A 57,671-nucleotide genomic window follows, 5' to 3' on the forward strand; every position below is an offset into this window, starting at 1 on the left:
CATGTGCCCGCTATCATACAGGAAGTATTTCATAATGTACAGCCCCAAAACAAAAGTGTGCTCTCATAAGAAAAAAAGATGAACATATTATCAAAGAAGGAAAAAGCCTTAGCCCGACAGATCATAGATGCCGGTTATCAGAATGCAGCCAAGTCATTCTCATTGGTCACCCGGCAAAACATACAGATAGAGATTGCCGAGATTGAGGTGACCCAGTCGGAGCCCAACTACCAGAGCTTGTTGAAGTCAGGAGAAGAGATCACGATGCTGACCACCCAAATCATAGGAGAGGTGAGTGGGAAGAGCTTTCTGCTGTTGAATGAGGAGGAGCGACAGGCCATTTACCGTGCCTGTCTGGGGCCACAGAAAGATGAAGCACAGAGAAAGGTGATGGAAGAAGCCATTCTCAAGGAGATTGACAACATCATCTCGGCCACAGTTATCACCCAGTTTTCCAATGCCCTCGGTTTCTCTATTTATGGTGGTGTGCCGGAGTTAATCCATCTCAAAGCTGAACAAATAGATACTCTGATTGCTCAGGAGTTAGGCCAGGCAAGTGACTGTCTATTCACGATCAATACGCGCTTCCGTTTTGAGAACAACACTGCCCTTCAACCTCATTTCTTCTGGATACTGTCTTCTCAGTTTCTGGAGAGAATCAAGCAGCATATAGCCTAAGCTTACTTCAGTGATAATAAAAAAAAGATGAGGAAAAACAGAATGTTCTACAATCACATAAAAACCATTGTTATTGTGGAATTGGTAGCTTTATCATTAATTCCCGTTTTTTATTATTTGCATCTACCCTATCTCATACATTTACTCGCGGGAACTCATGCGGTGCAGGCTATGATGGTTTACCTGATAGTAAAAAATATGGCTGCTCAGATACAGCAAATGGATGAGGTCACTGACGTGTTGGTCAGGGGTAGTATTATTGAAAGCAAGATTCCTTTTACAGGGGCAGCCAGAAATGTAATGATGAAACTTCAAAAAGTTTCGGCTAAAATTGGAGAAGCTACTGAAGTAATTGAAAAAATAGGCAGTAAGCAGCAAGTGGCGATGCTGGAAACAGAGTTTGTGCATCTTGATACAAAAGACGCTTTGGGACAAGCGCTACTTAGCATGAGGGATAAGATGCAAGCTTATCAAAATGAAGAAAAAAAGAGAAATTGGAGTGCTGAAGGGCAGGCAAACTTTGCAGGTATCTTAAGAGACAATACTGACGATCTGGATAAATTTGCTCATCAGGTAGTTAGATTTTTGGTCAAATATCTAAAATGTAACCAGGGGAGCTTTTTCATACAGCAGGAGGATACAGAAAATGAAAGCTATCTGGAACTGATAGCCTGTTATGCATATGATAAGAAAAAATATCAGGAGAAAAGAATAAAAATAGGTCAGGGCCTGGTAGGACAATGTGCTTTTGAGAAGCAAATCATATCTGTCACTGATTTACCACAAGATTATGTCAATATTACCTCAGGCTTAGGAGAAGCCACGCCAACGCATTTGGTGATTATGCCTTTGCTTGTCAATGGTGAGTTTCATGGAGTCGTTGAGCTGGCCTCATTCCAAAAACTGAAAGCGTATCAGCTGGAATTTCTGGAAAAAGCCGCAGAAAGCATTGCATCCACTTTAAACACGGTAAAAGTAACGCTACAAACTAAGCAACTGCTGGATAAGTCGCACGAACTTACCGCAGAACTACGTTCCAAAGAGCAGGAAACCCGTGAACATATCGGAGTGCTGATTGATGCCCAGCAAGGGATGCAGACTAAGCAAAGGGAGCTGGACTGGATATTCAAAGCGATAGATAATATACTGATTACCGCAACTTTTGAGCAGAGCGGAAGATTACTTACTGCTAATGAAAAATTAGTTGAATTTAGTGGTTCTGCTTTGAGCGAAATAATGGAGCAGGGTAGCGAATTGCTGATTTCAGAGAAGGAGGGAACTACTTTCTGGAAGGGTATTCAGCAGGGAGTAGTCAAGTCCGGAGATTTCAAGCTTATAAATCATAAAGGAGAAGAAAAGTGGATAAATGCCTCCTTTACCCCTATGCAGCTTGTAGAAGGACAGCCGGCAAAAGTGTTGATGCTGGGTACAGATATCACGGAGAAAAAACTCGTACTGGAAAAACTATCGTTGGTAGCCAACAATACCGATAATTCGGTCATCATCACGGATGATGAGGGCTTTATAGAGTTTGTCAATGATGGTTTTGTGAAACTGACCGGTTACGGCAAAGAGGAAGTGATCGGGCAAAAGCCAGGACACTTGCTACAGGGACCGCGTACTGATCAGGAAACCGTAAAGCGTATAGGGCAGAAGATAAAGCAAAAGATGCCTTTCTATGAAGAAATCCTGAATTACCGTAAAGATGGCAAAACCTACTGGATATCGCTGATGATCAATCCGGTAAAAAATGAGGAAGGAAGAGTTACCAAATACATTTCTATCCAAACTGATATCACCCAAATCAAAGAAGATACCCTTGACTATACGCATAAACTGGAGGCAATAAGCCGCTCCAATGCAGTGATTGAGTTTGATATGGAAGGCAATATACTGGAAGCAAACTCCATTTTTATGAGTGTAAGCGGGTATGAGCAGGAAGAGTTGGAAGGAAAACCTTATGATTATCTACTTCCGGAGAGTGAAAAAGACAAACCACAGGTACAGATGATGTGGGACAATTTGCGAGAGGGAACGTTCTTCTCCGGAGAGTTTATTCAAAAAAGCAAACAGGGCAGAGACTTATGGCTGAGCGGTACTTTTAACCCCATCTTTGACCTGGAAAACAAGCTACAGAAGATTTTGATGTTTGCCCAGTTCACTACACATGAAAAAGAAAAACAAAATGAGCTGAGTAGCATATTGAACGCGCTTAACAGTTCAGTCATGACGCTGGAGATGGATGGCAAAGGGACATTGAAAAAAGGAAATACCTTATTCCTTCAAAGCTTCGGTTTAAAACGCTCTGAAGTTGCCCGGAAGCACATCAGTGACATTATAAACAACCCTGAAATCCTACCTGAAGTACTGAAGCAGCTTAAAAGTGATGGCGCTGTAAAGCATAAACTTGGCTTTGTCACCAAAACAGAGGAAGCAAAAGTGTATCAGGCAACTTTCAATGTCATTCAAAATTTAGAAAATCAAATACACAGGGTGATGATGGTACTCAGTGAGTGCTGATTCATCAGATACAATCATTATCATATAACCTTATTTCAATGCTAGCGGAAGCCACAATTACCGATGAAGAATTAAACTCTCTCACGCATGCGATTTTGAGACGATATGGCATTGACTTTACTTGTTACGAACCTATCTCTCTCAAGAGAAGGGTGATCCGGGCAGTCAATGTTTTAAAACTGGAGACAGTGCACAACCTATGGATCAAGTTGCTGAGAGATCGTAATTTTATTTACCAGTTCATAGATGAGTTATCGGTAGGGCTTACTTCCATGTTTCGTGATCCCAAACTGTGGCAGGCCCTGAAGAAAGATGCCATACGTGCAATTCCGCAAAAAAATAATCTTAAAATATGGCATGCCGGCTGCTCCAGTGGCGAAGAAGTTTTTAGTATGGGGATTGTGCTGAAGGAAATGGGCATACAATCAAAGGTGAGTGCTTTTGCTTCTGATATGAGCGAAGCAGCGCTCTGTCAGGCGCAGAAAGGTGCCTATCATATACTGAAGCTTGCTGAATACGAGCGAAACTATCAAAAGTTCAATGAGAAAGGAGCTTTCAGACAATATTACAGCATAGAGGACAATGAAGGAGTGATGAACTCATCACTTATCAAACATGTAGATTTTGGTGTGCAAAACCTGATCACTGACCCGGTCAGAGATCAGTATGATATTATATTCTGTCGTAATGTGATGATTTACTTTGATCAGGCTGCCAAAATCAAACTTTTGGATCAGTTTCACCAGCACCTGAACCCGGGAGGCTTATTGATTATTGGCTTTTACGATGCATTGGTTCCTTTGATGGATAAAGATCGTTTTCACTATCTGAACCTGGAGGCCAAGATTTTTCAGAAGGCCTGAGGGATACTGAGTGTAAGCGTTTCCAGGAAAAGTTGTGTTCAGCTTTTAAACTACCTCCCGACCTTAAGAAAGAGGCAAAATAGCTGGGGTACTTTTATGTAGAACAACTAATATTTTTATAAAAGAGCAATACTATGGAAAAGTTATCTTATCTCAAGCTACAGAAGCTTATCGGAAACTTATCCTTATTGTTGGAGGCTTACCAAAGGAATAATAATACGGCGATACAGGCAATAGCCACGATTGATTCCATAAAAGCAAACTCTAACATCAAGCTATAGCTATGCACTGCCTAAGCCATACGAACTCCTGTTATTAAGTTAGGCGAGAGGAAGAAGTAGCTTCTATTCCCTGCGTTAGATTTTCACTCATGTACTAAATTTCCATTAATAAAAATTCTTTATCAAGTGGGCGAATCATATTACTTTATAGTTTTTGCAGTATGATTGATCTATAGATTTTAAGCCTCTCATTTCTGTTTGGGCTCATACTGAGATTATGCTGTTGAGGAGAAAACTCTGGTTGTGATAATTTTTTACCAGGTAAGCAATTATAAGCAAACCTCAAGCTTATATAAAGCCAGGTACTCATTAATTTTTCTTCGTCGTACATTCTAAACCTTTAATCGTATTAGTGATAAATTTTGATAATTTTAAAAAGGAACAGATTTTTTGATTATACTTTGATAATTCACTAACATTAGAGGTAAGTAAATGGTATGATGTAAAAGTTTATGGATCTTAATGAAGCATATTGTTGGAAACAATTTCTTGAAGGAGATCAGTCTGCTTTTGAACGTATCTATTTTCAATTTGTCAATGCTTTGTATGATTATGGGCTTAGAATTTCTAAAAACGAATCACTGGTAGAAGACTGTCTTCAGGATTTATTCAGTGATTTGTGGGAGAAAAGAAATGTGCTAAGTCAGGTCAATTCCGTTAAAGCTTATCTTTTTGTAGCAATGAAAAGAAGGGTTCTGAGAAAACTTACTTCTGAGAATATCCGGTCTTTTCAGCATTTGGACGAATTTACTGCGCATGTATCTCCTTTCTTGCCCACCCTTGATGAGGAGGAAGATGAAGAAATGATTGCCGGTTTGAAAAAGGCTTTTTTGCAACTCAGCGATAAGCAGCTTGAAGTAATCTACCTTAGATATTATAATCACCTCAGCTACGAAGAAGTTGCAGAAATCATGGAGGTGCAGGTGAAGGCAGTATATAAACTTATGGGAAGAGCTATCAAAACACTCAAAAGTACACTGGATAAGCCTATGCATACCGCTAATCTACTTGTCATTTTAGCAACAATGTTCTAATAATATTGACAATTATCTCATTAAATCCAGCTTTTATTAAATCATGTGTAATTATTGATTTTTTTCATTTTTACATGGGGTAAAAAAAGGACCTAAGGTATCTTTTCTATAAATGCCTAACTATGGAAAAGCCTTCTTTTTGGTCCTATGTAGATTATCAGGTAGAGGATTTTTTGGTAGATGAGAATTTTCAGCAATGGGTACAGGAGGCAGATGCCGCCTCGGAAGAATATTGGCAGCAGTTTTTGCAAAGGTACCCTCAAAAGAAGGAGCAGGTAGAGCAAGCCCGCATACTAGCCTCTAGTATCAGGTACCATCCTCAAAAGTTAAGTGCTGAAAGGCAAAGAGAAATACTACACAATGCATATGCCGGTACCGACAAAAAAACTATTTCACTACCTAACAGGAAGCCAATCAGTTTTTCTTACCGGGCTGCAGCGGCGGCGGTTGTCCTTTTATTTATTTCCGGTATCGCATATTGGTTCGCTCTGGATAATATACAGGTTTATCAGACGGCGGCCCGGGAAAATAAGACCATCATACTAGCGGATGGCAGTGAGGTCACGCTCAATGCGAATACTAAGATCAGTGTACTGATAGACGAAGAAGCTGACCAGGCCCGTCAGGTGTGGCTGGATGGTGAAGCTTTTTTTGAAGTAAAGCGCCTCAGTACTGATCAGTATGAAAATCGCCCTAAATCAAGAAACTTTATTGTTCATACTTCAAATTTTGATATTGAAGTATTGGGGACTTCCTTCAATGTATCCAGCAGACTACAAAAGAGCGAGATACTTCTGAAGACCGGTAAAGTGAAAGTAGAAAGTAAGCAGATCAACAAAACTCAGGTATTGCAGCCCGGTGATATGTTGTCGCTGGCCCAGCAAGAAAACAGTTTTATGCTCAGGAAAGAACCGGGAGAGGCCGAACTGGCCTGGAGGGAAAACTTCTTTATATTTGAAAATACTCCTCTAAAAGAAGTTGCTGAGGCAATAGAAAACTATTATGGCCTGGAAGTACAGATTATGAACGAAGCTGTTGAAGGCAGACAGTTTACCGCCAAATTGTCCCGCAACAACCTTCCTGTACTTTTGGAAGCAATAGAAGAATCATTTCAGGTAGAAGTAGTCAGAAAGGAGAGTGCAATCCAAATTAACTAAGATACTCAAAAGAAAGCGTCGGCAGCCTGCCCGCCAGCATACCACCGACGACTTTACATGTTTCACTTTAACATATATTTAATATGCTACTCAAAACTACAAAAAAGAAGAGAGTAATGTTAGTGTCATTGCTTTTTATGTTTGTTCTTAATCCCTTGTACGCACAGCATTTTGCTTCAGCAGAACGCAGTGAGGTACAGTCTTTTCAACCCAGTCAGGTAGAGAGTAAGTCCTTGCAACATTACCTGATGGATCTGGAAAAGGAGTTTGAAATACAATTTGCCTATGATAGCGAGTTGGTAAAGGATAAGAAAGTGAGCCTCGATTCTGATAAAGGACAAAAGCTAGAATTTTTGCTCAACCAGGCCTTAGAGCCTAATGCCCTGCAATACAAAAAAATAGGGGAAAAGCTGTACGTTATTCAGCAAAAGGAACAAAATGAAATCAAAAAAATCAATACCAAGTCCGACAGAAGGGAAGGCAAAACCGAAACACTTGCCTTGCTTAATTCTTTGTCAATATCACCCATTGGAAATCTGGCACAGACCATAAGGGGTAAAGTAACAGACGGAGAAAATGGCGAACCCCTACCCGGAGTCAATGTCCTGGCCAAAGGAACTACTATAGGGACCGTTACCGATATCAGCGGTAATTATCAGCTTACTGTGGATGATGAGGTAAGTACCCTGGTTTTTTCTTCTATTGGTTATGTTACGGAAGAAGTAAGCATCAATGGTCAAAATATTATTAACCTGGAATTACTACCCGACATACAGTCACTTTCAGAAGTGGTAGTAGTAGGTTATGGTACGCAGCAGAAAAAGGATGTGACAGGTTCCATTGCCTCCGTCAAACTGGAAGATGTAAAAAACATGGCAGTAGCCAGCCCTGACGCTTTACTACAGGGCAAAGCTGCCGGAGTGCAGGTAGTGCAGAATTCAGGAACTCCCGGAGGCGAAGTTTTTGTGCGCGTAAGAGGTACTGCCTCTTTGCTGGGCGAAACCCGCCCCTTGTTTGTCATTGATGGAGTGCCCATGAATAACAGTACAGCGGTATCTGCTGGTGGGCAGCGTAACTCTACCCTGGCCGACATCAATCCCAACGATATTGAGTCTATGGAAATTTTAAAAGATGCTGCGGCTACTGCCATTTACGGTGCACGCGGCTCAAATGGCGTAATCCTGATCACCACCAAACGGGGTAAAGAAGGCAAGGCCAGGATCAACTTTGATGCTTATACCGGGGTGCAGAGCATCTGGAGAGATTTTGACCTGCTGAATGGAAGTCAGTTTGTAAACTTACTAGAAGAAAGCCTTACCAACCGTAATCCTGATCTGTTGAATAACCCACCTTATAATGAACTGGAAATTACGGGAGTTAACAGCAATTACCAGGATGAGGTATTCAGAACAGCACCCATCTCAAACTATTCTTTGTCGGTATCAGGTGGCAATGAGAAGATGCAGTCTTATGTATCCCTGGGCTACTTCAATCAGCAGGGTACCATTATCGGTCAGGAGTTTGAACGTTTCTCTGCCAGGCTTAACCTGGACTATCAGGCTACCGATCGGTTGAAAATAGGAACCAGTACCACTTTGAGTAATACTTTGCAAAAAAGAGTACAGAATGATTTCAGCGGCTTGTCAGTTTTGGGTAATGCGCTGATTCGTAACCCTAATCTGCCGGTATATAATACAGATGGCACCTATTCGGTAGATCCGTTGCGCACAGAAAACCCGGTACAATTGGCCAATGAGATCACTTTTGAAGGAAATCAGCGCAGGTTGATCACCAACTTTTACGGAGAATACCAGATTCTGGATGGTCTTACTTTCCGTAGCGTGCTAGGGGTGGATTACAATGACGAAAGACAAAACCGCTACATTCCCAGCTTTATCCTGAGCAGGACCGGGATAGCAGAGGCCCGGGCAGACTTACTGGATGAGCAGACCATCGTCAACGACAATACGCTGAACTACAGCAAAACTTTTGGTGCCCACAATGTGTCGGTGCTGGCGGGTATAGGTTTTCAGAGGTCAACATTCAATATTTTAAGAACCGGAGGACAGCAGGCAGGCTCTGATATCATCAAAACGGTAGGAGCCATTGCAGATCCCTTTATACCTTCACAGGATATTACCGGCTGGGGAATTATGTCGTACTTCGGAAGAGCTAATTACAGCTTTCAGGATAAATATTTGATTGAAGGTAGTTTCAGAGTAGATGGTTCTTCAAGGTTTGGTGCCAACCGACGATACGGTGTATTCCCTGGTTTGTCGGTAGGTTGGAGACTTTCTGAAGAAAATTTCCTGAGTGAGGTTTCTGCCATTACTGACCTAAAAATACGGGCTGGCATAGGGGTAACCGGTAACCAGGATGGTATTGGAAACTTTGCTTCCCGTGCTTTGTACTCTGTTGGCAGAAATTATGATGGTAATCCTGGCATAGGACAGGCCAATATTCCCAACGAAGATTTAGGTTGGGAATCAACAACTACGACCAATATAGGGATAGATTTGGCGCTCTTCAACGGAAGGGTCAGTACTACTGCAGAAGCTTATGTTAAGACCACCTCTGACCTGATCTTTTCCCGTAACCTGCCCTGGACCTCAGGTTTCTGGAGTATCGGTAATGCTAATATCGGAGAGATGGAAAACCGAGGACTTGAACTTGCCTTTACCACCCGCAATACTACCGGAGAATTTAAATGGACTACTGATTTTAACATTTCTTTCAATCGGGTAAAAATCACTGATTTACCCGAAAACGGGGAAGCGGGTTCAGATTATATTTTTAAACTGCCTGATGCTTATGGGGTGGAAGGGGCTTACAGCATCTACCGGATAGGTGCGCCCGTAGGCTCATTCTTTGGCTATGTTTATGACGGAGTTTTTGCCAGTGACACAGATGTTCCGGAAGGTCTTTTTGAAAGAGGCGTAAGAGGAGGAGATGCTAACTTCCAGGATTTGAATGAAGATGGTGTATATGACAGGCAGAATGACCGTGCTATCATCGGCAATGCCCTGCCTCAGCATATTGGAGGTTTTACCAATACCTTTGCATACAAAGGAGTGGAGTTGAGTGTGCTGTTCAACTGGTCGTATGGCAACGATATGTACAATATGACAAGGGCTGTGCTCACCGCCATGAGCGAAGACTATAACCAGTCAACTGATGTGCTGCAACGTTGGCAACAGCAGGGAGATGTTACGGATATGCCTAAGGCTATTTATGGTAGTTCTTCGGTCAGTGGTGCAGCTCCTACTGATGCATCTTCCCGTTATATAGAAGATGGTTCTTTCCTGAGGATGAGGAATGCGACCCTGGCCTATAATTTCCCTTCCGAGTTACTGCAAAGAATCAATATAGCCTCAGCCAGGATTTACTTCTCTGGTCAGAACCTGTTGACTTTTACCAACTACTCTGGTCTTGATCCGGAAAATCAGAACCAGGGCACGGGTACACCCTCTCTGGGAGTGGATTACCTTACTCAGCCCCAGCCCAGAATTTATATGTTTGGGATCAATATTGGTATCTAAACTTTCAGATCGGCCCATAATTGAGAAAAAATAAAAGCTGAAAATCATGAAGAAAATATTCATACTAACTTTATCAGTTCTCCTCGGTTTGTCCACTTCCTGTGATAGTGTACTGGAGGTAGAGCCCGTAAGCCAGATACTGGCAGAAAATTTTTATAGTGATGCTGATGGTGCAGAAGCAGCGTTGATGAATGCCTATGACTGGGTGCAAAACCCTGTCACCCAAAACTTTATCATCGTACCAGGCATTGTGTCTGATGAAGCTATCATGACCCGTGGCGGTAACTTTACCCGCCACCACAATTTTGTACCTACACCGGTGCAGGGCAATGTGGGGGATATGTGGAGAAATATGTACTTTGGTGTACAGGCCTGTAATGATGTGTTGGAAAATGTACCTACCATTGATGATCCGGCATTGAACGCTGATCAGGTGATGGGCGAAGCCTACTTCCTCAGAGGTATGGTGTTTTTCTACCTTACTCGACTATATGGAAAAATTCCGCTCATCACGGAGGCCAGCAAATCAGCCAACCAGGATTTTAATGTACCCAGAAATGAGGTAAATGAAGTGTTTGAGCAGATCATCTCCGACCTGACTACCGCCGAAGATTTGCTAGGAGCTGAATCTCAAAACAGGGCCAGAGCTTCCAAAGGAGCTGCCAGGGCCATGCTGGCCAAAGTCTACCTGTACAGAAACGCTCCCGGTGATCTGGAACTGGCGCTGGCCGAAACCGAAGAAGTGATGGCTGATAATCAGTACCAGCTTGTAGCCGGTACTGACTATGCCAGCCTGTTTACTGTAGGTCAGCAGAACACTTCGGAAACTATTTTTGAGCTCTCTTACCGTCCTAACACTTCTGTAGAAAACCAGAATTTGGATAGAGAGACTGTTCCTTTTCCCAACAATGACCCACGGATGGCTCCTACTGAAAAGATCATAGAGGCCTTTAACCAGAATCCTGAAGATTTGAGGCTTCCGGTCAGCCTGGATACCATCAGCGGCAGAACATACATCAGAAAGTACCAGAACGCTCCAGCAGATGATGTAGCTCGTGGCACACAGGCCAGTAATGTCATTATACTGCGTTTGGCCGATGTGATCCTGATGCGGGCGGAGATACTGAACGAACTGGGACGAACCGGAGAGGCTATTCCTTTTCTCAACCAGATCAGGGAGAGAGCGGGTATTGGTCCAACAGATGCGGTAAACCAGGATGAAGTTAGACTAGCGATTGAAAATGAACGTTTCCTGGAACTGGCTTTTGAAGGGCAGCGCTGGTTTGACCTTATCCGTACCAATCGTGTGGTGGAAGTGATAGGTGAACGTCTGTTTGACTCCGACAGAATACTGTGGCCAGTACCCGGTAGAGATATTGATCTCAATCCCAATCTACTGCCCCAAAACCCAAGTTATTAATGATGATTGTTGTAGAGTAGTCAGAAGGCTTTGGGAAACTTCCCTTAAGCCTTCTCTTCAATCGTTGACGGGCAGTCTATAAAATTTGGAATAGAAAAAACGTATATTCACACTAAGGCAATACAACAAATTTTCAGGTTAATACATACTTTATGCGTTCATTCAAAATAGTAAAGACAATTATCCTCGTTCTTTTTCTAATCATGGTTTCACTTCCTTCGCTGCAAGCTCAGCAATACCTGGATTATCAACTGCGTTTGGAGCCGGTATGGTCCAGAGTAGCCGATGCCATGGGTGAAATTGGTTCGGTAGAAAGTGCTGAGTTTTCACCGGATGGCAAACATATCATCAGTGGTACCAAGTACGATAATTCCGTCATCATGTGGCGCACTTCAGATGGTACCGAACTCTGGCGAAAATACGCTAAGCAGGAAGTAGAAAGGGTTGGCTGGTCGGCCGATGGGCAGTATGTAGCTGCTGCCAGTGAGGATTTTCTGGTCACAGTGTACGATGCCCAAACTGGTAAGGTGGAGCATGAGCTTCAGCATTCTCAAGGTATTGACGGACTCACCTGGTCCAATCAGGGTAGCCTGCTGGTCACCGGAGAAGAGAAAAGTGGAGAAGCCGCCAACGAAGTCAAAGGAATGATACGGGTTTTTGATATGCCTGCGGGAAAGGAAATCAAAACCATAGATTTTGGTAATACGGTTAATGAGTTGTTCTTCTCCCAGGATGATCAGTATCTGCTGGCCGTGGGACACGGAGCGGTAAAGGTATACAAAGTCGCCGACTGGTCGCTACAGCAGACCTTGAAACCTGATTATTTCACCATTTTCACTAGCGGAGGCTTCTCACCCGATGCCCAACATGTGATTGCGGTAGGGCAGGGCGGAACTTCCCGGGGTAATACCTACCTCTGGGAATGGGAGAGTGGTAAGCTGGTGAAAATGTTTAACCACACCGGAAAAAAGATAGAATCCATCGCCTGGCACCCCAGCGGAGATTACATCGCCCACGCCGGTCACGATCCTTACATTTACATTTATCGGCTGGGAGATATTTTAGCACATGGCAATGACGAAATACCCATCGCCCATCGTGTCTGGGCCAGCGACCATGCAGAGTTTATTGATTTCAATGCGGATGGCAGCTTTCTGGTCAGCGCTCACCAGAACGGACTCATGAAGCTCTGGGTGTGGATGGGAGAAGATGCCGGCCTCAATTCCCGTCGCCATCAGATGATCAAAGAGGTCCAGGACAAAGCTCAGACAAACAGTAATGAGTAGCTTTTAGGAAGAAATAAATATGTTGTAAGTAATAAAAATATGCCTGTAAAAAAACTAGCTTGCATACATATTTATTCAAGAAAATTTATGAAAAAAAACATCCTGTGGGTAGCTATACTTTTTAGTATCGCAGCTTGCAAAGAAGAGGAGATTGTATCCGAAGTTCCTGAACCTGAAGAAGCAGCGCCCGTCTGGCAGCTTCATGAAAGTTTTTTGTATGACCTCAAGACACAGTACAATAGCTACGTTCATGAAGATAAACTCTACTTTTTGGGAAATGAAATTATTTCGCAGGTTCAAATAAGAGATTCTGTTGAAGAAAGTGAGCATTTTCTGTTGGGGAAGTATGATCAGTATCACCGTATGCCCATTGGACCCAGACTTACACTAACTGCTAATGAGGAAAGGCTGATTTTTAAACCCAACAGAAACCCAGTGCGTGGAGGTTCAGGTTTTTACATGCGTATGCAGGGTGTTGACCCTTCGTTTGTTGATTTTTCTTTTCCTAACTTCTGGAGAAGTGAATGTATGGTGATCAATTCCCGAAATGAATGTTTGATTCCGTATAGCTATCAAATTAATGACACTCTGAATGGAAGTAAAGTACTTTTGGTAACTCCTAATATCTGGAACCCTAGCCCGGATGATGACTTTATTGATACCTTGCAAACAGTTCAGCATGTAGTATCTCAATACGAAACGCGCATAGATGGTTTGTATGTGTTTGACGATAACTTCTATATCACTGAGCGCGATGGAACGCGGATGCTTGATGCCTCTGGAACGCTAAAATTTGTCATTTCAGCTACCTTCCAAAAGATGTTTAAGATAGATGACGAGCTTTATGGTTTATCGTTCGGGAATCTGTATTCTTCAAGTGATGGAATAAACTGGCTCTTGAGAGGACAGTTGGATGATGGGTTTTCTAGTATTATTGAGTTTAGTGTATTTAGAGTTGTTGACGGAAAAACTATTGGAAGCTACTTCAGTCAGATTTATCACTTGGAGATTGAAGGAAATTCTGTAAATGTAACAGAACTGTCCAACGAAGGATTGGAAGGAAACAGAATTACTTCTTTCTCCAAGTTTCACGATAAAATGTACATTACCACCTTGTCAGGTGTTTTTACTAAAAATTACGAAGACTTCTGGATGGTCAAAGAAAATGAAGAAGAAGAAAATGTAAATTGACCTAAGGATACTGGACAGTTTTTGTGCTTAAAACAAAATACATGAACAGGAGATCATTTCTTACTAAATCCACTGCTTCCGCAGCTTTTATGGGAGGCTTGTCATCCGCTTCTGCTTTTTCTGAGAAAAGTAAGGCAAAAGATAAGTTTTCCGATATCAAAATCACAGACGTCAAAGTCTACCAGTTTGAAGAGGGAAAGGATAAGGCGGTTTTTGTGAAAGTAGAAACGGATGAGGGTACGGCGGGCTGGGGTGAATGTAGCCCCAACTTTTCTCCTGTCATCAGAGAACTGGTCAGTGTAAGCCTCAAACCCCTGCTCATTGGTAAGGACCCGCTGGCGACCGAGCCGCTTTGGGAGGATATGCTCTACATCAATCATGACCTGGGAGCGGGTGGAGCCCTCACCTACGGTATAGCCGGGGTAGATTGCGCCCTCTGGGACCTCAAAGGTAAACTGCTGGGCGTGCCGGCCTACCAGTTGCTGGGGGGTAAGTTCATAGACAAAGTGCTGGCCTACGGCAGCTTTAGCACCCGGGGAGGTACGATGAGCATAGACGATGCGGTGCAGCAGGCTGAAAAACTGGCCGAAAGAGGTTTTAAAGTAATCAAGCTTCGCATGCAGATTCGGGAAAATAACCTGAATCCTGAACCTGACCGGACGGTGGCCTATTACAAAGCACTCAAGCAGGCTTTGGGCAATGACATAGAACTTTTTGTAGATCCCAATGAAGGCTACACTGCTTACCGGGCAATTCAGATTGGCAAGGTTCTGCAGAACGAATTCGGGATGAAATATTACGAAGCGCCCTGCCCGGAGGAAGCACACAGCGAAACCCGGCAGGTAGTGGAAGCGCTGGATATGGCCCTGATGACCGGTGAAAAAGCCTACAATCGCTGGATGTTTCGTGACCTGATACTGAATGCAAATCCGGATATGCTCAATCCCGATGTCGCCAAGGCAGGCGGTATCAGTGAGTTTATGAAAATTGCTGCTTTGGCCGGTGTTTTTCATAAGCAGATTGTGGCGCATAATACCAAACCTACCCTGGCTACCGCCGCTACACTGCATGCGCTGGCTTCCATTCCCAACTGTGGGCCCTTTGTAGAGTACATTGACCGGGATATGTTTCCTACCGTCATCTCGGTTTTTGACGAAGATGTGCGCTTTGAAGAAGGCTATCTGCATCTGCCGGAAGCTCCGGGTTTGGGTTTAGCCATGAATGAAAAACGATTGCAAAAAGCTTTCAATACCTGATAGTAATATAAATCTCAGGGAAAATGATGAAAAAGTGAGTATTGATTTCAGACAAATTTTCAACCTAAAACAACTTTTGGGAAGCTTTTTACAGCTTATCCTCATTAGCTGCATTACCCTCACAGCACAGGCAGACCCTATTAATCCTGATCTTTCTGCTTACAAAGCACAAGATGGACTTATCGCTAAAGTTGAGGGAGAAATGCTGCTGATCAGCTGGGAAGGAGAAGATGAAACCGAACTGCAATTAAAATTTGCTATCAATGAAGGCGTGCCAAGCATTGATGAGCTGTTAATTCGTCCGTCGGGTGGAGCGTGGAGACTACTTGCCACCAATGTCACGCCTGAGTTTAGTGTGGTTTCAGGCGTAAGGCGTGTTACGCAGCAGCAGACTGAGCCGCTGGAGGAATTGGGGGTTGAGCTTAGCGCTGAGAAACTGAACGAGATCAAATGGGATGCTTTCTGGGATGCACCACTTTATATTGAAGATGAGCCTCCGCCTACCCATAAGTCATCTATTCCTGCGGCAGAACCTTTTGCCAACCACTTAGGGATGCCGAGGAAGCCAGAGGAAATCAACCGGTCTACGGCTACTTTCCAGGCTAATGGCTGTGAAGTGCGTACCAATGGTGCGCGATTGGAAATCATCTTCCCCGGAGTAACAGTGGGCATTTTTTCCGGTCATTTACAATATGATATTTACAAAGGCTCTAACCTGATTCGGCAGATGGTGCTTGCACAAACGGATCATCCATCGGCAGCTTTTAAGTATGATGCTGGTTTAAAGGGATTGCCTCTTCAGCAGTCAGCCCGTGTAGTGTGGCGTGACCTCGCTCGGCACTGGCAGGAATATCATTTTGGAGGGCCTGCTAATGAGCAGCCAGTAGTCTTGAAAAGTAGTAATCGTGTAGTCGCAGCTGAGATGTCAGGTGGGGCTATCGCAGCTTTTCCTCCGCCCCACAGCTTTTACTGGGCACGGGAATCGGAACAGAATCTGGGCTACAGCTGGTATCGTAAGGACGATGACGAAACTTTCTCTTTCGGAATGCGGCAGGCAGAACTGGAAGAAGACCCTGAGTTTTATCATAATTTTGCGCTCTACAATGCCCGGCCGGGCACCTGGCAGCGTATGCCTGTCTTCTTTTATATCAGTCCCGAATCGGGAGAGCAAGCGATAGAAGCTGCCTTACGCTTTACCCACGGTGACCGCTTTAAGCCGCTTCCTGGTTACAAAGTGATGGGGCATCACTATCATGTGGGGATGGTAAAGCGGCTCAATGAACGAGGCGGTTTTGACCATCGTCTCAATGATGTGGAGACAATGAAGTCCATTGGTGTGAATATTTATGGCGTGATAGATGGTGCGCGTGGTCCGGGCCGACATGATCGGGGAGAACTATTTCTGAAAGACCTGGCCAACTACTACGAAGCAGCGCGGAGGCAGTCCGACAAAGATTTTCTCCTCATGCCCAATGATGAGAACAGCACCGGAGGTCGTCCGCCTTTCCTGGGTGGGCATTACGATCTGCTGATTTCCAAACCTCTGTACTGGCGACCGCAGCGACAGCCCAATCAGCCGGTCATAGATCAGCACCCGGAATATGGCACAGTCTATAACATTGGCTCGCCCTCCGACATGATGCAAATGAGCGAGCATGCCAATGTGTTGCTTTCTATGCCGCATCCCCGTTCCAAAGGTTCTACCGGGTATCCTGATGCTATCAAAGATGAGCCGCACTTTCTGCACAGAAACTACTTTGGTCTGGGTTATCGCTGGGGCATGGGCATAGACGCTTCGGCGATCCGCCTGGGAGAGTTTCGCTTTCTCAAACTTTGGAATGAAACGAACAACTGGATGGCTGCTCGTGGGCTTCCTCCAAAATTTGCATTGGCCATTTCCGAAGCACGTTCTGATTACAGCGATCAGGGTAAGCCTCCCTATTTTGATGCTTACGGGATGTCACCGGTCAACTACCTCAAAATTGACAGTGTGCCCAGGGTGGATGATATGAGTTCTATCATTAATGCGCTGAAGCAGGGAGAATATTTTGTAACTTCAGGAGAAGTACTAATTCCTTACTATAGAGTACAGGGTATGGGAGAGCTGCGAACAATTGTGGCAGAAGTGGAGTGGACCTTTCCTCTGGACTTTGTGGAAGTGGTGTGGGGAGATGGTGAAAAAACCGAACGGCAGATCATCTCCACTCCAGATCTACCGGCTTTTGGCAGCAAGCGTTTTGAGATTCCCTTTGATGCCAGTGATAAAAAGTGGGTACGTTTTGCCGCCTGGGATGTAGCTACCAATGGAGCCATGGTGCAGCCTATTAGTTTGATAGAAGCCGATAAATCTTCAGATCGTAATGAATGAGTATTTTATGATTTCAATACCTATAATAGTGCAAATACCCTAGAAGCGAACTGGAAAAAATAAATTGAAGAATTAGGGTTAACCTTAATAGTTACCAGTTCTGCTCAAAATCTTAGTTTTATCAGTCGCGCATTTGGAACTTCATTACGATAGAGTAAAAAAGAATGCTTCAACCACCTAAAAAAATAGTAGTGATCATGAATAAACAGCAGAATCGACGTCATTTTCTTAAATCAGCCGCTGTAAGCACGCTTGGGTCAGCAGTCATCTTTGGAGCCTCCCCCCCAGCTTATGGTGCTCCTACCAATGATTATGAAGAGCTGGACAAAATTCTTGCTGAGCCGGTGCTCAAAAAAGAGCTCTTCAGCAGTCCGGTGGTCATTGAAAAACTGGAACTGCTGCGGCTGGAGGATAACTTTATCTGTAGAGTAACTTCTACCGATGGTGCTGAAGGCATTGCGGTAAGCAACAATTTCCAAATGATTTATTTGTACCCGATTTTTCAGCTTCGACTACAGCCTTTTTTCATCGGTAAAGACGCACGCGACTGGGAACAATTGCTGGACGAAGTATATGTGTACAAGAGCAATTACAAGCTGCAAAATCTGGCACTCTGGGTTCCTCTGGCTACCATTGAGTTTGCTGTGCTGGATATGCTGGGCAAAATTGCCGGTAAATCTATGGGAGAGTTGATAGGTGATATTCACCATCCGGAGATTGCTGTCTATCAGGCGAATAATTACCGGGGGAAATCAGCCGAGGAATCTATCCGGCTTATCCAGAAAGAGGTAGAAGAAACGCAGGCCAAAGCCCTGAAGTTTAAAGTAGGTGGACGGATGAGCAATAATGCAGATTACCCTCCTGGCAGGACCGAGAAGCTCATCCCGCTGGTGCGCAAAACCTTCGGCGATGAGATGACCATCTACGCCGATTCCAACGGCTCTTATACGCCCGATGAAGCCATCCGTATTGGAAAGCTGATGGAGGAATACAAATATGACTTTTACGAAGAACCCGTACCTTTTGACTGGTATGAAGAGACCAAACAGGTAGCCGATGCGCTGACTGTCCCGATTGCGGGAGGAGAGCAGGAACCCAGCATGCACAGCTTTCGCTGGCTCATTCAAAATGATGCACTGGATATCGTGCAGCCCGATATCTTCTACTTCGGCGGAATGATACGCTCCATGAAGGTTGCTCGCATGGCAGCTGCCAGAAACAAGGTCTGCACCCCGCATATTTCTGGCTCCGGGCTGGGCTATCTGTACATGATGCATTTTGTGTCGGCAGTACCCAATGCCGGGCCTTATCATGAGTTTAAAGGTTTTAACAATGAGTTGCCCCTGGATTCTCCCACCTCTAGTCTGACGAGTAAGGGAGGAGTGGTAAAGGTACCCACTGGGCCGGGACTGGGTGTTACCATTGATCCGGCTTACATAGAAGACCATAAGCCAGTACAAGCTTAACAAATGACTTAATCACTACACATTACCTAAATAATCAGCAATATGAAGTTTATTTTTTTGCTCATCCTAAGTGTTTCTTTGCTCCAGACCGGCTACGCTCAGGAGGAAAAGAACCTGATCTATAATAGCGAGGCACCCGATGTTTTTCCGCTCTGGCACAGAGTAGCAGATTTTTCAACAAAATTAAGAGCAGTAGAAGCGGCAGAGCTGTCCCCTGATGGAAGGCTGGCCGTGTCAGGCTCAAAGTTCGGCTATAAAGTGATGCTCTGGCGCACAGCAGATGGTTCGCTGGTGTGGGAAAATGAACATGAATCTGAGGTAGAATGTGTGGTCTTCTCTCCTGACGGCAAAAGAGTAGCCAGCGGTGGAGAAGATTTTTATGTGCGCATCTGGGATGTGGAAAGTGGTAAGCAACTGGCTGCCTGGGAGCACGATAGTGGCCTGGATGGCATCACCTGGTCGCATGATAGCAAACTGATCGCTACCGGCTCAGAAGCGGGAGACGCCTGGCTCTGGGATGGCGATACCTATGAAATGCTGGCTAAGATCAAGGCAGGCTCTACCATCAACTCTCTGGATTTTACGAAAGATGACAGCCGCTTGGTAGTGGCCGGAAACATACAGACGCCTGATCCTGAGACCGGAAAAACCCACTACGCAGGTTTCGTTTCCCTGATTGATGTGCAGGAAAGAAAGGTGATTCGTCAGTATGAAGGACATGAAGCTTCGGTAAAATCAGTACGTATTTCAGATGATGAACAGTTCATCGCTACCGGCAGCTTTGACAGCACAGCCAGAGTGTTTAATTTCCGAAGCGGAGCATTATTACAGACCTTCAAAAGACCATTACGGGTAGAGGCCATCGCTTTTACGCCTGACGGACAATATCTGGCCATTGGTAGCCAGGAGCCGCAGATTACCTTCATCCGCATGAGCGATTATAAGAAAGTATTTGAATTGCCCTGCCCCAGAGTTGAGTACCTGGATTTTTCTGATGATGGGAGACTTTTGCTCACCTCCCATGAGGACAGTGGCTTGCTTTCCCTGTACATGATGCTCTCCAACTCAGGCCGAACAGGTGTGTATCAGAGAATTGCCAATGACCAGCTGAAAAACAGAGACCTGCAGGAATAATCTATAGTTACGTGTGGAGAATCAGAAGAGTATTTCAAAATATTTTGACAAATAACATCTATGAAAGCCATCATTCCAGTTCTGTTGCTTTTATCTCATCTGTCCCTTGCTCAGGAAAGGCAGTACAGTATTAATAAAGAAGGATATCTTGTATTGGAGGCAGAAAACATGCCTCATAGCGAGCTGTGGAATTTTGTGGCCGTAGAAAAAGGAAAAAACTGTACTGGTACAGGTTATCTGAAATATGTGGGGCCTGTGACAGGAAGTGGACATGATCAGGAAACAGATACTGAGGGTAAGTTACAGGGAAATCCTGAAGACTGGCTGGTAATACCAGTAGAAGTAAAGGTGCCGGGAAGATATCGCATCAACTTACGTAATCATCATCTGGAAAAAGATGGGGACAACGATATTTGGGTGCATATTGTAGGCTGGCCTCCACCCATTAAGCGTGTAGGAGACCATGCAGTAGATTCCTTCCAATGGCTTACCTGGGGACCAGACTGGGTATATTGGGATATAGAGAAGCCGGGGCTGTATGAATTCTATGTAGCGGGTAGATCTCATGGTTTTGGCATAGACAGAATTGCCATATATAATGAAAAAGCACCTATTAGTGTTTTTCTAAGAGAGACAAAACCTGCCAACGAATAAAGGGCAAGCTAACTGAGCTGTGCTCATCTAGGTTTCAAGCACCTGTGCTTTTTTACTCCAAACATAGAATGCTTCATGCTAACCTTATACAGCAAATAAACACCTTATTATTTATGCTCAACAACTTGAGCTGATGCTCCGTAAATTTTACGGAGAAATTGAATCACAAGACCTCTATCTATCCTAATCTGGGCATAGGCTTGCTCAATTGATGGCCTCTACTTCTCAGTAATTCTTGAAAGGAAGCTAGTTTTCTGTCCAGCTGCTTTGCACATCCGGCTGAGCATCAGTCTCTCCACTAAGTTCAATCCCAAGCCCTGACTCTTTATTATCAATATTACTGCGTGTAATCGGCTCCCCTTTATCAGCCTGGTTTAGGCAGTAGTTCTCTGACACTTTTACCAATATGTTCTTTTAAAGAATATCTGTTAATTTCTGCCAATAGCTCATTGAACCATACAAAGTGTAGTTGAGTATTAATCATATCCAATGGGAGCAGTATCATAGATGGCTTACAATCAACCTGAGTCTACACATTGTGAAATTTTTTTAAAAAAGTATAATAGAGGTTGGTTTTGTAGAGAAAGTTAGATAGATACAAAGTGATATCTTTCCTATCTTTGTTACTATCAACATTATCGTGTAACTTTTTCATCTATGGATTTAAGCTTCGGAGTATGAATAATAAGCCACAGTCTTCTGGGCCTAAAAAACTTTTAGAAGAGAGTGAAGCCAGATATCAACTATTGATCAATAGCGTAAAAGATTACGCTATATTCATGTTAGACCCCCAGGGGTATATTTCCACCTGGAATGCTGGCGCTGAAAAGCTGAAAGGTTATAGCAAAGAGGAGATTATCCATCAGCATTTTTCAATATTCTATCCTACAGAAGCAGCTGCAGCTCAATATCCTGATTTTGAACTGGCCAAAGCTTTAGAAAATGGAAAGTTTGAAGACGAGGGATGGAGAATAAGAAAGGATGGAAGCCAATTCTGGGCGAATGTGACCATTGCTCCCATATATAATCATAAAAATCAGCATATAGGTTTTACAAAAATTACCAGGGATTTAAGTGAGCGCATTAAAAACGAAACGCTTATGAGGAAAAATAAAGAGTTGCATCAGGTAAATACTGACCTGGATAACTTTATTTATACCGCCTCACACGACCTCAAGGCTCCCATTACTAATCTGGAAGGGCTACTTTCCTTGGTAGAAAGAATTATATGTCCGAAGCTGAATGAGTCTGAAAAACAAATAATTGAGAAAATGGGCACTTCCTTATCAAGATTGCAGAGTACCATAGAAAGTCTTATTGAAGTGACTAAGGCACAGAAAAATCTGGAGGAAGTAAAGGAGGTAGTTTCTTTCAAAGAGGTGTTGGAAGAAGTAAAAGAAGAAATAAGCCCCTTAATTATGAGTTCTAATGCTATAATAAGTGATAATTTACAGGTGCAGGAACTGATATTTGCTAAAGCCAACCTGAGAAGTATCCTCTATAATCTGCTCAGCAATGCCGTCAAGTACCGCTCATCCGAAAGGCAAACTGAGGTAGAAGTGGCTACTTATAAAGAAAAAGGTCAAATTGTATTAAGTGTCCGGGACAATGGTCTTGGGCTTAGTGAAACTCAACAAGCAAAGCTTTTCACAATGTTTAAGCGTTTTCATAGAGACATAGAAGGGACGGGCATAGGCTTGTATATTGTCAAAAGAGTGATAGAAAACTATGGCGGGAAGATTCAGGTCAAAAGCAAGCTAAATGAAGGAACAGAGTTTAAGCTTTATTTTAACCTTTTTTAGCATAAAGAATCATTCCACCTTTTTCAGAATAAATTCTTTTTGAAAAATCTATGCCCCAATACTATTTATACTCCAGACACCACTGAAAATGGCCTTCCAGGATTTTTTCTTTTTCTTGTCTTACAAAATCCAGATATGCACGGGCGACCGGAGAGAGTTTCTTGCCTTTTAGCCAGACCAGTCGCCATTTGGTTTTGATAGGTAATCCTTTGGCAGGCAAAATATGAATTTGCTTATTTTCCAGCTCATTATGAATACCGATGAGTGGCACGATAGAATAGCCCAAACCCGCAATTACTGCCTGTTTTACCGCCTCGTTAGAGGTGAGTTCCATTCTTCTCCTACGATTACCCTGGTGAGTGCTAAAATATATTTCCATAGCCATTCTGGTGGCTGAGCCTTCTTCCCGGTAGATCAGAGGTTTGTTTTCCTGCTTTTTAGGCTGGTTGCCTACCAGGTATAGCTTGTTCTCAAGCAGCAGTTCTTCCTCAATGTGCAGATTATCTGGCAATACCGAAACTAAGGCAAAGTCGGTTTCATTATTTTTAAGGCTTTCCACTACCTTGGTTTTATTGGTTACATCCAACACCAGATCAATACCGGAGTGCTGCTCTAAGAAACCTGATAAAAAATAAGGGATTACATACTTGCCGGTGGAGGCAGAAGATATGGATAAGCGTCCGGTCATAATACCCTGATACGCCTCTGTTTTATAATTAATTGTATATAACTCCTGGATAACTCTCTCGGCAATAGAAGCAATTTCATGCCCAAACTCAGTGATATGTAATTGTCGGCCAATTACTTCGGTCAGCGGAATCTTAAACTGATCCTGAAAATTTTTAAGCTGTATGGAAACCGCGGGCTGAGTCATGTATAACTCCTCGGCAGCCTTGGTAATACTCCGGGTCTGAACTACTTTCAAAAATATCTGAAGTTGATGAATAGTATAATTCATAAAAATAGTTTATAAGTCTAGCTGCAAAGTTAAATAAAATTATATGATTTTATTTCCTTTATAAATAGCAGATTTCAAACCTCAATGAAATAACACAAAGAAGCATAAATATGAGATGAAAAGCATTTCGGTAGAGCTCCTAGCTTATCCTCAGGAAAAACAGAACAAAGCTTAAAGGACAAGATACTGAATGTGGTAAGGACGAATGTGTTTCCTGTTAAGAAAATAGTCTGGAGAAATTTAAAGAAATGATCAAAGTCTTTTTGACAAAATGTCCGGGCCCAGCACTCCGGTAATTCAAAGATAGTTTGTGCTGATAGTGATGGACTAGCGGAAAAATGAATTATTCCTTTCCTGATTCAATATTTGTTCAACTCATCATAGCCATATGATCACCCTTAGCTGTCAGACTAACAGGTGGCGCTAAACTATACTGTTGATGCACATAAAGAGAGGATAATATGAATGAATATTATGACTGTGGGGAAAAATAGCGATATGTAAACCCTCTGATAAGTTACAGAAAACTGCATCAGCACGCACCTAAGGGGTTAATCAGAATAAAATATAAAATTATTTTATGAAATACATTAAAAACATAAATGAAAATATATGATAATAAATTATAACCTTTGCAGAGTACAACAAACAAACAGATACTATGCAAAAAACAGCAAAACAAGTTGAAGAAATTAACACAGTAGGCAAATTGGGAATTATGCCCGACAAGCTGAGGCAAATTCTATACGTGATTACAGGTTTTACTTTGCTTGGATCCTGGATCTTATTGTCTGCACTAAATGGCAGCATATTATTGAAAGAAGTTGTGGCATCTGTCATCATCATCGTTTGCCTGCTTCTTTTGAAAGCGATTAGACCAGGGTATGAACAAGATAGAAACCGGTTGGAACAAATTATTATTCAATAAATGGTATCACGCTTAGAACTATAGCTATGAATTCGTTTGAACAACTACAGACAACAAAATTTATGATTGGAGTCTACAATCCACTACTAGCAGCAGATATGGTTTCGTCTATCATTGATGCTCACATCAATTTTTACAAGCTGCAATTTCTATCCCAGTGGGAATCGGATCACTCAACCAGTACTGAGGACCGTGACAAAAAAATAGGGGAGCTTAAAGAGAAAAAGAAGCAATTGAGATCATTAATTGAACAATCAAAAGAAGAGGGAGGCAACATAAGCCTGGAAGGGATATTTGAAATAAAATTGATGAGGTAGCAGTCTGTTTTTATCACAAAATTTTACAAACGCTAAAAAAAGATATTCTCATTTTAATTGAAACAAAGTATGTCGGTAAACTTTCTTACCCTGATTATAATATTATCACCTCTGGCCTTCACTGCTACGGCGATAGCTTCTTGGTTTCAACCGGGTGGCAAGCCCTATGTTGTAAAAAAGCTAAGCCTGGCTTCTGCCGTATTTACCATATTTATTGCCGCGTTCAGCGGCTTTTTAGTTTTTAAGCATGGCATGTTACAAAGCCCTACCTTTGGTTATGCTGAAATAGGTCTGGCGATCAGACTGGACCCTTTGAGTGTACTCATGCTGTGTATGATCGCTTTATTAGGTTTTGTAGTACTCAAGTTCAGCATGAACTACCTGGACGGAGACCAGCGGCAGGGTATCTTCCTGGGACGGTTGTCTGCCACCATCGCTTCAGTACAGTTGCTCGTGCTCTCAGCCAATTTAGGGTTATTGTTAATCTCCTGGGTTTTGACGAGCCTTTGCCTGCACCGACTTTTGGTATTTTATCCCGAGCGCCCCAGAGCCGTGATTGCTGCCCGCAAAAAATTTATCATGGCCCGGTTGGGAGATGCCTGCTTGCTGGGAGCAGTTATTCTGCTCTATAATCAGTTTGGAACGGGAGACCTGGAAACGATCTTCCAGGGAATAAAAAATGTTTCTGCCTCCACTAGCAATTCTACCAGCTTGGAAACGACAGCCGTATTATTAGCCTTAGCAGCTATTCTAAAATCAGCCCAGTTTCCTACCCATGGCTGGTTGGTAGAAGTCATGGAAACACCCACCCCGGTTTCTGCTCTCCTGCATGCCGGGTTACTGAATGCCGGACCATTCCTGATAACGCGTATGGCTTTTGTGATGAGCGGGGTAACCTATGCTCCGCTGGTGCTCATTGCCTTCGGAGGCTTTACCGGACTTTTTGCTTCAGTAGCTTTTCTTACTCAACCTTCAGTAAAAACCGCTCTTGGGTATTCAAGTGTGGCCCATATGGGTTTTATGCTGATGGTATGCGGACTGGGGGTTTATCCAGCAGCTATGTTGCACCTGGTCGCCCACTCATTTTACAAAGCCCATGCCTTTCTCTCTTCAGGTAGTGTCATTGAAGTGGTGCGCGCTTCCAAAGTAACCTTGCCCAAGAGGCTAGGTAGCCCGTTTCGTGTAGCGATAAGTATTTTGCTGGCTTTTGCCATCTACCTGAGTTTTTCTCTGCTGTGGGGTATTGACCCGGTAGAAGAACTAGCGCTGCTGGCAACCGGACTTATCATAGTGATGGGCTTGTCTCAGATGCTTGCACCGGCTCTGGACTCTACCAGTTATTTCAGTAGTATGCTACGTACCTGTCTGCTGGCTATTGCGGTAGCTACTGCCTTCTTCTCGCTGGAAAGCGGCACCCATTATCTGTTGCAGTCACAATTGCCCGGCCTGACACAAGCAGGTGTGTTAACCAGTCTTTTTATTGGAATAGTTTTACTTACCTATGGAGCGGCAGTGCTGGCGCAAATGCTCGCGCCTGCTCTACCTGCCAGTGCTTTTTGGCACAAGATGAGTATCCATTTTCGTAATGGCTTGTACGTTAATGCCTGCTTGGACCGTCTGGTAGGAGCCCTAAAAATACCACCCACCAGGCAAAGTATCAGGCACTATGCAAAACAAGAGTCCCTTACTCAGAAAGCGTTATTGAACAGTGAAGAAGAGTACAGCGAAGCAGTTGTATTGGAAAGACTGTAAAAAATTCTGGTTTAAATACTTCTGAAAACTAAAGACAATGACAAAAAATCATAATCATGCAGATGGTCAGCCAGATGCTTTGGTAGAAATCTTACGGAAAGCCTGTAAAAAGATTGCTCCGGTGTGGCCGCTGGAAAATTTTGTGGCAGTTAACCCTTACCTGGGGCTCGCTGACCTGCCATTTGAGCAGGCAGCAGAGAAGCTGGCCAAAGTTGGAAATGTGGAGATGACACTACCCATTTCATTCTACCTGCAAGCTTTTCATGCTGGTAAGATCAAAAAAGCAGATATCGCAACTGCACTTTCTAATAAAGGGTACGGTGAGGAAAAAATTGAAAAATTAATCAGAAGCGTAAAGCGAATAGATCAAGAAAGCGAAAATATACATCCCATGGCGCCATCCCTGACGGATGTGGCTACAGCGTTAACCGGACGCGACTGGAACCGCTTTCTTACCGACCGTATCACTTCCTGGGCCGGTGCTTACTTTGACGAAGGACAAGCCTCCTGGATAAGCGCTAACCAAAACGAAGGTATCTTTACCGCCTGGCACAGTGAGGCGCAGATAGACCGCACACCCGAAGTATTAGGGCTCTCCGGCTTTCGGAAGATGATAAAGAAGTTACCCGAACAGCCTCTTGATGCTGCCTGGTATTCACTAACACAACTAGACATACCTGAAGAATCTTTGGACCTCTACCTGCACCGCTTACTTATGCGGGTGGGGGGATGGTCAGCCTATGTTGCCCGTATTGACTGGGATAATGAGTTGTATGGTGATCAGGATGGCGCCCTGATACAATTTCTCTGCATACTCATCTGCTGGGAGGCTTGCTTATATCAGTGCCTGAAGAGTCCTGAACTCCAGATAAGCTGGCAAAAAGCGCTTGAGGAACTCTCTGTGCTGAATTTTAAAACTGAGCCAAGCCCTCAACTGGCGCAGAAATTACTCCTTCAGGAAGCCTATGATCTGGCAGGTCAGCGCGCCATAATTGAACAGTTTAAAGCTAAAACCAATACTGCCGAGGGTTTTGCCCAAAACCCCAAAGTACAGGCTATTTTCTGTATTGATGTACGCTCAGAAGTTTTTCGCAGACATCTGGAAATGGTAGCGCCCGAGGTAAATACCTTAGGCTTTGCCGGCTTCTTCGCTTTTCCGGTCAAGTATATACCCATCGGGCATGAGCATGGACAGGCACAATGCCCGGTGTTGTTGCCTACCGGGCCTGTGGTGAAGGAAGAGATTCCCAATCAGTCGCAACATGCCTCTGCAGTCAAGAGCCGCCAGCTCAAGCATCAGGTAGACAAGGCCTGGAAATCATTTAAAATGGGAGCGATATCCTGCTTTAGCTTTGTAGGACCAGTCGGGTTGGCATACCTGCCAAAACTATTTACTGATACTTTCGGACTTACCCGGCCGGTGCCACATCCTAACCGGGAAGGAATAAAGTCATCTGTTTATCAGCACAAAAGCGTCAGCCTGGAAGTTGAAAAGCATGGACATGAAGTGACAGGAATACCCTTGGAAGAACAGGTCAAGTTGGCCAAATCTGCTTTGCAAGCCATGTCGCTGACTGACGGTTTCGCCCGCTTGGTGCTGATCGTAGGTCATGGCTCCAGCACAGTAAATAATCCCTATGCCACCGGGCTGGATTGTGGGGCTTGTGGAGGCCATACCGGAGAAGCTAATGCTCGGGTAGCAGCGACAGTGCTGAATAATGAAGTGGTAAGAGAGCATCTCAAAAAAGATGGGATTATGATACCTGAAGATACATTTTTTCTTGCCTGCCAGCACGATACCACTACAGATGAAGTAAGCCTTTTCAATGCGGATGAAACCCCCGCCAGTCATCAGGAAGAGCTTGCTGATTTGAAACGGTGGCTTCAGCAGGCCGGGCAATCGGCACGGAGAGAGCGGGCTTTACGCTTGCAGATAGAGCAAAGTAAGCAAGTAGATGCAGCTGTCATCGCCAGAAGCAAAGACTGGGCCCAGGTACGTCCGGAATGGGGACTGGCCGGCTGCTCAGCTTTTGTAGTAGCTCCCCGTGGTAGAACACAAGGGTTAGACCTTAAAGGGAGGTCCTTCCTGCATTCATATGATTGGAAAAAAGATCATGGATTTAAGGTATTAGAACTGATTATGACCGCTCCCATGGTAGTAACGAGTTGGATCAGCCTACAGTATTATGCCTCTACTGTAGACAATCTACATTACGGTTCGGGAAACAAAACTCTGCACAATATAACCGGAGGCATTGGCGTGTTGGAAGGTTATGCCGGTGATCTGCGGGTGGGGCTGCCCTGGCAATCGGTGCATGACGGAAAACAATACCAGCATGAACCCTTAAAGCTGAATGTGATCATTGAAGCTCCTTTAGAAGCCATGAATAATGTCCTGGAAAAATATCCTTCGGTCCGTAATCTGTGTGATAACAGTTGGTTGCACCTGCTTGCTATGGATGAAGATGGTAAGGTATCACACCGTTATGCAGGTGATCTGCAATGGGAGGTTTTGGAATTGGCCCCGGTAGCTTAGACTTTTTCTGAAGAGAAGAATAGATACATGAACGTTTTCGGGAAGTAGAATAAGAATGTTTGCCAAGCATCAAAAGCAGGAGAGGATCATACCTCTCCTACTGTAAATTATTGACTTGATTTTTTCGCCTTAGGCTTTACAAAATATTTGCGTATCAGCGCTATGATCTTTTCAATAAGTGCTCCTAAAATCAGGCCACCGACAGCACATACAAAAGCCTTCACAATCCAGGGAAGGGTGGGCACATCAGGGACAGCATGCACCAAACTTTCCAGCCCATGATGCAAAAAAGGTATTCCGTGAACAATGATTTCGGCCCCAACCCATAACATCGCTATGGTTCCAATATAGCTGAGAATTTTTAAAAAAAGTGGCATGAACTTTACAATACCCCGTCCGATCGTTCTGATGCTGTTGGGATGCTTATCTTTTGCCATATGTATCCCTAAGTCATCAGCTTTTACAATTAAACCCACAAAGCCGTATACAGCAAGGGTAATAAGCAGAGCGATTGCTGCCAATACAATGATCTGGGTAGTTAGAGTTTTTTCCGCTACAGTAGCATATGTAATAGCCATAATTTCAGCAGATAGTATCAAATCTGTTCGTACTGCACTTTCAACTCTTAGCTTTTCCAACTCCTCTGGGGAGATTGCTTTTAGGTCATCATTAGCTTGATCGTGTGTTGTGCCCTTGTGAGATTTGCTAAATACGGAATGAACCTTCTCATAGCCCTCAAAACACAGATAAGCACCGCCCAGCATCAATATAGGTTGTATAAGCCAGGGCACAAAGAAGCCAAGAATAAGGGCGGCCGGGCCTAAAATAAGCAACTTGTTGATAAGCGATTTCTTAGCAATCTGAAAAATGATGGTAAGTTCTCGTGAGGGATCAAGTCCCACCACATATTTGGGAGTGACAGCGGCATCGTCAATGACAACACCAGATACCTTACCGGTAGATTTTGCTACCTGGGTGGGCACATCATCAAGACTAGCAGCACTAGCTTTTACCAGAGCAGCCACATCATCCAATAGAGCGAAAAGACCTGAAGCCATTATTTATTCATGAAGTTAAAAAGATGACACATATTCTTGATGCACATAGTAGTTCGTTTAAGCACAGCTTCCAAAGTTAATGCAAAAAGGTAATATGATAACAATGATGATTCAACTTCATCATGGAAGGAGTAATAAATAAAGTCTAAGGAAAACATCTTCTCACACAATAGCAGCTACACATAAACTATGCTGACAGGATCCATATAGTCAAAGTTGTTCCACTCTGATACTTCTCTGACCTTCAGGGTTCAGGGTCAAACTTCTTGATCGCATCACGCATGACCTGCTGGGTAACCCTTTCGGCAGTTAAATCTCTCTTTGGTGTGTAGTAATTGGATATCTTAGGATACTCGGAAGAGCGGATAAGAGCATCATAGTGAAAGGTCAATGCCTGCACCGGGGTAGCAATACGTCTTTACCCCTGTGTCTCTGGGCAGCATACCGGTTTTTAGTGGATTACCCATTACATCTATGACAGTATGTCTGGAATTCTGTGTCAGGTAGGCAATATTGCCCTCTGTAAGGATGTCAAAGTCACTGATGCGATACATCAGTACGATAGATGATACCATACTACCTCCCCCTCAGCATTGATAGCCAGTAACACTTCTGAAGTTTTTGCTCATGGAGTTGGTTTGGGGATTAAAAGGAGTGCTGGGTCGGAGATTTATAAGCGTATAATCTCCGGCCATATTATCCGCCTGTGATTTAGTAAACTCAATTTTTGGAAAATCAAGCGCACCTTCGGGTAAAGGTGTTGAAAGCCGATCATATCTTCGTAGTTATAGGTCTTTTGCTGTTCGTCTTAAAAATTAGACTTATAGCATAGTCTGTATAGAGATTCAATAAAATCAGGGAAACCCCCGGTCTTTCTTGCTAAAGGAAAATATATCACACCGTTCATCCCGAGTCCTGTGCCGAAAGGACAAGTCAAAAAATTAATGTATTTAAAAAAAAATGCTATCTTTTAGCAGCTTAGAATTTGCTATTTGTTACAACAACCATTTGAAGTTCTGATGAAGAACTGGATGTAAGTTAATAGGATTATTAATGAGAATATTACTGCCCTTAAACACTAATCTACTCGTCATCATATCTTTTATTATTAGTTTAAGCTGTTGTACACCGGGTATGAATGTATCGGAAGATGAAAAAAGTCCTGGAAAAGACCGGCTTGACAACTACACGGATTGGGGGATTTACAGAGGAGACAAAAAATCTAACCAGTACGCTGATCTTGGTCAGATACATGCTGCTAACGTTCATAGACTGGCGCCAGTCTGGGAGTACCATACCGGTGATGCCGGTGAAGGCACTTCCATGTACAGTAACCCCATCATTGTGGATGGTACCATGTACTTCTCAACGCCTTCTTTGAATGCTGTTGCGCTGAATGCCGCTAGCGGTCAGGAGATCTGGGTATTTGAGTCTTCCCAATACAATAAGGAGCAGAAAGTACTTCAGGGAAGGAACCGGGGAGTAACTTACTGGGAAGGCGAAGAAGGTAAAAGAATTTTTCATTTTGTTAAAGACCGAGTGTATGCTATTGATGCCACTTCAGGTGAACTTATTGAATCTTTTGGTGAAGGAGGTCATATCAACCTGCACAAAAACTTAGGCATAGAAGAAAACAAAGCCTATGTGGAGGTCACCACCCCGGGTATCATTCATAAAAATTTATTGATCATGGGTTCCAAGGTTTCCGAAGATTATGACTCTTCTCCTGGTCATGTACGGGCTTACAATACGGTAAGCGGAGAACTGGAATGGATTTTTCATACCATTCCTCAGAAGGGAGAGTTTGGATACAATACCTGGGAATGGATAGAGGGAGAAACCAATGGCGGAGCTAACCCCTGGGGTGGGTTCTCGGTAGATGAGCAAAGAGGATGGGTGTTTTTCGCCACGGGTTCTCCGGCCAATGATTTTTACGGTGGATTCCGAAAAGGAAGTAACCTGTTTGGAAATTGTGTCATAGCCCTGGATGCTGCTACAGGAGAGCGCAAGTGGCATTACCAGACCGTACATCATGATATTTATGACTATGATAACCCACCTGCCCCTATCCTGGTGACGCTTCAGCTTGATGGAAAGCCCAAAGATGCCGTGGTCCAGATGACAAAGATGGGGCTTACTTTTGTGCTGGATCGTGAAACGGGCGATCCATTGTTTCCCGTAGAAGAGCGACCTATTCCTGTTTCAGATGTGCCAGGCGAGGAATCGTGGGTTACGCAGCCTTTTCCAACAATACCACCGCCTCTGGTACGGCAGACGTTAACCAGGGCTGACCTGAGCCATGTCACGCCAGAATCCCGCGCCTATGCCCTGGAGCAGGCCAATAAATATGATTTAGGAGGTATTTACACGCCTCCATCCTTGAAAGGTACTATCTCACTGCCCGGACACCAGGGAGGAGTAGAATGGGGTGGAGGAGCGTACGATCCTTTTTTAAACAGATTGTATGTGAATAGCAATGAAGTGCCCAGTATCAACCGACTTCTTGCTGTTGACGGAAATTTATCCGGAAGGGATCTGACACCTCTACAGTTGGGACAGACACTATACCAGAAAAATTGCAGCGTTTGCCACGGCGCCGATAGGAAAGGAAACCCACCAGTTTATCCAACACTTCTTGGTTTAGAAACTAGTGATGAAGAAATACACACCCTCATCAGTCAGGGAAAAAACCTGATGCCTGCATTTAGCCAACTGTCCGGTGAAGAAGTAGACGCCCTGGTGCTTTTCCTGAAAAGTGATAGCACTGCTGCTACGTTTGCAGAGGGTACACATGGTGAACAAGCTGACACAGCAGCCAAACGTAGATATGTCATTGATGGGTACAGGTACCTCCGTGACCCTTATGGTGCACCAGCAATCACACCGCCCTGGGGTACCCTACAGGCGATTGATCTTAACAAAGGTAAAATTTTATGGAAAGTACCACTAGGTGAGTACCCTGAACTGGCAGCCAAAGGAATCAGGAATACAGGTACTACAAATTTTGGCGGTCCGATAAGCACTGCGGGTGGTGTGATCTTCATTGCGGCTACTGCCGATGAGAAGATAAGGGCTTTTGAAACCCATACGGGCGAGGTACTTTGGGAGTACCAGCTCCCTGCCGGTGGTTATGCCATCCCCAGTACCTATATGCTGGAGGGGAAGCAGTATCTCGTAATCACCGCTGGTGGAGGAGGTAAAAACGCTACCAAGTCGGGTGATGCTGTCATCGTGTTTGCTCTACTTGAAGAATCCAATGAAGAAAAACCAGTGGAAGGAGAATCGGAATGGATTGAGTTATTTGATGGGAAATCCCTGGAGGGATGGGTGCATCTGAATGGCTATCACGAATATTTTGTGGAAGATGGAGCTATTGTAGGCAGAACTGTAGAAGGAAGCAATAATTCATTCCTTTGCTCCAAACAGGAATTCGGGGATTTTGAGTTGGTCTTAGAAGTTATGGTGGATAGCATCACCAATTCGGGCATTCAGTTCAGGTCCTCTGCCAAGCCTGTCAAACATGGCGATCATTACAACGAAAGCGCAGGCAGGGTGTATGGCCCGCAGGCAGAAATCCGCATCAATCACGGAGATGCCTTGCTGACTTCCGAGGGATACTCACCTACTACTGGTGTGTTGTATGGAGAAGCTCTGGGTACAGGCTGGCTGTCATCGGAGGAGCTATTGAAAAATGGACATACTCACTATAAAAGCAATGCATGGAATGAACTCAGAATTCTGGCGCAGGGACCTCGCATACAAACCTGGGTCAATGGACATCCCGTAGAAGATTTGACAAATGAAGAGGTTTATAAAACCCACCCCAAGGGTTTTATCGGACTTCAGGTGCATGGCATAGATGGGGAAGGACCGTTTGAAATGAAATTCAGGAACATAAAAATACGTCCTATCTACCAGTAGTAATGTGAGAAAGGGGTGTTTTGTAGAAATTGCTAGACAAAAATATAATAAGCATAGACCTAATATACATGAATCAGCAACTCCTGTTTTTGAGGTAAAAAAAATAGGTTGTTATTTAGAGTGTATGATAGGTTTTATTTCTATAGTTTATCATCAAATTAATTGCTGATAAATGGTTTTCTATGTCTTATGAAGCCGGTCGCCGGGTGATTGTTTACCACAGTCTTTACAGAGAAAGTTTTGTCTACCACTCGCTTTCTTCCCATTGCTCGGCGATCCGATTTTCAATACTTTATCACTAAAGCAGTGAAAGCATTTGAGTTGGATTGCGATTTCGCAAATAACTATTAACGCTGCCTTCACAGCTCTTTATACATTATCATACACTCTTCACCACTACCCAACCTTATATTTTGACCGGATAACTCTGGAGCTTTGGACTACTGAGGCCGCCAAACTGCCTACCAACGGGCGATTAAGGAATTTCCGCACAGCGAATGACCCGCAACTCGTTACGCTTTACTACCAATCTTGTCCCGTCCCAATCCGGTCACTACCGACGGGCACGCCGATATGGTACAATTGGATAATGGCGACTGGTGGACAGTGTTTCTGGCCTGTCGCCCCTACGAAGACAATTATTTTAACATTGGCAGGGAAACGTTTTTGACTCCTGTGAAATGGGAAGATGGCTGGCCGATCATCAATCCGGATTATGAGGAAGTACAATATGCTTATCCTACTCCGATGGGCAATGCCGTGGATACCACGCTTTTTCCCTTCAATGGCAATTTCACTTTTCAGGATGAGTTTGATGATGATTTGCTTGGCCTCAACTACCTGCTCCTGCGTACCCCCAGCGAGCAGTGGTACGAATTTACAGATAGAACGCTTAGCATGCAGTTGCGTCCTGAGACGGCCTCCGGTTTGTCCAACCCCAGCTTTGTGGGGCATCGTCAGCAGCACCATACCAGCAGTGTGCCAACCACCTTGGATTTCCAGCCGGAAAACGAAAATGAAAAGGCGGGTTTGTTAGTTTTCCAAAGTGAAACCCATCACTATTTTCTTGCAAAATCTATGAAAGACGGACAAGTGGTACTTCAGTTGCTTAAGTCATTAGAAGATGGACACACTGAACTGGCCAGTCAGCCGGTGTCGGGAGAACAGCTTCAGCTTAAGATCACTTTTGACGGAGCCGACTATGGTTTTCAGTATGCCGAAACCGAGGGCGACTGGCAGGTGCTACAGGAGAAAGTGGACGGCAAATTTCTGAGCACAGAAGTAGCGGGCGGTTTTGTAGGCACCATGCTGGCTGTGTATGCGACTTCTTCGGGTTCGGATTCAGAGAATACAGCATCTTCTGAGTGATTCCGTTACGAAGGCAACGATCTGGTACTGAGCAGCAGGTAAAACTACATGATAAGTAAGAATATATAGGCATATCGCTTTTCTGCTACTTTTCAGTTTTATTGCTCCCCTTGCTTTGGCTCAGGCAAGCAATCCGGTCATCCATGCCGATGTACCTGACATGTCAATGGTGCGGGTGGGGGATACTTATTACATGAGCAGCACCACCATGCACATGAGTCCGGGAGTACCTATCATAAAATCCACAGACCTATCAATTGGAAACTGGTCAACTACGCCTATGACTATCCATCCCTTAGTCTATAGACCAATGTAATCCTGATGTTTACCAGACTAATCTATCAATTCCAGAAGTTTATCTTTTTTACAAAAAAAAGATAAAAATAATTGTATTTTACTTGATCAAAAACAGCAATCTAATTCAAATCTATGTAGTTACTGGTATCAAAGAATATAAGACTTTACTCACAACATCTGCTGCATGAACAACAAAAAAATACGAACAACAACCTTTACTGTAATCGCTCTTTCATTTCTAGTCCTTAGTGTAAGCTGCAATACTGAATCGGCTACTGAAACAATTACTTCAGATCATACCACCTGGAGCCACTATGCTGGCAGCCCTGATCAGTCAAAATATTTTGAAGCTACCCAAATCACCAAAGAAAATGTGAGTCAGCTGGAGGTGGCCTGGATGTATCCAACCCATGATGATCAGGGTTATTATTTTAGTCCCATCATCGTTGATACGACCATGTACGTGCTGGGGAAAAATTTCTCTCTGATTGCAGTCAATTTACTTACCGGAAAAGAAATCTGGATTCATGCCAACCTGAGAGGAATCAGCCGAAGAGGCATCAACTATTGGGAAAGCAAAGACAAAAACGATAAGCGTTTGCTCTTTACCATCAACAATACTTTGCAGGCCATTGATGCCGAAACCGGAAAATCCATCATGAGTTTTGGGGAAAACGGATACGTAGATCTGCGAGAAGGCTTAGATCGTGATCCTACCTCCATCCGAAGAGTGCAAGCCATGATGCCAGGAGTGATCTACGATACCTTGGTCATTTTAGGCTCTGCCCCGGGAGAAAGTTACTTTTCTCCTCCCGGCCATGTCCGGGCTTACCATGTGATGACAGGCAAACTGGAATGGACCTTTCATACGATTCCCCGTCCGGGAGAGTTTGGCTATGATACCTGGCCCAAAGATGCCTATAAGTATGTAGGCGGGGTAAATGTCTGGAGCGAGATTTCGGTAGACGAAGAACGAGGGATTGCTTACTTGCCATTGGGATCTCCAACTTATGATTATTACGGAGCTGACCGTATAGGAAGCAATTTGTTTGGCAATTCATTGGTAGCACTGAATGCTCGTACCGGAGAAAGGATATGGCATTTTCAAACGGTACATCATGATATCTGGGACTATGATCTTTCACCGGCGCCCCAATTTTTAACGGTAAACAGAGATGGTAAAACGATTGATGCGGTAGCCGTGGCCACTAAACATGGTTTTATGTTTGTCTTTGACAGAGAAACTGGCGAACCGCTCTTTCCTATTGAGGAAAAGCCTTTCCCTGCTAGTGAAATGCCCGGGGAAGAAGCCTGGCCTACCCAACCCATTTCTTCACTGCCCAGCTTTACCCGACATGAAGTCACCCCGGAAACGCTGAATCCTCATTTTCCTGACAGTATCAAACAAGAGTGGCTCAAAAGGCTGGAGTCAGCCAAATCAGGCTTGTATGTACCACCCTCCGACCAATATGAAACCGTGATGATGCCCGGAGCTTTAGGAGGTGCTAACTATGGCAACACTGCAGCTGATCCCAATAACGGAATGATGTATGTGATGACCCAGGAACATGCCTCCATTTATAAGCTGAATAAGGTAGGGCCACCCAAAGTTGATCTTTCGGAAAATGAAATCAGCAGAGCGAAATCATTGTATACTTCTACCTGCAGGACTTGTCATGGTGAAAACCGTGAAGGCGGGGCTGGCCCCTCCCTGGTCAATATGGGGGAGTATATTTTCTATAATGAGTTTAAGAGTATTGTAAACAATGGCCGGGGACAGATGCCTGGCTTTACCCATATTGATGAAGGAACGCTCAAAGCCTTATTTCAGTATTTGGGTGGCAACCCCATCAGTTTCAGGTTTCCCGAAAGAACAGCAGAAGAGGTGATTCCCGAAGGTCCGGTGGTGGCTTCAGGTGGCGCTGAAATCCAGGCCGATGCCCAAAGAAATGCGCCCATGTCGGACTATCCCGAAGATACTGAGCACCCTGAAGATCGGTATACAACTGACTACGGGCTGGATTGGCCTGGAATGTTACCACCTCCCTGGTCTTCCATTCTGGCTTACGACCTGAACGAGGGTATTATTAAGTGGAGACAACCCATTGGTGAAGATTCTATGTATGTGCAGGGCGACAAGTCCAAAGGCGCACCTGGAGGCACTTTACGAAAAGGGCTGATCGTAACTTCTGCCGGACTTGTATTTACTACCGCCAAGGGCGGCAAACTCTACGCTTTTGATGCCGACAGCGGTGAGCTGTTGTGGGAAACCACGCTCAGCCATGAAACCAACGCCCAGCCCAGCATGTACACCCTGAACGGAAAGCAATACCTGGTGATCAATGCAACGGCTAACTTTATGCGGGATAGTTACGATCACTCCAAAAAGCCAGATGCGTTGCCCAGAGGATATGTTGTATATGCACTTCCTGACGACAATTAGATGGTTTGAATTAACTTTTGCACTCCGCCATTTTTCTTTTTACTATTACTCATGAAACCTACTAAACAACCTAACACTGATGAAACACTTGCTTGTACTATTTCTTTTAGCAAATACGGTATTTGCGTCAGCTCAGCCCCTTCAGGATCGTATTTCAGCCAATGATCCTACCAAATACCGAGACCTCTCTGCAGTACATGCCGGAGCAGGAACCATGGGCTTTACCCAGTTGATAGGACGTAACGATTTATCCACAAATTTTCTTTATCTCCACACGGGAGTGATCCATCCTAAGTCAGGTATCGGACATCATTTTCACCATACGATTGAGGAAATGTATGTCATCCTCAACGGTGAAGCCGAGTTTACAATCAATGGCCGTACTTCAAAAATCGCAGCACCGGCCGTGGTGCCCTGCAAAATGGGAGATGCTCACGCCATCTATAATGCATCCGATGAAGATATTCGCTGGCTTAACTTTGCGGTAAGCCAGAAAAAAGCACAGGGAGATGCTTTTGACCTGGGCGATGATCGGGTAGGTGCTGACATTGACCCTATTCCAGTCTTTGTATCAAATCGTTTGGAAAAAGAACAGCTCAAGGAAGCCCATCCCGCATACGTAGGCGATGGAGTAGTAGCACGCCGATTGGTTGGCCCCGAAGTATTCCGTACCGACTGGGACTATGTAGACCAACTGATGATTCCGGCAGGCAGTACGCTCAGCGCGCACCCTCTGGAAGGAGTAGAGGAAGTGTATTATGTCATTAATGGCAAAGGAAAGGTAAGTATGAATGATGAAGAGGCCAGTATAAAAGCTGATGATGCTTTTTATGCCATGCTGGGGGAAGAAATAAGCCTGTCCAGCGAAGGTGAAGACCTTGAACTGCTGGTGATTGGCATTACCCCTTCCAAGGAAAAAGGACTCAGCATAGCCAAGCCACTGGCCGAGCCCAAAGCGATGGTGTTGCAGATGGATTTTGTGGTAGACAAAGAAAACGCCAAAGCTTTTGAGAAAATGTACTACTCAGTGTATGTGCCAGCGATGACCGTGCAGGATGGGTATCTCAGTTCCAAACTTTTACGCCTCTTCCCTGAAGATCTTGCTACAGAAATAGAGGCAGAGCCGACTACCTACAATTATCAGATTCAGATCTCTTTTGATACGGAAGAAAACCGGCGCAAGTGGGTCGCTAGTGATCAGCATCAGATCGCCTGGCCCGCTGCTACTGCATTGGCTAAAGAGTATAAGTGGCGGGGCTACGATGTAATGGGGGATGATGAACAGAAATAAGTAATTATTAACAACCACTTTAAATGGCGGCTCCAAAAAGTTTCAATCCCTGGCTGATCATTCTGCTGATTTTTTTAGTGCCCATGCAGGCATTTAGCCAGGTCCCGGCAGGGGCAATACCAGCACCTACCAATATTAACCAAAACGCTTGCCCCTGCATATTTCCCGACGGGCGGGTTATGTTTAAAGTAGAGGCGCCTGAAGCAGATCATGTTCAGATTGATCTGGCAGGAAAAGTATACGATATGCAGAAAAATGAGGAGGGAATGTGGTCAGTCACCACCGATCCTCAGGAAGCGGGCTTTCATTACTACTCGCTGGTGATGGATGGTTACAAAGTAGCTGACCCTGCAAGTGAGTCTTTTTATGGCATGGGACGTATGGCAAGCGGTATTGATATCCCGGAAGAAGGTATTGACTTTTATTCGCAGCAAGACGTGCCCCATGGTGAAATCCGTTCTCGTTCGTATTTCTCCAATACCTCCAAAACCTGGCGAGATATCAATATTTATACCCCACCCGGCTATGATGAGCACCCTCAAAACAGCTATCCGGTCCTGTACATTCAGCACGGTGGTGGAGAGGACGAAAGGGGTTGGGCGGTTCAGGGAAAACTCAACATGATCCTGGATAACCTGATTGCGGAGGGTAAGGCTGTACCGATGATCGTGGCTATTCCGGATGGACATGTGAGCAAACCCGGAGTAGAAGCACAGGGATACAACGATGCAGCCATGGCAGTGTTCCGGGAGGAGCTTTTTGAGAATGTGATCCCATTGGTAGAAGAGCATTACCGCGTAAAATCCGGAGCTGAACACCGGGCACTCGCCGGTTTATCTATGGGAGGCGGACAGACATTTTACACCGGACTACGTAATCCGGACATGTTCAAGGGTGGACTGGGAATTTTTAGCACCGGCCTATTTGGCGGCATCAGGCGAGCAGAAGGAAGTGAATTTGATCCTGAAGACATAATACCCGGAATACTGACTCAAGCTCAGGCATTTAATGATAAGCTGGATGTATTGTACATATCCGTGGGGGAACAGGATCAGCGGATAGAAGCCACCAAAAAACTGATAGAGACTTTCCGGGAAAATGGACTGGCAGTAGAATTTGCTTCTTTTCCTGGCGGCCATGAGTGGCAGGTTTGGCGAAAATCTCTGCACGATTTTGCGCAGAAGCTTTTCAGGTAAGTATCACTTTAGGTAGCCAGGCGCTTAGCTGAGAGCAAGCTCAGGTTGGCGCCTGGACTCTTTTTTACTTACAGGTACTGCACAAAACCTTCCATCTTTGTTCTGATTTTATACACCTGGCTGTAGCTCACAATATACAGGGTCTTCATATCTTCATCTCCAAAACACAGGCTCACCGGAAAGGAAGGCAGATTGATCATACCTATATAATCGCCCTGATTATTAAAAATTTGTACTCCCAAGTAGGTACAGACATAGATATTGCCCATTTTGTCAATTGCCATCCCGTCGGCACTGGAGGAATGGGCTTTGCGGTCCAGTACATCTCCGGGAAGTAATAGCTTTGCGAACCGCCGACCATTGCTGATGGTTCCATCCTCGTTCACATCATACGCCCAGATAAAATTATCCTTTTCACTGCTTACCGGAAACCATGATTCATCATCGTAGCAATTATTGATATAGAGTGTCTTACCGTCCGGTGATAATAAAATTCCATTGGGCATGGCAAACTCATTGGGTTCTACAATCCGGATGATCTCACCTTGTGGCGGTATGTAATATACTGCCCGGCCGGGCTGAAACTTTTCCGTTTCCATGGTAAATTGCGGATCGGTGAAGTAAATGCCGCCTTCGGCATCGGTAATAATATCATTGGGTCCATCTATCGGTTTACCGTTATAACTATCGGCAATCACCTTCACCACTTCTCCTTCAGTAGTCATCTCCAGGACCCGGTGGCCTATCATGTCGCACACCAGTAGATGACCGTTTTTATACGGATACAGGCCATTAGCCTGCATTTTTCCTTCTGTGATATTTCGGTAATCGCCGTTGGGATCTAGTTCTACAATAGAACTTTTCTTGGGATCAGCATTAAAATTCTGGTCAAAATACATGTTGGAAAAGTAAACCTTACCGTCCATCCATTTTGGTCCTTCAGCAAAATATAGTTCCGGCTCTGACTCCTTGCCATCTACCAGTAGCTCCACTTCAGCATCTTTGGGTATGATTTCATGATAGGCGGCCAGGGCTTCTTTTTCCTTTTCCAGATAATCGGTTCTGACCGGCCAGAAGATATCCAGCGCATCAGCGCCAAACTCACTAACCTTGGCTCCATGCACCATATTTTCCGGAATACGGACAATGTCCTCGGCTACCATGTTTATTTCCTCGTTAAGAATGGATTGAGTAAGTGCTCCGCGCATGATCAAGGTCATCTGTTCCTCAGGGTGTATATGAGTAGGCACCACAGAATCCGGCTCCATGCGGATAAAACTAAGCTGTGTACTTTTACCGGAAATCAGTCGGGCAAAATGACCCGGAGCAATTGGTGTATACTGTATATCATACAGATCATATACTCTATTGGGTTCTATATTGGGTTCCACAGTATTTTTTAGCTCGGCTACTTCATCAGGAAGGTCATTGATGCCTGCTTTTTTTAGATAATCCAACGACAATGGGCTGCTTACTTCCAGCAATTTAGCGCCCTCTTCACCGGCAATTACGGCATGTTGGCTACCTTTTTCCAGGTACACGAAGTCAGTCCGCGGTGTTCCGCTATGTGTTCCATCCGGTTCTTCTCTTTCCCGGGAAAGCAAGGTCACCTGCTCACCGTTGATCAACAGCTCTATACTTCCATCCATCACAAAAACAAAGCGATCGGTGGACAATACTGCTTCAGGAATTTCAGCATTGGGTGCCAGGCGAAGGATAGCTGCCATAGCCCCACTGCCCCAAAACAGGCGAGCGCTCACGCCCGGATAGAGTGCTGTACTATCCATCTGGTCCAGATTTTTCGTTTCTCCAGCCTCAGGATTTGATGCAATGGTATGAGAGGGCAGATCGGAAATCTCTCTTACAGCCAGCTTGTATTGACCAATGAGTTCCTCATTTTTCGCTTGCCATTCAGGTACAGAAGAAGTACATAAAGTCAGGGCTATCGAGAGCGTAATCAGTAGACTGCTGTTGATAAGCTTTTTCGTTGTTCTCCGAAGCATAGTTTCTGGTAGGTTGAAGTAAGGTGTTAAAATAATTATTTTATCTAATTATGCCATGTCTTCCAATCGTGAACACACTGACCATTGCCAAAAAAATATTATTCCTTAAATAAAGGTTCTCAGACTTCATTCTTTGAGTGTCAGTGAGCAGGCAAGTGAAGATGCAATACATTAAAACGAAGAAACATGATCCAATCCAACACCTGTGAAACACTGAGTCATTCTAAAGCTTGTTGGAAGATCAGATGAAAAATACACTATGATGAAGGCAGGAAAATATTTTTTTAGTTCATCTTTTTTTTGTTTTACTGACTTTCTCAATCAAAAGTGCTGAGTAGGGTAGCGTAAGATTTTTTATGCGAAAGCGTGAAGGAGAAAACTACAAAGTATAAGATCATTGAAGTAGAACCTCTGTTTGTCCTCGAAGGGCAATCCTGAATGAACTGTAAGTTATTCCTAGCCTACTCATTACCGCTCTTGTTTGATCAGAACCTTGAGCCTAAAAAGGTGTACCAGGATGTGAAGGATTTCTAGAAAAAATGTAAGGCTTGCCTGAAAATATGAGATAGACTCATGACTGATTTCATTTGCCCGCCTCATTTTAAAGTAATCTCCAAAACGATGGAGGAGAATAAGTGAATCAAAACTAAACAACTATCTATGAAAAAGCTTTTGTTAGCCCTTGCGCTGTTGATGCTGACCACCATGGGGCTTCTGCTCAAGAAATTGCCAAACAGGCTCCGGAAGGATTTGATCAGGCAAGAAACGACATTGCTAAGGGGAAAATAGACAGCCTCCAATATCCATCCAAAACGGTAGGAGTCAAACGCAACTACAAAATGTACATCTTCTTTTTCAGGAGTTAGAACACCTTTTTCATTCGTCGTGATCTGGTCTTTGGTAAGCCCAAATTAAGTAGCAGCGTTTCTAGTGCTTTATTAAATGTGCTTTATGACGCTCAGAGGGAAACGTTATACCAGTATTTTTTTCACAGACTCGTAGTAGTTGCTCCTGTAGTTTAGTGTCATCGGCTTCAGGCCTGGGGGATTGCTGCTGTTGATGATAAAAGTATTTTCCTGATACAAGAGCTTCCTGATCCTGGCTTGTTGCAAGCCAAACCTGAGTCTCATAGCCTTGCTGTAAGTCATCTGGAGCTCCTTTTCCGCCCATATTCGTGGGTACCCATCCTGGATCTACCGAATTCGCGTAGACCTCAGGAAACAGACGAGCTACAGCTTTCATCAATGTAATGATATGCAGTTTGGAGTCTGAATAAGTCGTATGATTTGGGTCAGATCCCTTGGATAAAGGTGTACCGCTCCGGTGCATACCCGAGCTTAGGTAAATCAAACGTTCAGGCAAATCAATCAGGCTAGTCAGGAGGTAAGGAGCCAGGAGATTTATATTGAAAATCTGATGGCCTAAACCCTGGTAGATCCCGGCATTGTGGATCACAGCATCAAAATGACCCAGTGCGTTCACATTTTCAGCTAACTGTTTGGTCTCTTCCATATCTTCCAGATCACCCATTAACACATCTTTGGCATCAGGCAGGCTTTCTCTGGTTTCCTTTGCCCTCTTCTCGTTTCGGGCATGCAAAACCACCTTATGCCCCTGATTGATCAGAGATTTTGCTGCCAGTAGTCCCAGACCTGTGGATGAACCAGTAATAAATATATGTGCCATATTTAGCGGTTTTTAGTTCAGTAAGCATTTCCTTCTGTAAATGTCATGAGATACAGAATAGTTTGCTTAGCTCTTGTCTTTACTTCGCTAAAAATGCATCAATGCGTGACACTTCTATGCCTTTACATTCGGGTATGGGCCACCTGGCCGTAAGCCCACATGATCAGATATTGATATGCTTAAATTTATCTAAATCTTTGTGCGCGTGTGCACCAGGATTTTCTTAGATATTGCAAAGCTTGCATTGTCCGCACAGACTCGTTTTCGTATCTAAAACATCATTGATCTTCTTTGTGAGCCTAACGCTCGTTTCAGACTTGGTAATCACTTTACCACACATTGCTTTGATCATTTCTGAAGTCTCTTCCTGTATTGGCTTTTAAGTCTGTGATTCATACGTGCCTATTCATAAGCCAACGCCAACGCAATGGTGCCCAATACCTCTCCCTGCGCTGGCAATTGATAATGCATCTTTTCATAAATTTTATTCTTTATTTCAATTCAAACGTAACCGTTTACTGTCCGAACCTACTGCCCCCGCAGGTCCGGAAAACTTATCAATATGTCCACGCTTTGTGTAGCTATATGAAGTGGGAAAGCCTTTGTAGAAAAGTACCGGGGTTTAGGTGTGGAAAATAGAATTAGTTGGTGGAGAGTATCTCTTCTCTTCAAGGAAATGCTTACCTTCTATTTTCCATATCTTAAAAGATTGAAGTTTGATACGCTATGAAAAAAATTTTCTTACTTTTTTTATGTCCGCTTTACTTATGCGCTCAGGTGCCAGAAGGCAAACAGGTCATCAGTTCACTTTACATTTACGATCTTGAGACTGGAAAATCCGAACTCATTTTAGAAGAAAAGCGCCATTTTGAAGCGCCTAACTGGTCCAGGGATGGAGCGTATCTCCTGATTAATAGTGAGGGCAGGCTGGAGAAGGTAAGTATAGAGGGTAAAAAGCTGGGAAAACTGGATACGGACTTTGTACAGAAAGCCAACAATGATCATGGGTATTCTTTTGATGGAGAAACCTTATTCATTTCAAGTGGCAAGGCTGATGTTGAAGGATGGTCCTCCTTTATTTTCAAAATGCCTACCGAAGGCGGTACGCCCGTTCAGATTACTCCCTTGTCTCCCTCGTATTGGCATGGCGTTTCTCCTGATGGAGAATATATTGTGTATTGTGCTCCTAGAAATGAAAACTATGACGTTTACAAAATGCATGTGAATGGGGGAGAAGAAATTCGCCTGACTTCCGCGGAAGGGCTGGATGATGGTCCTGAATACTCACCTGATGGAGCGTATATCTATTTCAACTCCTATCGCTCAGGCATGATGCAGATCTGGCGGATGAAGCCTGATGGATCTGAGCCGGAGCAAATGACCTTTGATGATCATTCTGACTGGTTTGCCCATATTTCTCCCAATAATGATGTCGCCACGATTATCACCTATATGGAAGATCAGGAGCAAGGCCACCCTTTTGGCAAGCAGGTAAAGCTTCGTTTGCTGGACCTTGAGACCAAAAAGGTAAGGGATTTAACCGAAGAGTTTTACGGCGGGCAGGGCACCATTAATGTTCCTTCCTGGAATCCAAAAGGCACCAAATTCGCCTATGTGAGATATGCAGTGGAAGACATCTGATTGGATTTCAGCATAATAAAAAAACAGCCTTACAGGATAAATGTAAGGCTGTTTGTATGGTGTGGGTAAGTTTTAATAATCATTTTGAATAATGTATACCTTCGTCATATTTGAATAAGGTATAGCCTTCTTCCTGGTCGCTGGTGTCGGCCACACCTGCCTAAATAGCTATCGCCTGGCTCAGAAACCATAGATTGTACCTATTCCAGGTATGACAAAACTTCACTGTCTTGAGGAAATATCGGGGTTGTCAACGTCAAACTTACACCTGTTGATATCGAAGAAATTGAAGACGCTGCTTCCAAAATTACCATCTAAAGAGCGCACTATCCGGAAGGAATGGAAAAGAAAAGCGGGCACCTGGTAGAAGGTAATATTTTTGAATAATGCGATTTAAGGACATAAAGTCAGAAACTTATTTCCAGGATACCAGACTTTTTTCAATAATAAGAATAGGAGCATCATAAACAGGAACCCTTTCAAAGATGAGCTTATCTTCTTCTTTGTGAAATGTTTCTTTTGGAATTTCATATACTTTTCCTGTGATGATATCCACATATACAGCCTCATCCATCCTTGCTCCTATCAGAGTTAACTGGATATCTTTGGTTTCCGTGGATTCAGTAGGAATATTTTCATCCATCCAAAGTGTATAAACCTGCTTATTTGAATTGTGGTGCTCATAGCCATAAAATGCCAGGCTTCTATCTGTGTTCATATTGTATTTCACTTCTCTTGGATTTACCGTAGCCTTGGTGTTGAAAGTAGGTTTTACATTTTTGATACGGCTCAGGGAATGATCAAAAACCGAGGCTACGTGTTGCATCGCATAATAGGCCATCTTGGGGCGGATGGCACGCATGGTGGAGTCAGATTGTATGATTCCCTTGACGTTTAACCTGGTAATAGGTCCGTCAAGGTGATAATTCATATCTATGATGCCTAGGATGCTGCTTTCCATATCATGTCCCAGGTCACCCAGCATTCTTCGGGTATTCCATTTGGCCTGCGTAAATTCACTCCAGGGATAATCCCCTAATGCTCCTCTGCCTGCTCCACCCATAGAGGGGCACCCGTTTTCACCCTGCCGAAGTTTTACCTCCGGGCCATATTTGTCCAGTACTTTTCGTAGTTCAGCCACGTGCCAGTAATTTTCATCAGGGTTGTATACATAGTCGTGATAAGTCATATTATCAAAGAGCTGCATTTTTCCTTTCTCATGGATGTACTTAAAAAAAGTGTCTGCATAGGCAAGGTCAATATGACCCATAGACAATCCTGATATTCTGGCCTCCGGCTGTATTCTTTTGATGATTTCCGCTGTACGAATATTGAGTTTAGCCACGTCTATTGGCTGGTTAATAGCATTATCCCCAAAGTTAGGCTCATTCCAGATTTCCCACTCTTTTACTTTATCTTGGTATCGTATGACCATCGCTTCTACCCAGCGATCCCAGGCAGCCAGAGCTTCAGCCGAAGTAGGCATTCCGGCACTCAGATTGATTCCACCACCCCCTGAGTATATAGGATTACCGTAGGAGGTTTGCAGCCAGGGCTCGCATCCCCTGCTTATGGCTTCGTCTATGATATGGTCCAGCCATTGCCAGTCATACTGGCCTTTCACCTTCTCCGTTTTTGCCCAACCTGCCTGAAGACGCAGCCTTTTGATACCCAGAGGGGCCAGATACTCCTTGTATTCATCAAAATCAGCCATATCTCTATCCAGAGTTTCACAACCCAAAATCCAATTGGAGGATTCTATTTCAAATGTGCTTTTGGTTTGTAGATGCCCCAGCAGGCGAAAAGAGATTGGTAGATCGTCCACAGCATTATCCGCCCCGGGAATATGACTTTGCGCCACCAGATCTAGACTTATTATTAGAATGATCAGCAGCGTAATGATGTTCTTAAACATATTTTATATTATAAAATACTTCTTAAAGTGGTCTTATCCTTAACCAAAAGTTTGATGTGATAATGTGTACCAATATTTTAGTGCGTATTATAAATTTGTGATACACTAAAAATATCCACCTCTTTCCACCACTTTTTTAGCAGAAAAACCTTCTTTCACCCATGAACGGATTTCCTGCTCACCTTTTTTGATTTCTTCGGCACGCACCAACACTTCGTATGCAATTTCTCTAGGTACTACAAGAGCACCATCTACATCAGCAAAAATCAGGTCTCCGGGATAAATGGTGACTTTTCCTATTTTCACGGACACATTATAAGCGGTGATCTTACAGCGGCCAAGCGTTCCATTGGAGCTTCTGTACTTATGAAAAACCGGAAAATTTTGGGCCAGCACCTGCATAGTATCTCTTAATCCTCCTTCAATGACAGCGCCACGGGCCCCTCTGGCAATGGCAGAGGCAGTCATCACTTCTCCCCAATGGGCAGCTTCAGTTTCTCCTCCGGTATCCCATACGACCATGCACTCTCTGGGCATGTCATCCAGCATTTCCGCCCTTTTTTCCATTTCTCCTTTAAAGGATGGGTCTTTGACACTTCGGATGGTATAAGCAATTCCAGCGGCTTTCATTTCCATAGCTAATGGCATAATCTCATTGGGCAAAGCCTGATCCAGCAGGGCATGTTCTCTGAGAACATCGTTCACCGCTCCGGTGTATAATTCCTCATATCGCTCGCACAGTTCTTTTTCGGAGATAGGAAGTTTAGCCAGTTCTTTTTTATCAAGCTTTTGCTCCAGTTTTTCCAGATTCATCATAATCTATGCTACTTATTTAGTTTTTTTATTTATTAACTTTTTTTATTTCATGCTGAGGATTGGCTTCCATTTTTAGATTTGCTGCAATTGCCTGAGCTGTCTCTTGCATTTGAGCCACAATGTTCTCTCGTGTATCATTGTTAAATCTAAATTCCGGTAAGAAGACCCCCAGACTGGCGTGTACCAGCTTCTCCAGTTCAATAGGTACTGCTACACCTAATATTTGGGTTTTGGTAACCTGCACAGCCATACCTTTTTTTCTGATTTTATTCAGTTCAACCAAAAGGTCCTCTTCATCATGAATATCCTCCCATACCTCCGGATCAGGCAGTCCGTACTTTTTGATATGCTCTTTAATTTTCGTTTCCGGCAGATATGCCAGCAAAACTCTTCCCGAAGCTGTCTGGTATACCGGCTTTTCTTTTTTATTAATTACCCTTAGCTCCTGATTGGCCTGTACTTCATGGATACTAATCCGGATATCGTTTCTCAAAATACCCAGCATACAGCTTTCATTGATGGTTTCAGTCAGCTTTTCCATCGGAAGTGTAGCTGCTTTAACTAAGCCCAGGGTATCAGAAAAATCACCAGTGATGAAATAGGGCATAGTCCCAATACCATAGCCTTTGCTGGCTGTTTTCTGAAGGTAATTCCTGTCAAGCATGGTCTTGATGATATTGGCACAGGTACCGTGATTCAGGTTAAGCCCGTCAGCGATGTCCTTGAGAGGCACGTCTTTTCTTCCGCTATTGGCGATGAATTCCAGAATATCAAAGGCTCTATGTAATACTTGGATCATGATGAATGTGCATTGAGTGAATGCATAAAATACACAATGCAATGATAATAATATATTTTATATTATAAAATATTCTTTCATAATATCTTACCCCAATAATATTGAGAAATTTTATGATCAGAATAAAAAGAGCTGTTTATCAACCTATAGGATTAATATTTTCTTAAAAATTTTGTTGGATAATAAAATGCAAATGAATAAGTTTGAATTGTAAAACAATATTTTATAATATAAAATAAAAAGGCATGAAAAATATCTATGTACTGATATTGATGACCTTCCTTACAACAACCTACGCACTTGCTCAATCTAACACAGTCAGTGGTACCATTACAGATGATGAGAATAACCCCATCCCAGGAGTGAATATCATCGTGAAGGGCACTACCACAGGTACCGTGAGTGATGTTGATGGAAAATACAGTCTTCAGGTAGCAGATCAGAATGTTACCCTTGTGTTTTCATCTATTGGTTACGTAAGAGAAGAAATAGCATTGAATGGGAGGTCTGTCATTGATCTGGCACTCAGCCAGGACATCACCTCTCTTTCAGAAGTAGTTGTAGTCGGCTATGGTACCCAGAAACGAGAAGATCTGACAGGTTCACTGGTTTCAGCCCCTTTAGAAGCTTTTGAAGAATCACCCAATACCAATGTACTGCAATCCTTAAGTGGTTCTGTTCCCGGTATTAACATAGGGCAAACCTCTACAGCAGGCGAAGAACCTGACATACAAATCCGTGGACAGTCCAGTATCAATGGAAATCAGGAACCCCTAATTGTCCTGGATGGTATTATTTACCGTGGTAGAATCGCCGATATCAATCCCAGAGATATTGCCTCAGTAGATGTGCTGAAAGATGCCAGCAGCAAAGCAGTTTACGGAGCACAGGCTGCTAATGGCGTCGTGCTGATCACTACAAAAAACGGGAAATCTGCGCAGAAACCCATCATCAATTATAGCGGATACTATACTACCCAGACGCCTGCCAACGAGCTTACACCGCTGGGCAGAGAAGGGTTTCTAAAGAAAGCAAGAGATATTGACTGGGAAAATGGATTTCTGGCACCGGATTATACCCAGGAAAACCCGGACTGGACGCTTGAAAATGATACCGGATTTTTTCCTCCCTTGCTGGAAGGGTTGGCGAATGGAACGGATTATGACTGGTATGATGAAGTCACTGATCCGGGATTTATTACCGATCACCAGCTGAGTGTGAGGGGAAGTAGCGATAAATCTTCCTATTTTCTTTCTGGAGGATATACCAATCAGAAAGGCTGGATGCTCAATGATAAGTACCGCAGGGTGACTGCCAGAATCAATGTAGATACTGAGATTACAGAATGGCTCACCATCGGAGCCAATACATTTGGTTCTTTTTCCGATTATTCTGGTGAAAGTCCTCAACTGGCTCAACTCCCTCAAATGAGTCCTCTGGCAGCCCCTCGGGATGAGAATGGAGAACTGATAATCAATCCTCTGGGTGATAATCGCCTGAATCCATTTTTGCAAAGCGCTTCTGATGACCGTGACCTTAGAAACAATCTTTCAGGAATATTTTATGCGCAGCTAAGGATTCCACAAATAGAAGGTCTTAGCTATCGGGCCAACTTCAGCAATAATTACCGCTGGGATGCGCTGAGCAGTGCTAATCCTTATGATGAAGGTCAGGCAGGGAGAGCCATCAAGATCAATCGCGCCACCTACGATATGCTGTTTGACAATATCGTCAACTATAAGAGAGAATTTGGCAATCATCATCTTGATGTGACCTTCTTGTACGGTTTCAACAAGATCAATTTTGATGAGAACCGTGCCGAAGGGACAAACTTTTCCAATCTGACATTATCGTACAACAGCCTGGAGCAGGCCGTGATCCAAAGAATTTATTCAGCGGCCTGGGAAGAAAGCTATTTGTACCAGATGGGCCGGATCAATTACGATTTCAAAAATAAATACCTGCTGACAGCTACCCTTCGTCGGGATGGATTCAGTGGTTTTTCTGAAAACAATAAGTTTGGACTTTTTCCCTCACTGGGTTTGGGATGGGTGCTCTCGGAAGAAAACTTTCTGGCTAATGCAGCGAATATTAACTTCCTGAAAATACGAGCCAGCTATGGCATCAATGGTAACCTCACCAGCCGCTATAGTTCGTTGGCCCAAGTAAGTGCGGGAGCAGAATCACAATATGTATTTGGTGATGGAGGAAGTACCGTAAACGGACAAAGAATGAGTTCCCTTTCCAACCCCGATCTTTCGTGGGAAAGAACGAGTGGGATCAACCTGGGTGTAGATTTTGAAGTGCTCAACAGCAGAGTTTCAGGTAGTATTGATTATTACCAATCTACCACCACCGATCTGCTCTGGAATTTTGTGCTTCCTGAAATTACCGGATTTGAAAATATTGCTTCCAACGTTGGAGAGATCAGCAATACCGGCCTGGAAGCGATACTCAACACCAGCCCGGTGCGCACTGGCAACTTTAGCTGGGATCTGGCTTTCAACTTCGCTTCCAACAATAACCGCATTGAAACCCTCCTGGGACTGGATCGCGATGGTGATGGACAGGAAGATGATCTGATCGCCAACGGATTGTTTATTGGTGAGCCCATCGGGGCCATCTATGGGTATGTTGTTGATGGTATATGGCAGGTTGACGAAGCAGAAGAGATTCCCGATGGATTTGCTCCCGGACTTTACAAACTCCGTGACCTGGATGGGGATGGTAATATTACACCTCAGGGAGATAGAACTATTCTGGGGCGTGAAGAGCCTGCCTACCAGTTTGGTATTCAGAATACGCTGCGTTACAAGGATTTTGCTTTTAAGTTTTTTATCAAATCCATTCAGGGAGGCAATGATGGCTATTTAGGATTAAATAACCCCTGGGATGGAGGTTATGGTACCCCCGGCACAGCACAGGCAAGCAACTGGTTTGCAGAGATTGACTACTGGACACCTTCCAATCCTGATGCTATTTATCGCCGTTCCGGGCCGGATGCTTCCATTGGCGGCCAGAGATATTTTGCTCGTAATTTTGTCCGGCTGCAAGACATTTCCCTTTCCTATAATCTAAGGTCTAGCCTCACCGAACGCATCGGACTGCAAAGTCTCAAGGTTTTCATCAGTGGCAAAAACCTGATCACCCTTACCGATTGGGAGGGCTGGGACCCGGAGACAGGGCAGGGGTTGGGAGCCAATCAGCAAGTTGGGGATGATAATAGCAGACTAAGAAGTGCTCTGCCTGTGATGCGCGGCTTTACGCTAGGTCTGGACATTTCATTGTAATCAAAGAATTTTACTGACATGAATAAATATACATTATACTGTTTTCTGTGGATTGCTCTCATGATGAGTGTGGTATCCTGCAACGAAGATGAATTCCTGGAAGAAGAACCTCTGGATTTTTTTAGCCCGGGCAATTCGTTTGTTACTTATGCAAACTTTGAAAGCGCGGTGTTTGATTTGTATGCACAACTGCGTGATTTGCGTTATAATGCGAACGAAAATTCCCAGGCCTATATTTATGGGACAGACATCATGTTTGATGCCCGGGAGTCTACCGCCAACAATAGATTTGGGGATTATAACGTTACGCTGAATCCTACTGGGGGCATGACGGAGTGGCATTGGAGTCGTTTATACAAAATTGTGACAAGCGCAAATACGATCATTGACCGTGTCGCTGAAAACCCTAATCTTAATGATGAACAAAAGCTGCTCATTGAAAGTGAAGCTAGATATTTTCGGGCGCATGCTTACAGGAATCTGGTCCATTTGTATGGTGGAGTTCCACTTTTATTAAACGAGGTGACCTCTCCAAAAACAGATTTTACCAGAGCCTCACGAGATGAAATACTATCCCAGATTATAGACGATGCTACTTTTGCGGCCAATAATCTTCCTCCTATTGATCAGGTAGATGACGGCAGGCTTTCCAATCTGGTGGCACAACATCTGCTGGCAGAAACTTATATAGTGCTGGAGGAGTGGGACCAGGCTATTGCTGCTGCCTCGGTGGTAATTGACAATCCAAATACGGCGCTTATGACTGAACGTTTCGGTTCCCGGGCCGGTGAACCTGGAGATGTCTATTATGATTTGTTCAGAAGAGGAAATCAAAACCGATCCGGTGGCAATATGGAAGCCATCTGGGTGGCACAGATGGAGACAGACGTACCGGGTGGATACCTTTCATCAACCAGCATTACCGGCAATCCATTAGAGCGTATTCATGCTCCTGCTATCTTTACCCTGGTAGATCCTGATGGTGTACCGGCTTCCCTGGGCTGGCGTTCAGACTTGAATACTGGCGGTCGTGGAGTGTCCTTCATGAGACCTACCACTTTCTTTGAAAATGAACTGTGGGAATTGGATTTTGAAAATGATGTTCGGAATTCAGAATTCAATTATATCAGGGACTATCGCTATGACGACCCGGCATCTGCCTGGTTTGATTCCAGTGCCGTGAAATATCCGGGACCTAACCTGCTGGCACAAAGCTGGCGCTGGTACCCCTGGCTAAGTAAAGTTACGACCCCAGGCCAGCATCCTGATGCCCTTTATGCTGACAGGGAGTTAGGACTCCTGACGGCTGGTGGGGGCACCACCTATACTGATCAATACTACTTGAGGTTAGCGGAAACCTATTTGTTGAGGGCAGAAGCCTATCTGGGTAAAGGCGAATTGACAAATGCGGCAGATGACATCAATCAAGTCCGTCTTCGTGCTAATGCCATCCCTGTTACCCCCGGAGAAGTTACGATTGACTATATTTTGGATGAACGTGCCAGGGAGTTGAGTCTGGAAGAAGACCGTCGGATTACCCTTCAAAGGCTGGGGAAACTGGTAGAACGAGTGCGTTTATACAATGCCCACAACGGCGACGAAATTCAGGATTATCACGCCTTATGGCCCATTCCCGCAGGAGAAATAGAAGCCAACATCAATGGTAATCTTGAGCAAAATACTGGATATTGATAGAAGGTGATTTGCTTTGGATAGTATCGGAGCAAGTTGAAAAAGAATTAAGCTTTGTACTTTAAATATTAAACGTACTGAAATGAACAGAAAAAGATTAGAACGTATCTGCACATTCCTAATTTGTTGTCTGGTATACCATTGTTTTTGTCTCCTTCAAACTTCATTTGCCCAACAAGTCAGCAATCCTGAGCTTAATGTGCCTTATGCATATGTTGGTAAAATATCATCCCAACATGCCCGGGAAAATCAGGCAGCTCCCTGGAGCATTGGAGGAGAAACGCTGGATCGTGATTATGCGAATTTCCAGGCTTATAAACAATATCTGGGTCCGCTGGGCATACCATTCATCCGACTGCAAGGGGGGTGGGCTAAATCTGAGAAAGAAAAAGGGAAATACGACTTTACCTGGCTGGATGAGATCATAGATGATGCCTTAGCTCAGGATGTGCAACCCTGGGTTGAGCTTTCTTATGGGAATCCTATCTACAAAGGCGGTGGAGAGGCTGCTTTAGCGGGAGGAATTCCCACCTCTGAGGAAGCACTCAAAGCCTGGGACAAGTGGGCAGCGCAAATGGTGAAGCGTTATAAAGACAGGATCACCTACTGGGAAATCTGGAATGAGCCGGATATCTCCAAAACCATTACGGCAGAGGAATATGCCCGTTTTTATATCAGAACTGCCGATATTATCAAGAAGTACCAGCCAGATGCAGTGCTGATGGCCATAGGGCTGGCCGGAATTAGTAGGGACGAATATGTGGATACTTTCTTAAACTACCTGAAAGCGCAAAACAAGCTGGATCTGGTAGATATCATCACCTACCACGGTTATGCTCCCCGGCCCGAAGATTCCTACGAGTATGTCAGCAAATTGAGAGATTTGGCAAAAAGCTATGATGCATCTATAGAATTGTGGCAGGGTGAAAATGGAGCGCCTTCCACTCCCGCAGATCAGACGGTGGGTGCAATGACCAATCTGGACTGGACAGAAATTTCACAGGCCAAATGGTTTTTAAGACGCATGCTCGGAGATAAAGGTCACGGCATAGCAGTCACCAATGTGTTTACCATGTCCGATCTGCATTATGCCAAGGGAGACCACATGACAGGGCTGAACTCCAAAGGATTACTGAGAGCGAATCCCGACGGTTCTATTGCCTATGTGAAGCCATCTTATTATGCGGTTCAAAACTTAGTATCTGTGATGGATCAGCCGGTACAAACAATCCCGGCATTTAGCTTGGAAAGCAATGCCGATCAGGAAATTACCGCTTATGCCTTTCAGACAGAGGAAGGAGATAAAAAAATGCTAACCCTATGGTTCTCGGATGAGCGTCCTGACGATGCGCTTCAACCGAAAGCAACGGATGTGAGCATGCAGGGCATTGGTTTTCATGAGCCAGTATACATTGATTTGCTTTCTGGTAAAATTTATGAGATACCCCAAAGTAGCTTGCAATCACAGGAGGGTGTGCTTCAGATCAAGGATTTACCCATTCTGGATGTACCCATTATGATCACTGAAAAAACCATGGTAGTGGAATGAAATTAAAGATGATTCTTCCTGGATTCCTGCCCGTTCTGTTAGGACTCTGTATAGTTGGTGCCTGCCAAACACAGCAAGAAACATTTATCCTCACGGATGAAGCGCAGCAATCCAGTATTTATTTGCCTGCCACTACCTCTGATCCTATCCGTCTGGCAGTACAGGATCTGATCACTGATGTAGAAAAAATCAGTGGAAAACAGCTGGGTATTACTGATCAGCAACATGAGGGAAAGCTTTTGGTTTTCAACCTTGCCGAAGAAAGTCAGGCAGAACAGGCAGTGCAAATCCTTGCTGAACTGGATACGCTGAAAGGGAAATGGGAGTCTTATGTGGTACAGGATATTGTTCATGAAGAGGACAAAAAACTGGTATTTGCCGGGAGCGATGAGCGGGCCACCATGTTTGCCATTTATCACTTCATTGAAGCATATCTGGGGGTAGACCCTACCTATTACTGGAGCGGACTTGAACCTGAGCAACGCAGTTCGCTATCGTGGGATCATGTAAGCATTCGGCAGGATGAACCCAGCTTTACCTACAGAGGCTGGTTTATCAATGATGAAGATCTGCTCACCGAATGGAAGAACAGGGGAGGTGTCAGAAATATAAATTACCCTTACTACGGACAAGTGGTGCATCCTGAGGTGATCCGGCCGGTATTTGAAACTATGCTGAGACTGCGCATGAACCTGGCCATACCTGCGAGTTTTGTAGACATCAGAAATCCAGCCGAGGAAAAACTCGTGGAAGAAGCCTCCCGCCGTGGCCTGTTTGTCTCCATGCATCACGTAGAACCTATGGGGGTGAGCGCTTTTGCCTATCAAAATTACTGGAAAGAAAAAGGAGAAGAACCTTTGTTTTCTTTTTACAGTGAACCAGAAAAGATCACGCAGACCTGGAAAGAGTATGCAGAACGTTGGGCCAAATACCCCAATGTCATCTGGCAGGTAGGACTAAGAGGAATTGGTGATCGCCCCATGTGGATGGCTGATCCGGGGGTACCCCAATCAGGTGCTGAACGCGGAGCGATTATTTCAGAAGCGATCAAGGTGCAAAGTGAAATGATTGACGCATTGGACAGTAGCGAAAAGCCGATTTTATCTACCACCCTTTGGGCAGAAGGAGCGGGCCTGAATCAGGAGGGACACCTGAATTTTCCTGACAGTATGCTGATCATCTTTGCCGACAACAGTCCCGGCTGGAAGTGGCAGCAGGATTTTTATGATACCCCAAGGAATCCGGCCAACCAATATGGCGTGTACTACCATCATCAGCTTTGGGGTTCTGGTCCTCATCTGGTGCAGGCGGTCCCCCCTCAGAAGACCTATGAGATGTTCAGAGAAGCGGTAGCGCATCAGGCTTCAGATTATGCCATCATGAATGTATCCAATGTCAGAGAATTTATTTTGGGTATAGAAGCTTCCTCCGCCATGCTCTACAACATGGATGATTTCAGGACAGAGGAATTTTTAAGTACATGGTTTGAGGATCATTTTGGAAAATCAGGAAAGGAAGTCCAACAGCTGTATCAGCAGTTTTTTGACGGCTATCAGATCCACGAAA

At 44.2% G+C, this 57,671-nt stretch carries 41 protein-coding genes and 1 pseudogene (1 of these 42 running past the window's edge); 32 read left to right on the forward strand and 10 right to left on the reverse strand.

Annotated features, from left to right (window positions below; translation table 11 throughout):
- Positions 1 to 78 precede the first annotated feature (78 nt).
- The 15 genes from WJR50_RS26690 to WJR50_RS26760 all read left to right on the forward strand — a co-directional run bounded on the left by WJR50_RS26690 (position 79) and on the right by WJR50_RS26760 (position 20,847).
- On the forward strand, positions 79 to 678 hold the full coding sequence (locus tag WJR50_RS26690; RefSeq protein ID WP_341296371.1) for a chemotaxis protein CheC: 600 nt from the start codon (positions 79 to 81) through the stop codon (positions 676 to 678).
- Positions 679 to 705: 27 nt separating this feature from the next.
- Positions 706 to 3,198 carry a PAS domain S-box protein gene (locus WJR50_RS26695; protein ID WP_341296372.1) on the forward strand — a complete coding sequence of 831 codons (2,493 nt, stop codon included), beginning with the start codon at positions 706 to 708 and terminating at the stop codon, positions 3,196 to 3,198.
- Positions 3,199 to 3,236: 38 nt separating this feature from the next.
- A complete protein-coding gene (locus tag WJR50_RS26700; protein ID WP_341296373.1) occupies positions 3,237 to 4,061 on the forward strand; it encodes a CheR family methyltransferase in 825 nt (274 codons plus the stop codon).
- Between the two features lie 134 nt (positions 4,062 to 4,195).
- Positions 4,196 to 4,342, forward strand: a complete 147-nt coding sequence (locus WJR50_RS26705; protein WP_341296374.1) for a hypothetical protein — start codon at positions 4,196 to 4,198, stop codon at positions 4,340 to 4,342.
- A gap of 452 nt (positions 4,343 to 4,794) precedes the next feature.
- Positions 4,795 to 5,376: an RNA polymerase sigma factor gene (locus WJR50_RS26710; RefSeq protein ID WP_341296375.1), complete on the forward strand. Its 582-nt coding sequence runs from the start codon at positions 4,795 to 4,797 to the stop codon at positions 5,374 to 5,376.
- Positions 5,377 to 5,498: 122 nt separating this feature from the next.
- Positions 5,499 to 6,533: a FecR family protein gene (locus WJR50_RS26715; RefSeq protein WP_341296376.1), complete on the forward strand. Its 1,035-nt coding sequence runs from the start codon at positions 5,499 to 5,501 to the stop codon at positions 6,531 to 6,533.
- Between the two features lie 83 nt (positions 6,534 to 6,616).
- Entirely contained in the window at positions 6,617 to 10,072 is a 3,456-nt protein-coding gene (locus WJR50_RS26720) for a SusC/RagA family TonB-linked outer membrane protein (protein WP_341296377.1), read from the forward strand.
- Between the two features lie 46 nt (positions 10,073 to 10,118).
- Positions 10,119 to 11,492, forward strand: coding sequence for a RagB/SusD family nutrient uptake outer membrane protein (locus tag WJR50_RS26725; RefSeq protein ID WP_341296378.1), 1,374 nt, complete (start codon positions 10,119 to 10,121; stop codon positions 11,490 to 11,492).
- Between the two features lie 203 nt (positions 11,493 to 11,695).
- On the forward strand, positions 11,696 to 12,778 hold the full coding sequence (locus WJR50_RS26730) for a WD40 repeat domain-containing protein (RefSeq protein ID WP_341296379.1): 1,083 nt from the start codon (positions 11,696 to 11,698) through the stop codon (positions 12,776 to 12,778).
- An 87-nt stretch (positions 12,779 to 12,865) separates the two neighbouring features.
- Complete coding sequence (locus WJR50_RS26735) at positions 12,866 to 13,969, forward strand: hypothetical protein (protein WP_341296380.1); 1,104 nt, start codon at positions 12,866 to 12,868, stop codon at positions 13,967 to 13,969.
- A gap of 41 nt (positions 13,970 to 14,010) precedes the next feature.
- Positions 14,011 to 15,225: a mandelate racemase/muconate lactonizing enzyme family protein gene (locus WJR50_RS26740; protein WP_341296381.1), complete on the forward strand. Its 1,215-nt coding sequence runs from the start codon at positions 14,011 to 14,013 to the stop codon at positions 15,223 to 15,225.
- Positions 15,191 to 17,593, forward strand: a complete 2,403-nt coding sequence (locus tag WJR50_RS26745; protein WP_341296382.1) for a CehA/McbA family metallohydrolase domain-containing protein — start codon at positions 15,191 to 15,193, stop codon at positions 17,591 to 17,593. Before WJR50_RS26740 ends, WJR50_RS26745 begins: the two co-directional genes overlap by 35 nt.
- 197 nt (positions 17,594 to 17,790) lie before the next feature.
- Positions 17,791 to 19,059, forward strand: coding sequence for a mandelate racemase/muconate lactonizing enzyme family protein (locus WJR50_RS26750; RefSeq protein ID WP_341296383.1), 1,269 nt, complete (start codon positions 17,791 to 17,793; stop codon positions 19,057 to 19,059).
- Positions 19,060 to 19,101: 42 nt separating this feature from the next.
- Positions 19,102 to 20,193, forward strand: a complete 1,092-nt coding sequence (locus tag WJR50_RS26755) for a WD40 repeat domain-containing protein (protein ID WP_341296384.1) — start codon at positions 19,102 to 19,104, stop codon at positions 20,191 to 20,193.
- A gap of 60 nt (positions 20,194 to 20,253) precedes the next feature.
- The gene (locus tag WJR50_RS26760) at positions 20,254 to 20,847 is read left to right on the forward strand and encodes a hypothetical protein (protein WP_341296385.1); all 594 of its coding nucleotides are present in this window, start codon (positions 20,254 to 20,256) and stop codon (positions 20,845 to 20,847) included.
- 246 nt (positions 20,848 to 21,093) lie between these two features.
- Here the strand turns inward: WJR50_RS26760 and WJR50_RS26765 are convergent, their stop codons facing one another.
- A complete protein-coding gene (locus WJR50_RS26765) occupies positions 21,094 to 21,243 on the reverse strand; it encodes a hypothetical protein (protein WP_341296386.1) in 150 nt (49 codons plus the stop codon).
- A 281-nt stretch (positions 21,244 to 21,524) separates the two neighbouring features.
- Here WJR50_RS26765 and WJR50_RS26770 point away from each other — a divergent pair, with 281 nt between their 5' ends.
- On the forward strand, positions 21,525 to 22,649 hold the full coding sequence (locus tag WJR50_RS26770; RefSeq protein WP_341296387.1) for a sensor histidine kinase: 1,125 nt from the start codon (positions 21,525 to 21,527) through the stop codon (positions 22,647 to 22,649).
- A 61-nt stretch (positions 22,650 to 22,710) separates the two neighbouring features.
- Here WJR50_RS26770 and WJR50_RS26775 read toward each other — a convergent pair whose 3' ends face one another.
- On the reverse strand, positions 22,711 to 23,607 hold the full coding sequence (locus tag WJR50_RS26775) for a LysR family transcriptional regulator (protein WP_341296388.1): 897 nt from the start codon (positions 23,605 to 23,607) through the stop codon (positions 22,711 to 22,713).
- A gap of 661 nt (positions 23,608 to 24,268) precedes the next feature.
- On the opposite strand from WJR50_RS26775, the gene WJR50_RS26780 reads away from it, so the two are divergent.
- The 4 genes from WJR50_RS26780 to WJR50_RS26795 all read left to right on the forward strand — a co-directional run bounded on the left by WJR50_RS26780 (position 24,269) and on the right by WJR50_RS26795 (position 29,140).
- Positions 24,269 to 24,535, forward strand: a complete 267-nt coding sequence (locus tag WJR50_RS26780; protein ID WP_341296389.1) for a hypothetical protein — start codon at positions 24,269 to 24,271, stop codon at positions 24,533 to 24,535.
- A 26-nt stretch (positions 24,536 to 24,561) separates the two neighbouring features.
- On the forward strand, positions 24,562 to 24,852 hold the full coding sequence (locus WJR50_RS26785) for a hypothetical protein (RefSeq protein ID WP_341296390.1): 291 nt from the start codon (positions 24,562 to 24,564) through the stop codon (positions 24,850 to 24,852).
- A 69-nt stretch (positions 24,853 to 24,921) separates the two neighbouring features.
- Positions 24,922 to 26,604: a proton-conducting transporter transmembrane domain-containing protein gene (locus WJR50_RS26790; protein WP_341296391.1), complete on the forward strand. Its 1,683-nt coding sequence runs from the start codon at positions 24,922 to 24,924 to the stop codon at positions 26,602 to 26,604.
- 37 nt (positions 26,605 to 26,641) lie between these two features.
- Entirely contained in the window at positions 26,642 to 29,140 is a 2,499-nt protein-coding gene (locus WJR50_RS26795) for a YbcC family protein (protein WP_341296392.1), read from the forward strand.
- 107 nt (positions 29,141 to 29,247) lie between these two features.
- Here the strand turns inward: WJR50_RS26795 and WJR50_RS26800 are convergent, their stop codons facing one another.
- Both WJR50_RS26800 and WJR50_RS26805 read right to left on the reverse strand, forming a co-directional pair.
- Positions 29,248 to 30,198: a DUF808 domain-containing protein gene (locus WJR50_RS26800; RefSeq protein ID WP_341296393.1), complete on the reverse strand. Its 951-nt coding sequence runs from the start codon at positions 30,196 to 30,198 to the stop codon at positions 29,248 to 29,250.
- Between the two features lie 374 nt (positions 30,199 to 30,572).
- Positions 30,573 to 30,773, reverse strand: a complete 201-nt coding sequence (locus WJR50_RS26805; RefSeq protein ID WP_341296394.1) for a hypothetical protein — start codon at positions 30,771 to 30,773, stop codon at positions 30,573 to 30,575.
- A gap of 478 nt (positions 30,774 to 31,251) precedes the next feature.
- On the opposite strand from WJR50_RS26805, the gene WJR50_RS26810 reads away from it, so the two are divergent.
- On the forward strand, positions 31,252 to 34,119 hold the full coding sequence (locus tag WJR50_RS26810; RefSeq protein WP_341296395.1) for a 3-keto-alpha-glucoside-1,2-lyase-like domain-containing protein: 2,868 nt from the start codon (positions 31,252 to 31,254) through the stop codon (positions 34,117 to 34,119).
- Between the two features lie 180 nt (positions 34,120 to 34,299).
- Here WJR50_RS26810 and WJR50_RS34255 read toward each other — a convergent pair whose 3' ends face one another.
- The gene (locus WJR50_RS34255) at positions 34,300 to 34,482 is read right to left on the reverse strand and encodes an IS1/IS1595 family N-terminal zinc-binding domain-containing protein (RefSeq protein ID WP_445223493.1); all 183 of its coding nucleotides are present in this window, start codon (positions 34,480 to 34,482) and stop codon (positions 34,300 to 34,302) included.
- Between the two features lie 168 nt (positions 34,483 to 34,650).
- On the opposite strand from WJR50_RS34255, the gene WJR50_RS26815 reads away from it, so the two are divergent.
- The 5 genes and pseudogenes from WJR50_RS26815 to WJR50_RS26835 all read left to right on the forward strand — a co-directional run bounded on the left by WJR50_RS26815 (position 34,651) and on the right by WJR50_RS26835 (position 40,714).
- Positions 34,651 to 35,487, forward strand: a complete 837-nt coding sequence (locus WJR50_RS26815) for a beta-xylosidase family glycoside hydrolase (RefSeq protein WP_341296396.1) — start codon at positions 34,651 to 34,653, stop codon at positions 35,485 to 35,487.
- Between the two features lie 73 nt (positions 35,488 to 35,560).
- Positions 35,561 to 35,772 (forward strand): annotated as a pseudogene (locus WJR50_RS26820) (family 43 glycosylhydrolase); the annotation flags it as partial.
- 196 nt (positions 35,773 to 35,968) lie between these two features.
- Positions 35,969 to 38,227, forward strand: coding sequence for an outer membrane protein assembly factor BamB family protein (locus WJR50_RS26825; protein ID WP_341296397.1), 2,259 nt, complete (start codon positions 35,969 to 35,971; stop codon positions 38,225 to 38,227).
- A 79-nt stretch (positions 38,228 to 38,306) separates the two neighbouring features.
- Positions 38,307 to 39,518 carry a cupin domain-containing protein gene (locus WJR50_RS26830; protein ID WP_341296398.1) on the forward strand — a complete coding sequence of 404 codons (1,212 nt, stop codon included), beginning with the start codon at positions 38,307 to 38,309 and terminating at the stop codon, positions 39,516 to 39,518.
- A 23-nt stretch (positions 39,519 to 39,541) separates the two neighbouring features.
- A complete protein-coding gene (locus WJR50_RS26835; protein ID WP_341296399.1) occupies positions 39,542 to 40,714 on the forward strand; it encodes an alpha/beta hydrolase-fold protein in 1,173 nt (390 codons plus the stop codon).
- A 68-nt stretch (positions 40,715 to 40,782) separates the two neighbouring features.
- Here the strand turns inward: WJR50_RS26835 and WJR50_RS26840 are convergent, their stop codons facing one another.
- Positions 40,783 to 42,717, reverse strand: coding sequence for an SMP-30/gluconolactonase/LRE family protein (locus tag WJR50_RS26840; protein WP_341296400.1), 1,935 nt, complete (start codon positions 42,715 to 42,717; stop codon positions 40,783 to 40,785).
- A gap of 660 nt (positions 42,718 to 43,377) precedes the next feature.
- Here WJR50_RS26840 and WJR50_RS26845 point away from each other — a divergent pair.
- Complete coding sequence (locus WJR50_RS26845; RefSeq protein ID WP_341296401.1) at positions 43,378 to 43,506, forward strand: hypothetical protein; 129 nt, start codon at positions 43,378 to 43,380, stop codon at positions 43,504 to 43,506.
- A 138-nt stretch (positions 43,507 to 43,644) separates the two neighbouring features.
- Here the strand turns inward: WJR50_RS26845 and WJR50_RS26850 are convergent, their stop codons facing one another.
- Positions 43,645 to 44,403, reverse strand: coding sequence for an SDR family NAD(P)-dependent oxidoreductase (locus WJR50_RS26850; RefSeq protein WP_341296402.1), 759 nt, complete (start codon positions 44,401 to 44,403; stop codon positions 43,645 to 43,647).
- 726 nt (positions 44,404 to 45,129) lie between these two features.
- Here WJR50_RS26850 and WJR50_RS26855 point away from each other — a divergent pair.
- On the forward strand, positions 45,130 to 46,044 hold the full coding sequence (locus WJR50_RS26855; protein ID WP_341296403.1) for a TolB family protein: 915 nt from the start codon (positions 45,130 to 45,132) through the stop codon (positions 46,042 to 46,044).
- Between the two features lie 415 nt (positions 46,045 to 46,459).
- Here the strand turns inward: WJR50_RS26855 and WJR50_RS26860 are convergent, their stop codons facing one another.
- The 3 genes from WJR50_RS26860 to WJR50_RS26870 form a co-directional block, all read right to left on the reverse strand.
- Entirely contained in the window at positions 46,460 to 47,959 is a 1,500-nt protein-coding gene (locus WJR50_RS26860) for a hypothetical protein (protein ID WP_341296404.1), read from the reverse strand.
- A gap of 105 nt (positions 47,960 to 48,064) precedes the next feature.
- Positions 48,065 to 48,775 (reverse strand): RraA family protein, encoded by a 711-nt coding sequence (locus WJR50_RS26865; RefSeq protein WP_341296405.1) that lies wholly within the window; start codon positions 48,773 to 48,775, stop codon positions 48,065 to 48,067.
- A gap of 25 nt (positions 48,776 to 48,800) precedes the next feature.
- On the reverse strand, positions 48,801 to 49,574 hold the full coding sequence (locus tag WJR50_RS26870) for an IclR family transcriptional regulator (RefSeq protein ID WP_341296406.1): 774 nt from the start codon (positions 49,572 to 49,574) through the stop codon (positions 48,801 to 48,803).
- A gap of 245 nt (positions 49,575 to 49,819) precedes the next feature.
- Here WJR50_RS26870 and WJR50_RS26875 point away from each other — a divergent pair, with 245 nt between their 5' ends.
- The 4 genes from WJR50_RS26875 to WJR50_RS26890 all read left to right on the forward strand — a co-directional run.
- The gene (locus WJR50_RS26875; RefSeq protein WP_341296407.1) at positions 49,820 to 52,864 is read left to right on the forward strand and encodes a SusC/RagA family TonB-linked outer membrane protein; all 3,045 of its coding nucleotides are present in this window, start codon (positions 49,820 to 49,822) and stop codon (positions 52,862 to 52,864) included.
- An 18-nt stretch (positions 52,865 to 52,882) separates the two neighbouring features.
- Complete coding sequence (locus WJR50_RS26880) at positions 52,883 to 54,556, forward strand: RagB/SusD family nutrient uptake outer membrane protein (protein WP_341296408.1); 1,674 nt, start codon at positions 52,883 to 52,885, stop codon at positions 54,554 to 54,556.
- Positions 54,557 to 54,638: 82 nt separating this feature from the next.
- On the forward strand, positions 54,639 to 56,105 hold the full coding sequence (locus WJR50_RS26885) for a GH39 family glycosyl hydrolase (RefSeq protein ID WP_341296409.1): 1,467 nt from the start codon (positions 54,639 to 54,641) through the stop codon (positions 56,103 to 56,105).
- On the forward strand, positions 56,102 to 57,671 hold the 5' portion of the coding sequence (locus WJR50_RS26890) for a glycosyl hydrolase 115 family protein (protein WP_341296410.1). 629 nt of this gene lie beyond the right edge of the window; the window shows 1,570 of its 2,199 coding nt (coding positions 1-1,570); it begins with the start codon at positions 56,102 to 56,104; its stop codon lies beyond the right edge, outside the window. The genes WJR50_RS26885 and WJR50_RS26890 overlap by 4 nt, the downstream gene beginning before the upstream one ends.

It is taken from the genome of Catalinimonas locisalis, from assembly GCF_038039535.1.
Lineage (GTDB): Bacteria > Bacteroidota > Bacteroidia > Cytophagales > Cyclobacteriaceae > Catalinimonas.

Bases quoted from the DNA above. Each gene is read 5' to 3' on its own strand.
- WJR50_RS26690 (WP_341296371.1), top strand. From the start codon at position 79: ATGAACATATTATCAAAGAAGGAAAAAGCCTTAGCCCGACAGATCATA.
- WJR50_RS26695 (WP_341296372.1), top strand. From the start codon at position 706: ATGAGGAAAAACAGAATGTTCTACAATCACATAAAAACCATTGTTATT.
- WJR50_RS26700 (WP_341296373.1), top strand. From the start codon at position 3,237: ATGCTAGCGGAAGCCACAATTACCGATGAAGAATTAAACTCTCTCACG.
- WJR50_RS26705 (WP_341296374.1), top strand. From the start codon at position 4,196: ATGGAAAAGTTATCTTATCTCAAGCTACAGAAGCTTATCGGAAACTTA.
- WJR50_RS26710 (WP_341296375.1), top strand. From the start codon at position 4,795: ATGGATCTTAATGAAGCATATTGTTGGAAACAATTTCTTGAAGGAGAT.
- WJR50_RS26715 (WP_341296376.1), top strand. From the start codon at position 5,499: ATGGAAAAGCCTTCTTTTTGGTCCTATGTAGATTATCAGGTAGAGGAT.
- WJR50_RS26720 (WP_341296377.1), top strand. From the start codon at position 6,617: ATGCTACTCAAAACTACAAAAAAGAAGAGAGTAATGTTAGTGTCATTG.
- WJR50_RS26725 (WP_341296378.1), top strand. From the start codon at position 10,119: ATGAAGAAAATATTCATACTAACTTTATCAGTTCTCCTCGGTTTGTCC.
- WJR50_RS26730 (WP_341296379.1), top strand. From the start codon at position 11,696: ATGGTTTCACTTCCTTCGCTGCAAGCTCAGCAATACCTGGATTATCAA.
- WJR50_RS26735 (WP_341296380.1), top strand. From the start codon at position 12,866: ATGAAAAAAAACATCCTGTGGGTAGCTATACTTTTTAGTATCGCAGCT.
- WJR50_RS26740 (WP_341296381.1), top strand. From the start codon at position 14,011: ATGAACAGGAGATCATTTCTTACTAAATCCACTGCTTCCGCAGCTTTT.
- WJR50_RS26745 (WP_341296382.1), top strand. From the start codon at position 15,191: ATGAAAAACGATTGCAAAAAGCTTTCAATACCTGATAGTAATATAAAT.
- WJR50_RS26750 (WP_341296383.1), top strand. From the start codon at position 17,791: ATGAATAAACAGCAGAATCGACGTCATTTTCTTAAATCAGCCGCTGTA.
- WJR50_RS26755 (WP_341296384.1), top strand. From the start codon at position 19,102: ATGAAGTTTATTTTTTTGCTCATCCTAAGTGTTTCTTTGCTCCAGACC.
- WJR50_RS26760 (WP_341296385.1), top strand. From the start codon at position 20,254: ATGAAAGCCATCATTCCAGTTCTGTTGCTTTTATCTCATCTGTCCCTT.
- WJR50_RS26770 (WP_341296387.1), top strand. From the start codon at position 21,525: ATGAATAATAAGCCACAGTCTTCTGGGCCTAAAAAACTTTTAGAAGAG.
- WJR50_RS26775 (WP_341296388.1), bottom strand. From the start codon at position 23,607: ATGAATTATACTATTCATCAACTTCAGATATTTTTGAAAGTAGTTCAG.
- WJR50_RS26780 (WP_341296389.1), top strand. From the start codon at position 24,269: ATGCAAAAAACAGCAAAACAAGTTGAAGAAATTAACACAGTAGGCAAA.
- WJR50_RS26785 (WP_341296390.1), top strand. From the start codon at position 24,562: ATGAATTCGTTTGAACAACTACAGACAACAAAATTTATGATTGGAGTC.
- WJR50_RS26790 (WP_341296391.1), top strand. From the start codon at position 24,922: ATGTCGGTAAACTTTCTTACCCTGATTATAATATTATCACCTCTGGCC.
- WJR50_RS26795 (WP_341296392.1), top strand. From the start codon at position 26,642: ATGACAAAAAATCATAATCATGCAGATGGTCAGCCAGATGCTTTGGTA.
- WJR50_RS26800 (WP_341296393.1), bottom strand. From the start codon at position 30,198: ATGGCTTCAGGTCTTTTCGCTCTATTGGATGATGTGGCTGCTCTGGTA.
- WJR50_RS26805 (WP_341296394.1), bottom strand. From the start codon at position 30,773: ATGGTATCATCTATCGTACTGATGTATCGCATCAGTGACTTTGACATC.
- WJR50_RS26810 (WP_341296395.1), top strand. From the start codon at position 31,252: ATGAGAATATTACTGCCCTTAAACACTAATCTACTCGTCATCATATCT.
- WJR50_RS26825 (WP_341296397.1), top strand. From the start codon at position 35,969: ATGAACAACAAAAAAATACGAACAACAACCTTTACTGTAATCGCTCTT.
- WJR50_RS26830 (WP_341296398.1), top strand. From the start codon at position 38,307: ATGAAACACTTGCTTGTACTATTTCTTTTAGCAAATACGGTATTTGCG.
- WJR50_RS26835 (WP_341296399.1), top strand. From the start codon at position 39,542: ATGGCGGCTCCAAAAAGTTTCAATCCCTGGCTGATCATTCTGCTGATT.
- WJR50_RS26840 (WP_341296400.1), bottom strand. From the start codon at position 42,717: ATGCTTCGGAGAACAACGAAAAAGCTTATCAACAGCAGTCTACTGATT.
- WJR50_RS26845 (WP_341296401.1), top strand. From the start codon at position 43,378: ATGAAAAAGCTTTTGTTAGCCCTTGCGCTGTTGATGCTGACCACCATG.
- WJR50_RS26850 (WP_341296402.1), bottom strand. From the start codon at position 44,403: ATGGCACATATATTTATTACTGGTTCATCCACAGGTCTGGGACTACTG.
- WJR50_RS26855 (WP_341296403.1), top strand. From the start codon at position 45,130: ATGAAAAAAATTTTCTTACTTTTTTTATGTCCGCTTTACTTATGCGCT.
- WJR50_RS26860 (WP_341296404.1), bottom strand. From the start codon at position 47,959: ATGTTTAAGAACATCATTACGCTGCTGATCATTCTAATAATAAGTCTA.
- WJR50_RS26865 (WP_341296405.1), bottom strand. From the start codon at position 48,775: ATGATGAATCTGGAAAAACTGGAGCAAAAGCTTGATAAAAAAGAACTG.
- WJR50_RS26870 (WP_341296406.1), bottom strand. From the start codon at position 49,574: ATGATCCAAGTATTACATAGAGCCTTTGATATTCTGGAATTCATCGCC.
- WJR50_RS26875 (WP_341296407.1), top strand. From the start codon at position 49,820: ATGAAAAATATCTATGTACTGATATTGATGACCTTCCTTACAACAACC.
- WJR50_RS26880 (WP_341296408.1), top strand. From the start codon at position 52,883: ATGAATAAATATACATTATACTGTTTTCTGTGGATTGCTCTCATGATG.
- WJR50_RS26885 (WP_341296409.1), top strand. From the start codon at position 54,639: ATGAACAGAAAAAGATTAGAACGTATCTGCACATTCCTAATTTGTTGT.